The organism is Dorea sp. OM07-5 (assembly GCF_003481355.1).
In the GTDB taxonomy this organism is placed as follows: Bacteria; Bacillota; Clostridia; order Lachnospirales; family Lachnospiraceae; genus Dorea_D; species Dorea_D hominis.
In genome coordinates this window covers 115,343-173,013 of the sequence record NZ_QUKZ01000008.1, presented here as the reverse complement: position 1 = coordinate 173,013, position 57,671 = coordinate 115,343, and the positions used below count along the sequence as shown (strand labels likewise).

Below are 57,671 nucleotides of genomic sequence, written 5' to 3'. Positions count from 1 at the left end.
ATTATGTAAATAACCGGAATATAAGGAATACTTCGGAAGTTCTGCTGGATCAGGTGGCAGGGATCATTGAGAGAAATACAGATGACGAAAAAGAGATGATCCAGTCGTTGAAGGAAGATTATATGGTGCGGGCAAAGGCGGTAGCATATATTCTGGATGCAAATGAGAAGACAGAGCATGATGTGCCGGAACTACAGAAGATTGCGAAGCTGATGTCTGTCGATGAAGTGCATCTGTTTGATAAGAGCGGTAAGGTTTACAGCGGAACGGTGCCGAAATACTACGGATATAATTTCAGCTCCGGCAAGCAGATCGCATATTTTAAACCAATGTTGAAAAATAAAAAGCTTACGATGTGTCAGGATGTGACACCGAATACATCAGAAGGAAAGAAGATGATGTATGTGATCACATGGAATGATGCAGGAACCCGTATGATCCAGGTAGGTGTAGAGCCGGTGCGTCTTCTGGAAAAACTGAAACGAAATGAAATAAAATCCGTTGTCAGCAATATGCCGGTGTATGAAGGAATCGACATCTATGTAGCAGACAGAAAAAGCGGAAAGATTTATGGTGCAACGGATTCCAGAAAGATTGGCAATAAACTGAAACAGTTAAAAATCAGCAAGAGCAGAAGTGTTTCACGGAATATCGACGGCTATACAGTCGGAGTGGTATACGATATGACACATCTTAACGGAAGTAATGCAGTGGCAATGCTGAGTGTGATGTTGTATCTGCTTATTGCAACGATTATACTTCTGATTATGATCGCAAGAGTATTGAGAATAAACAGGGAAAAGGAAGAGCAGTATGCAGTGCTGGCAACGATGGCAGGGCGCAACCACAGTATGTATGTGATCAAACTTAGGGAAAATAAGATCATGCGTTATGGCGGAGCTGAAATCGGTGAAGAAAATATAGAAGGAAGTTATTATGAAGATGCAGATGTGCGTCTGCGTGCGCTTCTGGAAAATAGAACCGCAGAAGAGTACCGGGAGGCAGCAGGAGAATTTGTAGATCTGCATACACTTCCTGAACGAATGGAAGGAGAGAAATATATAGCCGGAGATTTTATAGGAACAACGCTTGGCTGGTTCCAAGCGTCGTTTATTGCGATTCAGCAGGATGAAGAACAACGTCCGGTGAGTGTAATATTTGCGGTGCGAAGTATTGAATATGAAAAACGGAAAGAAGAGCAGCTGCTCCGGTCATCCACTACAGACGAGCTGACAAGATGCTATAACCGGCGTGCCTATGAGCAGGATATAAAGAAACTGACAGCAGATAAGAAATTCCTGTATCTGTCCGCGGATGTAAATGGTCTGAAAGCGGTCAATGACCGGCTGGGACATGCCGCCGGAGATGAGTTGCTCTGCGGTGTTGCAGGCTGCATGAAACAGAGCTTTGAAGATTATGGAAAAGTCTACCGTATCGGCGGTGATGAATTTGTCACAATCCTGTTTACAGATGAGGAACAGTTTGGGATTATTAAGCAGAATTTTGATTTGCTTGTGGATAACTGGTCCGGTGACACAGTGCCACATATGAGTGTCTCCTGCGGAGCAGTCTGGAGTGATGAACGGCAGTGGAAGTCTGTCTGTGAGATTGCGAAGCTCGCAGACCAGCGGATGTATGAGAAGAAAGCGAAGCATTATGCGAGACGGAAGAGCGACTTCCAGAACTGGATGTATAAGCGATAAATAAAGATGGAGGAAAGATAGATGGCGGAGGTAGAAAACAGTAAAGATTTAATCAGTGTGTTATGGAGCGGAGCGGATATTCTCCGCTCAAAGATGGATGCAAACGAATATAAAAATTATCTGTTAGGAATTGTATTTTACAAATATTTGTCAGATGCATTTTTGATCAAAGTATATGATCTGCTTTATGATGAAAGACCAGAGACGATGAAAGCCGCATTAGATGCATATATAGAAGCATTAGAGGATGAGAGTGCGGAAGAGTTAAAAGAGGAACTGAAAGACGAATGTCATTACATTATTGAGCCGGACTTAACTTATACCAGCTTTGCAGATGCAGCGAAAAATAATGCATTCAACAGAGAACAGTTGCAGAAAGGATTCAACAATATCGAACAGAGTGATCTAATATTTGCGGACCTTTTTACAGATATTGATCTGTATTCCAATCGTTTAGGAAACGGAGATCAGAAGCAAAGTGACACTATCGCAAATCTGATTAAAGAAATTGACAAAGCAGACTTGTTAAATTCCGATGCAGAGATTCTTGGGAATGCATATGAATATCTGATTGGACAGTTTGCGTCAGAGACAGGAAAAAAAGCCGGAGAGTTCTATACACCGCAGGCAGTATCAAAGATCTTGACGAAAATTGCGATCGCCGGTCAGGAAGACAGAAAAGGACTTTCCGTATATGATCCGTGTATGGGATCAGGCTCATTATTGTTAAATGCAAAGAAATATGCGAAAGAGCCGGAATATATCAAATACTACGGACAGGAGTTGAATACTTCAACTTACAATCTCGCAAGAATGAATATGTTCTTACATGGTATCACACCGGAGAATCAGAACCTTCGGAATGGTGATACTCTGGATGGAGACTGGCCTACCGGAGAAGAGACAGATTTCCATATGGTACTTATGAATCCTCCGTATTCAGCAAAATGGAGTGCGGCAGCAGGTTTCTTACAGGATGAAAGATTCAGCGACTATGGCGTGTTAGCACCAAAGTCAAAAGCAGATTATGCATTCTTGCTTCATGGATTGTATCATTTGAAGAGTAATGGAACAATGGCGATTGTACTGCCTCATGGTGTGTTGTTCAGAGGGGCAGCAGAAGGGAAAATAAGAGAAAAATTACTTCGCTCAGGTAATATCTATGCAGTTATTGGGTTGCCTGCAAATCTCTTTTACAATACATCTATTCCGACTTGTATTATCGTATTGAAAAAGCACAGAGATGGCAGAGATGTCCTTTTTATAGATGCATCTAAGAAGTTTGAAAAAGGAAAGAAACAGAATGCCATGACAGATGATCATATCGATGAAGTGTTGGAGTTATATTCCAATAGAGAGACGGTAGAAAAAGAGGCATTTCTTGCAAGCTTTGAAGATATCGAAAAGAATGATTTTAACCTGAATATTCCGCGTTATGTAGATACTTTTGAAAAAGAAGAAGATGTAGATCTGAATGCACTTTTAACAGATATGAAGAAGACAGATGAAGAACTGGAACAGGTGCAGGGAGAGTTTTTATCACTTCTTAAGGATTTAACTTCGAATGATGAGACAATTATGTCATCACTGAACGACCTGATTGTAAAGATTGAGGGGTGATGGATATGGCAAAACCAAAGATTAGATTTAATGGGTATACAGAAGATTGGGAACAGCGTAAGGTTGGAGAATTGCTTGAAGAACGTAACGAACAAGCTCCTATGAGTGAGGACTATCCTTTGATGGCATTTATTGCTAATCAGGGAGTGGCACCAAAAGGAGAGCGATATGACCGTAGTGCTTTAGTAAATGATGAAACAGGAAAAAAATATAAAAGAACAGAATTTGGAGATTTTATATATAGCTCAAATAATTTAGAGACTGGTTCAATAGGACTGAATAAATACGGAAATGCTTGTATTTCACCAGTTTATAGCATATTTAAGCCAACAGGAAAAGCTGAATTGGATTTCCTTGGACGAAGATTTCTTAGAAAAGATTTTATAAATGAAATGGTTAGATGGCGCCAGGGGGTCGTCTATGGACAATGGAAAATTCATGAAACAGATTTCATGAAGATTGAAGTAAGAATACCAAGTGTAGATGAGCAAAAGAAAATAGGTCAATATTTTGATTCTCTCGATAACCTCATCACTCTTCACCAGTGCAAGTGTATGACGAGTAGATGAAGAACAAAAAACGTTTGGGAACAGCGTAAGTTGGGAGATATACTAATTGGCTTGCAGAATAATACACTTTCCAGAGCTGAGTTATCGACTGAGGCAGGAGTTGCAAAGAACGTTCACTATGGTGATGTACTGATCAAGTTTGGAGAAGTCTTGGATGTAAGCAAAGAGAAGCTTCCAATGATTTCAGATGAGAGCGTGTTATCAAAATATAAATCATCATTTTTGCAAAATGGAGATGTAATTATTGCCGATACTGCTGAGGACTCAACTGTTGGAAAATGCAGTGAAATAGCCGGATTGGATGATGAAGTCGTGTTGTCTGGATTACATACTATTCCATACAGACCGATAGAAAAATTTGCTTCTGGGTACTTGGGATATTATCTAAACTCCAGTGCTTATCATAATCAGTTGCTACCTTTGATGCAGGGAATTAAGGTTACATCAATTTCAAAAGCTGCTATGCAGGATACCGATATTGTTTATCCTAAATCAGTGAAAGAACAGGGAAAGATTGGTGATTATTTTAGAAACCTCGACTATCTCATCACTCTTCACCAGCGCAAGTGTGATGAACTAAAAGAAGTTAAGAAATTTATGTTACAAAACATGTTTGTTTAAGGAAAAGGGCGAGAAAATGGGAAAAATAACTTTATTTCATGGAACACCTGATAAAATTGTAGTTCCGACATATGGACTTGGTGAGAAAAGACATGATTATGGAATTGGATTTTACTTAACGGACAATATAGATCTTGCTAAGGAATGGGCTGTTTGCAGACCGAATGAGAAAAATGGCTGGGTTCATCAATATGAATTGGGCACAGAAGGTCTGAAAATATTAGATTTTCAAGAAAAAGATGTGTTGGCGTGGCTTGCAGAATTGATGAAACATAGAGATGCAGCAGATTCTAAGCGTTATCGTATGTTGGCAGCAAAGTTTATTGAAAAATATGGTGTGGATGCAAGTGATTATGATGTTATAAAAGGTTGGAGAGCAAACGCTTCTTACTTTTATATCGCAAAAGAGTTTGTAAGAGACAATATTGATCTTGAAATATTACCGGAGTTGCTTTCATTGGGCGGTCTTGGCATTCAATATTGTATTAAATCTGAGCGGGCATATTCTAAATTGCAGGAAGTAGAAGAAAAGTTACTGCCGGTTGATTACAAGGAATATAGCCAAAAGTATAATGAACGTGATATAACGGCAAGACGAAAGATGCGAGAATTAGTAGATTCTGATGCAAATAAAGTAACAAATGTATTTAGTACATTATTTTAGGAGAGATGACAATGAAGGCATATGCAGAAGAGTATTTGAATGATGTTGTAGAAAATCAGGGAAAGTTGTTTGATTATGTGGCGCAGAATTTTCCTGATAAAGATACAGAAGAATTTATCAACTTTTATATGAAAAGTAAGACAAGAAAAAGTATTGATGAATCGCAGGCATATGTAAATACGATGGATTATAAGGAATTATGGAATTATTTTCAAAAAACAGATCAGTATAAATTGGAAGCTGGAAAAGGTCTTGATGGTTTTATGCCGGATTGGATTGGCGAGTTTTATGCGTATTATCAATGGTATTACAATATGCCGAGTTCAGAAGTTATTCAGAAGATTCCAGTAGACTTTTTGGAAAAGGCGTATTCTGGGCTTCATGATCTGGAACTGGATCTGGCAGTAAAAAAAGTAGGTGAAGTGTAATGCAGATTATTTGCTTTCACAATCCAGATGAAGAGAACGGATACTTAAGTAATTGGTATCCGTCTAATTTTATAGTTGATGGTGTTCATTTTTCGTCCATGGAACAGTTTATGATGTATCGGAAAGCAATTTGTTTTCAAGATGAATGCATTGCAGAGCAGATACTCGACACGAAAGATGTAGCAGAGATCAAAGCGTTAGGACGTGCAGTAAAAGATTATGATGAAAACTATTGGAATGGAGTAAGACAGGTTATTGTATACGAAGGATTGCTTGCAAAGTTTTCACAGAATGACGAGCTGAAAGATAACCTTGTAAATACTGGGAATGTGATATTAGCAGAATGTGCAGTGAAAGATCGAATCTGGGGTATTGGATTGTCTATGAAAGATGAAAATAGATACGACAAGAGCAAGTGGAGAGGAGAAAATTTGCTTGGATATACACTGATGATGGTGCGAGAGCGATTGAATTTAGAATAATCGTATGTATTGTGATATAGGTGATAATAGTGTTACATACTGCGATAAAGCGTAAGTAGGCAAGTTTTTGCGAATTAAAATAGATGGGTGGGAACAGCGTAAGTTAAACGAGATTGCCGATAAGGTATCAGAGAAGAATAAAAATAATGAATTTTCAGAGCCGTTTACAAACTCAGCAGAACAGGGAATCATTAGCCAGAAGGATTATTTTGATAGAGAGATTGTAAACAATGAAAATCTGAATGGTTATTATATTGTCAGGAATGATGACTTTATTTATAATCCAAGAATTTCTGTAACGGCTCCTGTTGGACCGATAAATCGTAACAGACTTGGTAGAAATGGCGTAATGTCGCCACTTTATACGGTATTTAGAACTCATGATATAGATAATTTGTATTTGGAATTTTATTTCAAAACTACGAGGTGGCATCGCTTCATGAAACTAAACGGAGATTCAGGTGCTCGATTTGACAGATTTACGATTTCGTCAACACAGTTTATGGAAATGCCAATTCCATATCCGACTTTAGAGGAGCAGCAAAAAATTGGGGAGTATTTTGAGTCTCTCGACCACCTCATCACTCTTCACCAACGTAAGTGTGAGCAGACAAAAACATTAAAAAAATATATGCTTCAAAAAATGTTTCCACAAGATGGTGAAAAAGTTCCACAGATAAGATTTGAAGGATTTACGGAAGATTGGGAACAGCGTAAGTTGGGAGATTTAGTCGATCGTGTTACAAGAAAAAATCAAGATTTAGTCTCAGAGTTACCACTTACAATATCAGCTCAATATGGACTTATTGATCAAAATGAATTCTTTGATAAGAGAGTTGCTAGTAAAGATGTCAGTGGTTACTACCTGATTGAGAATGGAGAGTTCGCTTATAATAAAAGCACTTCAACAGATGCACCTTGGGGAGCTATTAAAAGGCTGGATCGTTATGAAAATGGCGTATTATCAACACTTTATATCATATTTGGAATAAAAGAAAATAATCCCGTAGATTCCGATTTCTTGGTATCGTATTACAGCACAAATCTGTGGCATAAAGGTATTCATGAGATTGCTGCAGAAGGAGCGAGAAATCATGGACTTTTGAATATTGCGCCGGCAGATTTTTTTGCAACAAGGCTGATGATACCACAAGATATAGAAGAACAAAAAAAGATTGGAAAGTATTTTATAGAGTTAGAAGCACTCATCACTCTTCACCAACGCAAGTGTATGACGAGTAGATGAAGAACAAAAAACGTTTGGGAACAGCGTAAGTTAGGGGATATTGCATCATCTTTTGAATACGGATTGAATGCAGCAGCGAAAGAATATGATGGAGAAAATAAATATATTAGAATTACAGATATTGACGATAACACACATGAGTTTTTAACAGACAATCTCACTTCCCCAGATATTGATTTAACTGGTGCAGATAATTATAAACTAACTGAAGGAGATATTTTATTTGCAAGAACAGGTGCAAGTGTCGGAAAATCTTATATTTACAGGAATTCAGATGGATTAGTTTACTATGCAGGATTCTTGATTCGAGCAAGAATTAAAGAAGAATATGATGCGGAATTTGTATTTCAGAATACTTTGACAGATAGATATAACAAGTATATTGCTGTGACTTCTCAACGTTCTGGACAGCCCGGAGTAAATGCACAGGAATATGCAGAATTTGAAATTGAAGTTCCCAAAAAGGAAGAACAGACCAAAATCGGAACATATTTCCGCAACATTGACCATCTCATCACTCTTCACCTTCGTAAGCAGGACAAACGTAAAAAAGGGTCAAAAAACACTTGAAATCAGTGTAAGTATAAAATAAATAATGTATATTAGATACATAGAATCACAAAGGAGACAAAAATTATGCCTGAATTAGAGTCAATGATAGAACAAAAGTTAATTGAACAACTGGTATATGGAGATTCGCAGTGGACATATCGACCGGATTTGAAGACGGAAGAGGATTTGTGGGCGAATTTCCGGTATATTCTGGAACAGAATAATAAGGAGCGATTGGATGGAGAGCCTTTAACAGATACCGAGTTTGAACAGGTGAAGAACCAGTTGCAGTTTTCATCCTTCTATAAAGCGGGAGAATGGCTTGTTGGAGAGAACGGTAAGGTTCAGGTACATGTGCAGAGAGATACGAAGAGATTACATCTCGTAGTGATGAATCACGAGCATATTGCAGGGGGAAGCAGTGTGTATGAGGTGATTAATCAATACAGTGCATTGAAGACAGAGGAAGACGGACGTAATCGCAGATTTGATGTAACGCTGATGATTAATGGACTTCCGATGATTCATATAGAATTAAAGAATAAGCAGCATTCTTATATGGATGGATTCTGGCAGATTAAGAAATATATCGGAGAAGGGAAGTTTACTGGAATTTTCTCTGCGGTACAGATGTTTGTAATCAGCAATGGCGTAAATACAAAGTATTTTTCTGCAGCAAGCGACACGGAATTAAATGAAAAATTTATCAGTGGATGGCTGGATCAGGATAATAATCCGGTATCTGATTATATTGAGTTCGCAAAGAGTGTACTGCGCATCCCGGAAGCGCATGAGATGATTGCGAGATATACGGTATTAGATGAAGATGCGAAACGATTAATATTATTGCGGCCGTATCAGATTCATGCGATTGAAGCAATACGAGAGGCTTCCAAGACAGGGAAGTCTGGTTATGTCTGGCATACAACGGGTTCAGGTAAGACGTTGACTTCGTATAAGGCAACCCGTAACCTGCTGATGGACATTCCGTCTTTGGATAAAACGATTTTCTTAATTGACCGAAAGGATCTGGATACACAGACAACAATGGCATTTCAGGCATATGCCAACAATGATCTGATCGACGTAAATGAGACAGACAATGTAAATGATTTGAAGAAAAAATTAAAATCAGAAGACCGGCAGGTAATCGTTACAACCATCCAAAAGCTGCAACGATTAATTACAAAGAGATTGCAGGAAGGAACGCCGGAATATAACAAGATTAAAAATCTGAGGATTGCATTTGTAGTAGATGAGTGTCACAGAGCAGTTACACCGGGAACGAAGAGAGAACTGGAGAGATTTTTTGGAAAATCATTATGGTATGGCTTCACTGGAACACCAAGATTTTCAGAAAATCCTTATCCGAAGATGGGTGATCTGCCGCGCACAACAGACGAATTATACGGAGAACGTTTACACAGATATACGATACAAAATGCAATCCATGATAATGCGGTTCTTGGCTTTCAGGTAGAGCATAATGGACCGAAGACGATGTCTGATGAAACAGATAGTAAATTGTATGATAATGAAGCACATATGTTAAAAGTTCTGGATGTGATTTTGAACAAGTCCTATCATAAATTGGGATTCCAGAATGGAAAAGGTAAGACGTATGAGGCATTGCTGACAACAAGTTCGATTCCTCTGGCGCAGAAGTATTATGAATTATTAACGAAAGTAAAAGAAGGAAATACTCCATTGCGGATTGATGAAAAGATCCGGCAGGTACTTCCTGATTTTCCGAAATTTGCAATTACATATTCTGTGACGGAAAATGAAGAAGGTTCACAGGTAAATCAGCAGAAGATGCAGAAATCGTTGGATGATTATAACAATATGTTTGGGACAAAATTTGATCTGGCACAGATCCAGTCTTACAATGGCAATCTGAATAAAAGGCTTGCGAGAAAAGATCCTAAATTTAAGAGACGACATGAACAATTGGATCTGGTAATTGTAGTTGATCGATTGCTGACAGGATTTGATGCCCCTTGTATGTCTACGATGTTTATTGACAGACAACCTATGGGACCGCATGATCTGATACAGGCATTTTCGCGAACAAATCGTATTTTCGATAAGAATAAAACATATGGACAGATTGTTACATTTCAGGCTCCGAAGCTTTTCAAAGAGAGTGTAGATAACGCAGTAAAATTGTATTCCGCAGGTGGTACAAATGATTCTATTCTGGCAGAATGGGACGAGGTGGAAAAGGCATTCCGTACAGCGCTGAAAGCGCTTCGTATTGCAGCAGGAGCGCCGACAGCTATACCGGGAATGTCATTGGCTGAAAAGAAAGTATTTGCAAAAATATTTCAGACATTTGACCGGTTATTTGCACAGCTTAAATCGTTTTCAAATTACAGTGACAAGCTGTTGGAAGAATATGATATTACAGAAGAAGAGTACGAAGATTATGTAGCGCATTATAAAAATGTAATAGAAGAGATAAAAAGAGAAAAAGAAGAAGGAAATGATGGCGGAGAAGATGAAGAGGAAACGTCAGACTTAGATTCAGAGTATGAGCTGATGGCATACAGTAATACGAAAATTGATTATGAGTACATTATCAATTTGATTCAGAATATTGTATCACCGGGAGAAGATGAAGAGGATATTTCACCAGAGGAAAGACAGAAGCAGATAGATGAAGTTAAGCAATATATAGCAGAATTACGAAATGGTAATCCGAAGATGGCAGATATTATGTCAAATCTGGTTTCAGAGATTGAAGTGGACGCAGACAGGTATAAAGGACATTCGATTTTGAACATAGTAGAAACAACAAAGCAGAAATACATTGAAAACAGGATTTCTGACTTTTGTGAGAAGTGGTATGCGGAACCTGATGATGTTATGTATGCTGCCATGCATTACAGAAACGATGAGATACCGAATGAAGGTGTTATAAAAGCTACAATTGATTATACATGTTATAAGGCAAATGCAGAAAAAGCGGTTCCGAAGTTCAAATACTATAAGATGTGTATGGATGAATTAAAAGAGGTCTTAGATACCGAAATTAAGCCTTTAATTAATCCATTGTAAAGCAAGGTGAAGGTGTAGTTTTATGTTTATATCAGCGTGAGTTATTTCGGGAAAGGAAAAGGCTTATGATAAATGATATGAACAGGACATTGCTTTTCAGTGAATATTTTCAGCAATGGATTGATATTTACAAGAAAGGCGCAATCCGGGAAGCGACTATGGCAAAATACCGTATGACACAGAGATGGGTAGAGAAGCTTATGCCGGAGTTAAAAGTTGCGGAGCTGAACAGAACAGCATATCAGCAATTATTGAATGCATACGCAAAAGAACACGAGCGCCAGACAACATTGGATTTTCACCATCAGTTAAAGGGAGCGATTTTAGATGCGGTTGACGATGGTCTGATTGAAAGAGATCCAACCAGAAAAGCAATCATTAAAGGGAAAACGCCGAGAGTCAAAAAGATTAAATATTTAAGTCAATTCGAGTTACATACTTTGATTTCTGATCTGGATCTCAAAGAAGAACCGAATTGGGACTGGTTTATTTTACTGGTCGCGAAAACAGGAATGCGTTTTTCAGAAGCACTTGCGATTACGCCGGGAGATTTTGATTTTGCAAGACAGACATTATCTATCAGTAAAACATGGGACTACAAGGGCGAAGGTGGTTTCCTGCCAACAAAGAATAAATCTTCGGTTAGAAAAATCCAGATTGACTGGCAGATTGTTGTAAAATTTTCAGAGTTGATTAAAGGACTGCCGGAAGATCAGCCGATCTTTGTAGGTGAATCGAAAATATATAATTCTACAGTGAATGATGCATTAACCAGACATTGCAGAGAATGCGGGATATCGGAGATTTCGATTCATGGCTTAAGACACACCCATGCCTCGCTATTGCTATTTGCAGGTGTTTCAATAGCGAGTGTTGCTCGAAGACTTGGACATGCCAGCATGACAACAACACAGAAAACGTATTTACACATTATTCAGGAACTTGAAAACAAAGATGTAGATCTGGTAATGCGAACATTATCTGGATTGTAAAAATTAAAGTAGAAATACTTACGCTGATTTTATGGAACGTTCTTGAAAGAGGAAGAACCGGAGTATAACCAGAAGGAGCCGAAAGAGCATTATAGGGAAATGATACGAAAAGATATGATTGAGATAACAGGTCCATTTTATGCGGATGAAAGTGAAGAAGATAAGAAATTGTTTTATATATGTGCACTAATCGATTATATTGCGAGAAAAACAAAGAATAAAAGAAGTGTGATCGTGGATGTTTTAGGGCAGGAACGAATTGGAAGAGCCGGAGAGTTAGCTGATTTTTATGGCAACAGTAATTTGGAAGAAGTATGCAGAGTGTTAATGAAAGAATCCCAGATTGAGCCGGGCGATTTTGATAATGTCGGAGCGTGTCAATATGATATTCCGTCACACTGGGATATTGGAAGAGTGTATAAGAGATTGATTAAACAGGTAGTGAAAGTAAAAAATGTAGATGAAGTGGATGCAATTTTTGAGGTGTATCATTCATTTATCAGTGATAAAATAGATGATTATAACAGTATCGTTTATTGTGAAAATCCGGATTATATTTTTGAGGCTTTTATGACTGATAAGTTGCCGGATTAAATCATTTTCACAAAAGAATCAAGGGAGAGAGCGCAATGCCAAAAGGAACGAATCAGAAATTCAAACTCTATCGTCTGGCGCAGATCATGCTGGAGCGGACAGATGAAGAGCATTATATTACAATGCCGGAGATCATGGAGGCACTGAAAGAATACGATATCACTGCGGAGCGTAAGAGCATTTACGCGGATCTCAGGGATCTGGAGACATTTGGGATCGATGTGGAGGGAGAACAGGTCGGAAACCGTTATCACTATCATGTGGTGAACCGCCCATTTGAGATGCCGGAGCTGAAGCTTCTGGTGGATGCGATTCAGTCTTCCAAATTCATTACCGCAAGAAAGACGAATGATCTGATTCGCAAACTGGAGACGTTTGTCAGCAGATACGATGCCATGAAATTGCAGAGGCAGGTATATGTCTCCGGACGGATCAAGACGATGAATGAGAGTATCTATTATACTGTAGACGAGATCCATAATGCGATTTCCGAAAATAAAAAGATCTGTTTTCAATATTTCCAGTGGAATGTGAAGAAGGAAATGGAACTGCGCCATGGTGGAGCATATTATCGTATCAGTCCGTGGGGTCTGTCCTGGGATGATGAGAACTATTATCTGGTTGGTTATGATTCAGATGCGCAGATGATCAAGCATTACCGGGTGGATAAGATGCTGAATCTTCGGATGATAGATGAGCGTCGGGAGGGCAGAGATCACTTTAAGAAGCTGGACATGGCAGATTATGCGAAGAAGAGTTTCGGGATGTACGGTGGAAAAGAGCAGGATGTGAAAATGCTGGTGGAAAATCATCTGGCGGGCGTTATGATTGACCGCTTTGGCAAGGATATTATGATGGTGCCGGTGGATAAGGAGCATTTCTCTGTGAAAGTACAGGTGCATGTCAGCAGGCAGTTCCTTGGCTGGGTGATCTCGCTTGGCGAGGGTATTAAGATCATCGGACCGGATGAAGTGGCAGGACAGATGAAGCAGGAGATTAAGAGGCTTGTGGAGCAGTATGGAGAATAAGATGGCAGGAACGATCATTTGTTACGGAGATTCGAACACGTTCGGGTATGATTCCCGCATGGGTACAGAAGGAAGATTTCCGAAAGAGATAAGATGGACGGGAATTCTGGATGACAGAACAGAATACAAAGTGAAAAATCATGGAATCTGCGGAAGATGTATTCCGGAGATGACAGGACAGATGGATTTTATTTGCAAACAGATCAAATCCTGGGCAAAAAAAGCTGCACCGATATGGTTGTTTCTTATGCTCGGGACGAATGATATCCTGAATGCGGCAGAACCATCGGCAGAAAAGACTGCAGAGAAAATGAAGCATTTTCTGGAAAGATTACAGGAAACGCCGGAAGTAAGTGAGGGCAAAATAGAATTATGTCTGCTTGTCCCGCCGATGATGAAGCGTGGCTCGTGGGTTTCGGATGACCGGATTGTGACAGAATCACAGAAGATTGGCGAATTGTACGGGGCATTAGCAGAGCAGCTTGGCATTAAATGCATAAATTGCGGTAAATGGGAGCTGCCGCTTCTATATGACGGTGTGCATTTGTCTGAGGAAGGACATGCGGAATTCGCGGAAAAGCTGATATCGGAGCCGGAGGCTTTTGAATTGGGAATTATATAATAGATGTATGCAGTAAAGAAAATAATGAAATTAGTAGAAGGGACAGTTCATAATAAAAGGTTATCTATAAATACATTGCAGTAGGATGGAGGAGAGCAAATGAAAAAGAAACGATTAGAAGGTGTGCTCCTGGCGTTTGCGGTGGCGGTGTCCACGGTATTTGCGCCGGTGAATGTGGCAGCTGCTGACAGCGTGGAGAGTAAGAGTGTGACGTTGCAGGATTCTGCAAAGGATCAGAACGGAAAACAGACAGAAAAATCGGGAAAATATGTGTTGAAAGATAAGAAAAAGAAGGCTGCCGGTGTTCGTACACGGGCAGCAAGTGTAGATTCCATGACATATGACTGGGATGACACCACGCAGACGCTGACAGTCAGCGGAACAGGAAAAGTTGTCGGGAATTATGACACCAGTTATCCGCTGAGCGCTTATAAAAATAAGGCTCGTAAAATTATTTTACAGGATGGAATTACAGAGATTGGTACAAAGGCGTTTGCTAATTTCTCAAATTTGACAGAAGTTGATTTTCCGTCAACATTGAAGAAAATCGGGGAAGCGGCATTTTACAGATGTAGCGAACTGACAAGTGCAGAATTACCGGGGGCATTGACGACACTGTCGACAGCAGCATTTGCTGATTGCAGTGCATTTGCTGATTTAGTACTTCCGAAAAAACTGCAACAGATCGGAGATTATGCATTCCAGAATTGTGCATTGACGCAGATGACATTTCCGGCATCTGTAAACTATATATCATCACTTGCATTTTATGGATGCAGTGGATTACAGGAATTTCAGGTGGCAGCCGGAAATGCGAAATACAGTGCTTCAGAAGGTGTATTATTTGAGGCGAAGAAGACAAAGTTAGTTTTATATCCGATGGGAAGACAGGCTAAATCCTATCAAATCCCGGGTTCCGTAAAAACGATCGGAGAAAATGCATTTAACAATGCGAATGTCTCGGAAATTCTAATTCCAAAGACGGTCAGTGCGATTAATGAAGGTGCTTTTGCCAGAGCAAAAATAAAAACGTTGAATCTGCCTGGTTCCATAACAAGTCTTGGATTATATCTGTGTGAAGACTGCACGGAACTTCAGTCGGTGACGATTGGAAAAGGAATTAAGAGTCTTTCCTATAGAATGTTTTATAAGTGCAGTTCTTTAACAGAAGTATCGCTTGGCAGTACATTAAATACACTGGATAGTCTGGCATTTGCATACTGTACATCTTTACGGCAGATTACAATTCCGGACAATGTGACTCAGATTTTAAATGGATGTTTCGGAGAATGTTCTGCATTGGAAAAGATAATATTTCCAAAGAAATTAAAAGAGATCGCATTTCAGGCATTTTTAAATTGTGGAAAACTGACATCAGTGACATTCCCATCAGCGCTGGAAAAGATTAACCGGGTAGCATTTTACGGAACCGGAATTAAAAAGGTAAAGATTCCGTCCTCTGTCACTTATATCGGACCGGAAGCATTTCCGGCAGGCACAGTGATGACCGGAATAAGTGGCCTGGCAAAGATGGATGATGGTTCTTATATGAAGATGGAAAAACTGCCGGTCAAGGTGAAATATGATTACAGCGCAGCATTTGATGTTGTAAAAAGAGTAAACAGTGAGAGAAGCAAGAGAGGACTTAAGACGCTTACGATGGATAAGCGGATGATTAAGGGCTCTATGCTTCGTGCAGCGGAACTTGCGATTGCATTTTCCCATACACGTCCGTCAGGAAGAGATTTCAATACGGTTTGTTATGACAGCAAACAGGGTTATATTATGATGGGCGAGAATATTGCTGCCGGACAGACAAGCAGCAAGAGCGCCATGACTTCATGGATGAATTCGCAGGGACATAAGAAAAATATTCTTACGTCTGCTTATACGGGAATCGGCGTGGGTGCAGTTGTTGTAAACGGCGTGCATTACTGGGTACAGAATTTTTCAACGACCACAGTGCAGAAAGCATCGGCTTCTTCTTATAAGAATAAGAGTGCAAATGTAAACGTAGAGGTAACGAAAGAGCAGGACGGAAATCTGTTTTATATCAATCCGCTATATTCTTTCAGCATGAAGAAAGGAACGTCCAGAAGCATTTCTTACAGTATATTTAACAGCTTTGTAAATGTGCCGCTTGTTGCAGGCGGAATGAAATATACGGTATATACACCGTCCGTATGTAAAGTGTCAGCGTCCGGAAAAGTAACCGGATTGAAAGCAGGTAAGACAAAGATTAAAGTAGCGCCGCAAGCCGCGCCGTCTCTTGCAAAGACATTTACAGTAACGGTCAAAGGATCTTCTCTTGCAAAAGTAAGCTGGGGAAAATGCAGACGTTCTTCCAAAACAGTTCTGCTGCAGTGGAAGAAAGTGAAAGGCGCAACTGCTTATGAAATTTATCGTTACAAGAATAAAAAATGGGTGAAAGTAACAACGACAGGTAAGACATCTTACAAGTATAAAAATGCGCCGAAGAATGGTTCTTACAAAGTGCGTGCATTAAAGAAATCAGGAAATAAGAAAATATACGGTTCGTTTTCAGCAGTGAAAAAGATCAGATAAGAATCAGATAAGAGAGACAAAAAAATAAAAGCGAGGTATAAAGTCTAAGCTATTCAAATAGATTTTATACCCCGCTTTTTCTATGTTCAGCTAAAAGTATCATTCAGAGGATAAAAAAACACATTTGGGAGACATTATAAATTAGAAAAACGATTGAAAACGAGCATATTTTACCAAAATAAGGAACAAAGGAGAGAATGAAAAATGGTGGATGTAACAAATTTTGCACAGATGTTATTACCTTTTGTATTACTGGGGCAGGGAATATGGTTTCTGATAAACGGAATAGCGGAAGAGAAAAAGTGTACCAAGAATAAAGAAAAGGAAGTGGAAAAGAAGAAAGAAAAAGTTAGCGTATAATAAAAGTGTTTCCGCGAGAATAAAGAGTCCCGGATTTAATTCTGGGCTCTTTAATATTAGGTGATAAAAATGCAATAAGGCAGAAAATGTCAATTTTTAGTGAAAGAAAGTGAAAGGAATAGAACAGAAAAGTCTTTTAATTAGTAATAATGCTTTCTGAGCTATTAATCATTATATTAAGGAAAAAAAGAAAAAATGAAAAAAATAATAAAAAAATGACCCTTTTTGACGGGAACCAATGTCTTAATAAGTATACAGAGACATTTTATGTAGACTTATAGATAAAGAAGTAAGGAGGAACACGTATGAAGAAGACAAGACGCTGGTTGGCGATGCTTCTCGCTGTAGTTTTAGTCAGTTCGAATGTAATCTATCAGCTTGGCACCAATATGAGTGCAAGTGAATCGGACAGTACAACGGAAGCACAGCAACAGGACGATTCTGCTGAGGAGAAAGCACAGCAGGAGGCGGCTTCGAATGCACACAAAAAAGACTCAGGAGAAGCCAAAGTTCAGGAGGTGAATACGGAGGAAGATAAGAATACTTCGGACACTTCCAAGAAGACTCAGGTTACAGAAAAAACTGAGAAAAAGCAGGAGCAGACAGCAAAGAAAGCTGATACTGCAAAGAAAGCAGACACTGCAAAGAAAGCAGATGCAAGCTCCGGCGATACAAAGAAAGATTCCGAGGAGAAAGCCTATAAAGCTACAATCCAGAAATCAAAACTGGATGGCGGCGATATTAAAGCATGGGGCTCTGACGGAAAGAAAGAGACTGTTGCTTACGCAGACAGCAAATATATGAAAGAAGTAAAAGAAGGCGACTCTTTTAATTTTGAGATCACTGTAAAGAATTCTTTCAAGCTGGACAAAGTAACAGATCAAAATAATAATACGATCCAACCGAAGAAGGTGGATGGAAATGTTTATACATACAAAATTGCTGATGTAAAATCAGATAAGACATTTCATGTATTATATAAGGAAGAAACTAATTCAGACAAATCCAAAACAGATGTGAACAAGTCTGGTGACAACAAGAAGGATGATGCTGATGCATCTGACGATGGGGAGTCAGACTCGAAAGCGAACGAGGATAAGAACGTATCTGCAGCATCTGAAAAAGGTAAGATCGCGACAGTAGCGGATACAGATACTACTCAAACAATCCGAGTTGGGCAGACAGTGACATTGGATTCAAGCGATCAGGACAGGTATAATTTTTATACTCATAACTGGACTGTTGCAGATAAAAATAAAGTTAGATTAGAAGCGAATAGTGGCGTAAGTATTGAAGGACAGGATTGCAGGAAGGGACAACAACTGTTACAGATACATATTCATGGGGGAATAGGCAACAATACACAAAAAAATATACGATCACTGTTCGTTCAGCCGTATTACCAACAGCAATCGCAATAACCGGAGCAGATAAAGTTACACAGTTCAAGACGATCAATCTTGGTTATACACTGACACCTTCCAATGCATCAGGCAAGGTTCAGTGGAGTTCATCCAACGAACAGATTCTGACAGTTGACTCCAACGGAACAGTCAGTGGTTTACGTCAGGGAACGGCTAATGTTACAGCAAGTGTTCAGGGCAGCAACGATACTGCAATCACTGCAACAAAGACGATCAAGGTTGTAGCAAACACACAATCAACAGATAGCGCAATCGTTTACTATCTGTTAGATCCTACAAAAGATGCAAACTCCAATGATTCAGGTAACTGGGGACCTGCATATGGAACCGCTACAGTGAATGTAACGAATGCTACATGGACAAATGACAAAAACTGTTTTGATAACGTCGATCAGCGTGTTGTATCATGGCCGAACGGAACAAATGTAGTTACGAGAGGTTCAGATGCATGGACTCAGATATTTAACAATTATAAATCTTCTATTCAGAATCAGCTTGGTGTAACTATCACCGAAGATGATGTAGAAGAGATCACATTGGTTCCGGCAAAGATTTCAAGAAATAATGGAACAAACCCGGACAAACATCTGGACTGTAATGTAAATATCAGATGTAAGAATGTTGCGACAGTAAAATATTATCTGTATGATGCCGGCGGTACAAACTTTAATATGTTAGGTTCCAAGAACTATGTGATTAACGGAACATCCACAACAAAACCGGGTGATGTTACTTCACAGCGGTTTCCGACAACAAAGACAGTTAATGGTGTAACATATACATTCTCCGGATGGTATACCAATCGGGAACTTACAGAGGCAGCACCTGCTTTCCCGGCAAAGGTTACAACATCAATTACTTACTATGCAAAATATGTTGCCGGATATCAGGTTATGTACGATCTGGCAGGTGGAAGTTTTTCTGACGGCTCAACAAGTGCAACAGAAAAACACGATGAAGGTACAAACGTAGTTGTAAGAACAGAACCTAAACGTAAAGGTTATACATTTACAGGCTGGACAGTTGAAGGACTGGATGTGTCTACTATTAATAGTGGAGATAATTTCAAGATGCCGGGCAACACTGTAAAACTTACGGCAAACTGGAAAGCTAAAAATATTAAAGATTACGTTTCCTTAACAACGAAAAATGTAACAAAAAAATATGACGGACAGCCGCTTCAGGCAGGACAAGCTACTGCGGCAGCAAAAGCAGGAAAAGATAATAAGGATATTGGAAATCTCAAGATTGAATATCAGATTCCTGGCACAGATACATGGACAACCGATCTCAGCAAGATTACAGCAACAAATGTATCTGAAAGTACTACCGTGAAGGTCCGCGTGACAAGCGATGATCTGCTCGGTGAATTAACCGGTACAGAGAAACTGACGATCACAAAGAGAGATGTAACACTGACATCTGCAAGTGATGAGAAAGTTTACGACGGACAGTCGCTTACAAACCATAACGTAGCAGTAAGCGGAGACGGATTTGTTAATGGCGAAGGTGCGACATACGCCGTAACCGGAACGATTACAAACGTAGGTGAGAAAGATAATGCATTCACCTATGAGCTGAATGATAATACAAAAGCCGGAAACTACAACATTACTTCTGAAACCGGTACGCTCAAAGTTACTCCGGTAACGACGGAAGTAAAAGTTAAAATTACAGGACATCAGAATGCAGTAACTTATGATGGAACAGAGCATACAGTTACAGGATATGATGTAACAGAAATCAGTAATGAACTTTACACAGCAAATGATTTCACCTTCAGCGGAAAAGCAGAAGCAGCCGGAACGGATGCGGCTACTTATCCGATGGGACTTAAGACATCCCAGTTCAAGAATAAGAATGCGAACTTTACAAAAGTAACATTTGAAGTAGTAGACGGAAGTCTTACAATCAATCCTCGTAACGTGACACTGACATCTGCAACAGACAGTAAAGTTTACGACAAGAATCCGCTGACAAATGATACGATTACAGTCGGTGGTGACAAATTTGTTGAAGGCGAAGGTGCAACTTATGATGTAACCGGAAGCCAGACAGATGTCGGAACAAGTGATAATACATTTAGTTACAAATTAAAAGACGGCACAAAAGCCGGAAACTACAACATCAGTAAGGCAGAAGGTAAATTAACTGTAACAGCAGACGAGAATGAAATCGTTGTTAATATCGTAGGTAATACAAAGACTGAGAAATACAATGGTAAAGAACAGTCTGTAACAGATTACACAGTTGAAAGCATCCAGAGCAATGGAAAAGCTTACAGCAAATATACAAAAGACGATTTCTCGTTCAGTGGAAAAGCAGAAGCAAAAGGAACAGATGCACGTTCTTATAAAATGGGTCTTACAAAAGATCAGTTTAAGAATACAAATAAGAACTTTACAAAAGTAACATTTGTAGTTACAGATGGTAAGCTTACTATTGAGAAACGCAATGTTACATTAACATCTGCGGATGCTACCAAAGAGTATGACGGTACTCCACTTACAAGTAATGAGATTACAGTTGGCGGCGAAGACGGATTTGTCGGTGACGAAGGTGTTACTTATACAATAACCGGAGCACAGACAGCAGTCGGAAGTAGCGCGAACAGCTTTACTTACATTGCCAAAGACGGAACAAACCTTGAAAACTACAACATTACAAAGACAGAAGGTACATTAACTGTTAAAAAGAATGACACTCTGGAAGTAACTGTTTACATTACCGGACATACAGATTCTAAGATGTATAACGGTAAAGAACAGTTCGTAACAGATTATGATGTAACGACAAGTAATGATCTGTATACAACAAATGATTTCGAGTTCAAGGGAACAGCAAAAGCGGCTGGAACAGATGCCGGTGACTATGCAATGGGATTGAAAGAATCCGATTTCACAAACACCAGCAAGAACTTCAGCAAAGTGAAATTCGTAGTTAAAGATGGAAATCTCACAATTACGAAGAGAAACGTTACGTTAAAAACTGCGGATGCTGAGAAGGTATATGACGGAACAGCATTAACCAAAGATGGCGTGACAGTTGGCGGTGATGGATTTGTCAAGGGTGAAGGTGCGACATATAATGTAACCGGAACCATTACAAATGTAGGTGAAAAACCAAACGCATTTACTTACAAGCTGAAGGATAATACAAAAGCTAAGAACTACAATATCACGGAAACACCTGGCACTTTGAAAGTAACACCGGTAACAGATAAAGTTACAGTAACAATCAAAGAAAATGACAAGAGTGCGAAGTATGACGGTAACGAACATACAGATTCCGGATATACAGTGAAGAGCATCAGCAATGAGCTGTACAGCATAGATGACTTTACATTCAGCGGAACAGCAGAAGTCAAAGGAACAGATGCCGGAACATACGATATGAATGTAGAGGCAACAGACTTTACAAATACGAGCAACAACTTTACAAATGTAGAATTTGTTGTGGAAGATGGTCAGCTGATTATCAGCAAGAGAAACGTTACTTTAACATCCGGATCAGATGAGAAAGTATACGACGGAACGCCATTAACAAAAAATAAAGTAACAGTAAGCGGAGACGGATTTGTCGAGGGCGAAGGTGCAGAATACAACGTAACCGGAAGCCAGACAAAAGCCGGAAACAGTGACAATGAATTTGCTTACACACTGAAAGACAATACGAAGAAAGACAACTACAACATTACAGTTGTAAAAGGAACACTTACAGTTACCCAGGATAAGAACGAAGTTGTTGTAACAATCACAGGTCATACGAACAGTGCAAAATATGATGGCAAAGATCACACAGCAGAAGGATATGACGTAAGCATTAATAATAAGAAGTATCACGCATCTGATTTCACATTCAAGGGAACAGATAACGTTACGAAGAAAGATGCCGGAACATATCCGATGGGACTGAAAGAGTCTGACTTTGTAAATAACAGTACAGATTTTGAAAAAGTAACATTCGTAGTTACAGACGGAAGTCTTACGATTGAAAAGAGAACCGTTACTTTAGGATCTGCAACAGCAAGCAAAGTATATGATGGAACAGCTCTGACAAGCAAAAACATTACTGTTGGCGGCGACGGATTTGCAGCAGGTGAAGGTGCAACTTATGACGTAACCGGAAGCCAGACAGCAGTCGGAAGCAGCGATAATACATTTACTTATGAGCTTAACAAGAATACAAAAGCAGGTAACTACACGATTACAACGTCTGTTGGAACACTGACAGTTACACCGCAGAGTATTACACCAGATCCGGATCCGGAAAATCCAGATTCTTACAAAGGCATTACGATCAATGATCCATCCGATCACATTTACGATGGTGAAGCACACAAATGGGCGCCGGAAGTAAAAGACAAAGATGGAAATGTTTTGAAAGAAGGAACTGATTACGAAGTAAGTTATGACAAAGATAACTTTACGGATGTATCAACAATTAAAGTAACAATCAAAGGAAAAGGTAACTACACAGGAACGGTTACAAAAGAGTATAAGATCACACCTAGACCGGTAACACTGACATCAGCAGATGCGAAGAAAGTCTATGACGGTAAAGCATTAACGAAGGAAGAAGTTGTTGCAAGCAGAGGTGAGAACGAAGGATTCGTTGGAAACGACGGAGCAGACTACAATGTAACCGGAACACAGACCGTTGTGGGAACAAGCAAGAACACATTTGGTTATACACTTAAGAGTGGAACACTTGCAAAGAATTATGCGATCACAAAGGTAGAAGGAACTCTGGAAGTAACACCGGTAACAGACAAAGTTACAGTAACTATCCAGGAGAACAGCGGTAAGTTCACTTATGACGGAACAGAGAAGACCGTAAAAGGATATGAAGTAGAAAGCATCAGCAATAAATTGTACTCTGAAAATGATTTCTCATTCAGTGGTAAGGATACAGTGAAGGGAACAGATGCCGGAACTTATGATATGGAACTTACAGCAAAAGATTTTGCTAACAACAATGCAAACTTCAGCAATGTCGAATTTATCATCAAAGACGGCACACTGAAGATCGACAAGAAAGATGTCACCCTGACTTCTGCATCCGCAACAAAGATGTATGACGGTAAGGCACTGACAAAAGATAAGGTAACAGCAGAAGGCTTTGTTGGAAACGACGGAGCAACATACAACGTAACCGGAAGTCAGTCAGAAGTAGGTAAGAGTGATAACACATTTACATACGAACTGAAGAAAGGAACAAATCCGGATAACTACAATATTAAGACTGTAAATGGTGAACTCGAAGTAACACCATCTGACCAGAAAGTTGTAGTTACGATCAAAGAAAACAGTGGAAAAGAGACATACGACGGAACAGAAAAGACCGTAACCGGTTACACTGTTGAAAATATCAGCAGCAAACTTCCGTATGCAGAGAAAGACTTCGAGTTTAACGGCGATGCAACTGTGAAGGGAACAAACGCCGGAACTTATAACATGGAGTTGAAACCGGGAGATTTCAAGAACATTAACAAGAACTTCAGTAATGTATCCTTCGAGATCATCGACGGAACACTGACGATCGACAAACGTGACGTTACACTGACAAGTGCAAGTGACAGCAAAGCATATGACGGTAAGGCACTGACAAAAGATGAAGTAACAGCAGAAGGCTTTGTTGGAAATGACGGAGCAACATACAACGTAACCGGAAGCCAGACAGAAGTAGGTTCAAGTGATAACACATTTACATACGAACTGAACAAAGGTACAAACAAAGACAACTACAACATCAAGACTGTAAACGGTAAACTGACCGTAACAGAAAATGCAGATGAAGTAGTCGTAACAATTACAGAGAAGAGTGGCACTGCTAAATACGATGGTAAAGAACATACTGTAAAAGGCTATGATGTAACAAATATCAGCAACAAGCTTTACACAGAGAAAGACTTTACATTCAGCGGAGACGCAACAGTCAAAGGAACAAATGCCGGAACTTACAATATGGAAGTGAAAGCAGGCGACTTCAAGAATACGAATAAGAACTTCAGCAAAGTGAAATTCGTCATTGTAGATGGAACATTAACCATCGAAAAACGTACAGTGATCATGACGAGTGCATCCCAGAATAAAGTATATGATGGTAAAGCACTGACAAACAAAGACGTAACCGAAACAGGTGATGGATTTGTTAAGGGCGAGGGAGCATCCTACGATGTAACCGGAAGCCAGACAAATGTAGGTAAGAGTGACAATGAATTTACTTACAAACTGAACAAAGATACAAGCAAAGATAACTACACGATCGAAACGAACAAAGGTACATTGGAAGTTACACCTGTAACAACAGCCGTAAAAGTTACGATCAAAGAAAATGGTGGCACATTCAAGTACGATGGAGAGAAGAAGACAGTAACTGGTTATACCGTGAAAGCAATCACTAATCCATTGTATACAGAAGATGACTTTACATTCGGTGGAACAGCAAGTGTAGAAGGAACAAATGCCGGAACATACGATATGGAAGTGAAGGCAGCAGACTTCAAGAACATCAGCAAGAACTTTACAAATGTTACATTTGAAGTAGAAGATGACCAGCTGGTAATTGAAAAACGTAAAGTAACATTAACAAGTGCAACCGACAAGAAGGTTTACGATGGAACAGCGCTGAAGAACAATGAAGTTACTGTAACAGGTGACGGATTTGCAGCAAATGAAGGTGCAGCATACGACGTAACCGGAAGCCAGACAAATGTAGGTGAAAGCGACAACGCATTTACTTACGTACTTAACAAAGGCACAGATGCCAAGAACTACGAGATCACCAAGACAGAAGGTAAGCTGACTGTTACACCGGTAAAAGACAAAGTAACTGTAGTTGTTAAGGAAAACAGCGATACAGTAAAATATGATGGAACAACCAAATCCGTAATTGGATACACGGTAAAGAGTATCAGCAATCCACTGTATCAGACAAAAGACTTCACATTTAACGGAGATGCAAGTGTAAACGGAACAGATGCCGGAACATACGATATGGAAGTGAAAGCATCCGATTTCGCAAACATCAGCAAGAACTTCACAAATGTTGAGTTCAAAGTAGAAGATGGCACACTGACCATTGAAAAACGTAAAGTAACATTGACAAGTGCAAGCGACGAGAAAGTTTACGATGGCAAAGCACTGACAAATGCTCAGGTAGATGTAGGTGGAGATGGATTTGCAACAGGCGAAGGAGCATCCTATGATGTAACCGGAAGTCAGACAAATGTAGGTTCAAGCGACAACACATTTACATATGAATTGAATTCTGGAACAAACAGTAAGAACTACACAATTACAACAAAAGAAGGAACGTTAAAGGTAACACCTGTAACAGATTCCGTTGTTGTAAAAGTAAAAGAAAACAGTGGCACAGAGAAATACGATGGAACGAAGAAGACCGTCGAAGGTTATACAGTGACAAGCATCAGCAACCCGCTGTATACAGAGAAAGATTTCGAATTTAACGGAACAGCAAAAGTAAGTGGAACAAATGCCGGTGAATACGACATGGAAGTGAAAGCATCTGATTTCGCAAACATCAGCAAGAACTTCACAAATGTTACATTCGAAGTGGAAGACGGAAAACTGATCATCGAAAAGAGAAATGTCACATTAACAAGTGCAAACGACAGCAAGGCATACGACGGAAAAGCACTGAAGAACGACACAGTAACAGTAAGTGAAGATGGATTCGTAAAAGGCGAGGGAGCATCTTATGATGTAACCGGAAGCCAGACAGAAGTCGGCGAGAGCGATAACACATTTACTTACAAGCTTAATAAGGGAACAGACGAGAACAACTACAATATTAAGAAAGTAGAAGGAAAACTCGTTGTAACCGCAAGCAAAGATGAAGTAGTTGTAACAATTACAGAAAACAGTGGAACATTCAAATACGATGGAACAGAGAAATCTGTAAGCGGATATCAGGTAACAGACATCAGCAACAAGCTGTATACCGCAAATGACTTCAAGTTCAGCGGAAACGCAAGTGTGAAAGGAACAAAAGCCGGAACTTACGATATGGAAGTGAAAGCATCTGATTTCAAGAACACAAATAAGAACTTCGGCAAAGTCACATTTGTCATCGTAGATGGAACATTAACCATTGAAAAACGTAATGTAACTCTGACAAGTGCTTCTGTAAGCAAGGAGTACGATGGAACTGCACTGACAAGCAAAGATGTAACTGTAACAGGTGACGGATTTGCAGCAGGCGAAGGAGCAGCATACGATGTAACCGGAAGCCAGACAAATGTAGGTAAGAGCGATAATGAGTTTACTTACAAGCTGGACAAGGGAACAGACGCTGACAACTACGTGATCAAGACAGAAAAAGGTACTTTGGAAGTAACACCGGTTACAAGCGAAGTAGTTGTTAAGATCAAAGAAAACAGTGGCACAGAGAAATATGACGGAACAGAGAAATCTGTAAACGGATACAAAGTAACAAGCATCAGCAACAAGCTGTACACAGAAAAAGATTTCGAGTTCAGCGGAGATGCAAGCGTGAAGGGAACAGATGCCGGAACATACGATATGAATGTGAAGGCAGCAGACTTCAGAAATATCAGTAAGAACTTCAGTAAAGTGAAATTCGAAGTAGAAGACGGACAGCTCGTAATCGAGAAACGTAAAGTCACACTGACAAGTGCATCAGACGAGAAGGTTTATGACGGAACAGCACTGAAGAACAATGAAGTAACTGTTGGCGGAGACGGATTCGCGACAGGCGAAGGTGCAGCATATGACGTAACCGGAAGCCGCACAAATGTAGGTGAAAGCGACAATACATTTACTTACAAGCTGAACAAAGGCACAAAAGCCGACAACTACGATATCACAACAAAAGAAGGAACACTGAAAGTAACACCTGTAACAGATAAAGTTACAGTTAAGATCAAAGGTAACAACGATAAGTTCAAATATGACGGAAGCAAGAAGACTGTTGAAGGCTACAAAGTAGTTGATATCAGCAACAAGCTGTACACGGAGAAAGATTTCGAGTTCAGCGGAACAGATAAAGTGAGCGGAACAGATGCAGGCTCTTACGACATGGGTATGACAGCAGGAGATTTCGCAAACATTAGCAAGAATTTTGCAAATGTTGTATTTGAAGTAGAAGATGGACAGCTGGTAATTGAAAAACGTAAAGTAACGATGACCAGTGACTCCGGAAGCAAAGCTTACGATGGTGAAGCACTTACCAAGAAGCATGTAACAGAGAGCGAAGATGGATTCGTGAAGGGCGAAGGAGCAGCATACGATGTAACCGGAAGCCAGTTATATGTAGGTGAGAGTGATAACGAATTTACTTATAAACTGAACAAAGGAACGAAGGCCGATAACTACGACATCACAGTTGTAAAAGGAAAGCTGACCGTAACTGCAAGCAAGGAAGAAGTAGTCGTAACGATCACAGAAAACAGTGGAACATACAAATACGATGGAACAGAAAAATCCGTAACAGGATACAAAGTAACAAGCATCAACAATAAGCTGTACAGCAAAGATGATTTCGAGTTTAGTGGAAATGATAAAGTAAGCGGAACAGATGCAGGATCTTATGATATGAATCTGAAAGCTTCAGATTTCAAGAACACAAATAAGAACTTCGACAATGTGAAATTCGTCATCGTAGATGGAACACTGACCATCGAGAAACGTAAAGTAACAATGACCAGTGAAGATGCTGGCAAGACATATGACGGAACCGCGCTGACAAATAAAACTGTAAATGAAAGCGGAGACGGATTCGCAGAAGGCGAAGGTGCAACATATGATGTAACCGGAACTCAGACAAATGCAGGTTCAAGTGATAACACATTTACCTACAAACTGAACAAGGGAACAAAGGTTGACAACTATATCATCGAGACAAAAGAAGGTAAGCTGACAGTCACACCGGTAACTGCAGAAGTTACAGTAAATATTAAAGAGCACAGCGGTAAGAAACTGTATAACGGCAGCGAACAGAGCGTAAGCGGCTATGATGTAACAAATATCAGCAATGCACTGTACAAAGTAAAAGACTTTGAATTCGGCGGAAATGATACGGTAAGTGGAACAAATGCCGGAAGCTATGAGATGAACATTACACCGGCAGACTTCAAGAACATCAGCAAGAACTTTACAAATGTCAAATTCGTGATCGAAGATGGCAAGCTGGTAATCGAGAAGAGAAATGTCACACTGACATCCGCATCCGAGGAAAAAGTTTATGACGGAAAAGCATTGACAAATGATACAGTGAAAGTAAGCGGAGATGGATTTGTACTTGGTGAGGGCGCAACATACAGCGTAACCGGAAGCCAGTTGGATGCAGGCGAAAGCGATAATGCATTTACATACAAACTGTTTGACAATACAAGCGCTGATAACTACATCATTAAGACAGAAAAAGGTAAATTAAAAGTTACACCGGTAACAGACGAAGTAGTCGTAACAGTCAAAGGAAACAGCAAAGATGCAACTTACGACGGCGACGAAAAGACAGCAGAAGGTTATAAAGTAACAGACATCAGCAACAGCCTGTACACAGACAATGATTTCACATTTACAGGTGATGCAAGCGTGAAAGCAACAGATGCCGGACAGTACTGGATGGATGTGAAGTCTTCCGACTTTACAAATATCAGTAAGAACTTCACAAATGTCAGATTCGTATTTGAAAATGGTGTGCTGACGATCGGAAAGAGAAATGTGATCCTCACATCTGCATCCGACAGCAAAGCATACGATGGCAAACCTTTAACAAATGATGAGGTAACCGTAGGCGGAGAAGGATTTGCGAAGGGCGAAGGCGCAGCATACGATGTAACCGGAAGCCAGTTAAATGTCGGAACCAGCGACAACACATTTACTTATGAACTGAATGCCAATACAAAGGCTGACAACTACAACATTGAATTAGTAGAAGGAAAGCTTACTGTAACCGCAGATGAAAATGAAGTTGTTGTAACAATCACTGAGAACAGAGGAAACAAGAAGTACGACGGACGTGCACACAGTGTAAGCGGATACAAAGTAACTGATATCAGCAACAAGCTGTACACAGCAGATGACTTCAAGTTTAACGGTGATGCAACAGTGAAGGGAACAGATGCCGGAACATACGACATGGATGTGAAAGCAGATGATTTCGAAAATGTAAATAACAACTTTGCGAAAGTAACATTCGTGATCATCGATGGTAAACTTACAATCGAGAAACGTGATGTAACACTGACAAGTGTGGATGCAAGCAAGGTTTACGATGGAACTGCACTGACGAGCAAGAAAGTAACTGTAAGCGGAGAAGGATTTGCGAAGGGTGAAGGAGCTACATACGATGTAACCGGAACACGGACCAATACCGGAACCAGCAAGAATACATTTACTTACACATTGAAGAATGGAACAAAAGCAGCAAACTACAACATTAAGAAGGTAGAAGGTAAGCTGACAATTACAGCGGCACCGGTAACACCATCGAATACGCAGAATACGCCGGCAAACCCGACACCACAGAACAGAAATGTTGTTCAGAGAGTTGTAACTTCTGTAAGAAACGTACCTTCAAGAATCGCAAGAGCAGTACAGGAAACAGGCGCGAAGGTTCGTGAGTTAGTAAATGCAGGCGATAACAATGTACCACTTGGAAACCAGAAATTGGATGACCATAAGTGTTGTGTACTCCATTTCCTGATTATGTTGTTAACAGCAATCCTGTATGGATTCTTTACACATAACCTGAAGAAACGTCAGAAGAAGTTATTCGAAGTGAGAGAGGAACTTGATACCGAACTTGCAAAGAGAGGACTTCCAACGACGAAAGAGCAGAAGCAACAGTAGAAAATGTAGCAGGAAAAGGAGGTAAAACATATGCGTTATTATGAATTTGTGCATAACTTAGGAATACATTCCTGGGATATACCGGCACTGATCGTTGCAGTTATACTGGTTGTCATGATCCTGGTACATCACCGGAATCAGAAGAAACGATTAAATGACTTTGAGGATGACCTGGATCAGAAGATCCAGGAAATCCGCGAAGAGATGGCAGAAAACCAGCCGGAAATGGCAGCAGGTGAAACTGTACAGGCAGGAGAAGCAGTTCAGGCAAATGGAACTGCCAAAGTATAAAAAGGAGGTAAGCAGATGAGATATATTATCGAACATACAAAGCTCGGCTTTGACTGGCTCGACCTCCTGGCACTGATCATTCTGCTTGTAGTAGTGATCGTGTGGGCGGTAAGACGCCATAATTTAAAAAGCGAACAGAAAGATCTGGAAGATCAGTTGTCTGACTTGTATGCAGATGATTCTCTGGACGCAGAAGAAGCGGATGGAGAGGAAGCTGACAGTTCTGACGCAGATTAGGCAGAGAGACTGGATCAAAGCAAAACTGCTCAGATGAGAAGTGATTAAATTATAAGTAGACATGTCTGAGTGAGTAAAGTGAAAAAAGAGGCGTTGTTTTTGTGGCGGGAGATCCGCTGCAGAGCAGCGCTTTTTTTGATTATAGCATCCGAAGGAAGATGTCAGTAATAATTCGACAAATTATGGTGATGGAGGCGGCTTGATATCCCTGATAGAGAGTGTTGGAGAAGAGGGGATATAGTGAAATATCCCTAAGCGAGCCGGTAAGCCAGAAGGAGATACATGAGAGTATCCCCGATAAGTTAAAAGAGATGTAAGGGATACAAAACATTTGCTTGTTGAATCTCTTTATAGGTAATAGAAGACAGAAGGGATACGCAAAAGCAAGTGTAAGTATCCCAAGAGAAGTAGAAAAGCTATAAAGGGATACATGGAGATATCCCAAAGTGAGTCAATGAGTCAGAAGGAGATACAGACGGGTATCCCCAAGCAAGCTAATGAGCAAAAGGAGATACGGGAGAGTATCCCCAATAAGCTAATGAGCCAAAAGGAGATACAGGAGAGTATCCCCAAGCAAGCTAATGAGCCAAAAGGAGATACGGGAGAATATCCCAAATAAGCTAATGAGCCAAAAGGAGATACAGGAGGGTATCCCCAAGCAGGCTAATGAGCCAAAAGGAGATACAGGAGAGTATCCCCAAGCAAGCTAATGAGCCAGAAGGAGATACAGACGGGTATCCCCAAGCAAGTTAATGAGCCAGAAGGAGATACGGGAGAGTATCCCCAATAAGCTAAAAGAGATATGAGGGATATCGCCCATCCATCTGCCGTATCCCTGGATGATTAATAGAGGGCAGAAAGGATATGTAAAAGCAAGTAAGAGTATCCCCAAATGTGTATTGGAAAGCAGAAGAAGATAAAAGAAAAATTCTTTGCCTATCTTAGCCTTAGTGAGTTAAAATAACAGTATACAATACTTGCAGAGAGAAACTGCAGATATAGAAGGTAAGCTGAAAAACAAGCAAGAAAGCTTACACAAGAAAGAACAGGAAAGAGCTTGCTAAAGAACAGGAGGAGAAAAATGGCTAATAATTTCAATTATTATTCACCGACGGAAGTTGTATTCGGAAAGGGGACACATGCACAGACAGGCGCATACGTGAAGAAATATGGCGGAACAAAGCTTCTGATCGTGTATGGAAGTGACCGGGTGTTGAAAAATGGGGTGATGGATGCGGTTACGGAATCTGTAAAGACAGAAGGAATTACATATGAGCTGCTTGGTGGTGTTGTGCCGAATCCACATTTGTCAAAAGTATATGAAGGAATCGAGCTCGGCAAGAAAATGGAAGCGGATTTTGTACTGGCAGTCGGTGGAGGATCTGTCATAGATACCGTGAAAGCGATTTCCTATGGACTGGCGGAGCCGGAAGAAGATGTGTGGACCTTATTTGCACATACAAGAACAGCAAAGAAATTCTTGCCTGTAGCGTCCGTTTTAACGATTGCGGCAGCAGGAAGCGAGACAAGTAACAGCTGCGTTATTACAAAGGCAGATACGAAGGATAAGAGGGCTTATGACGATGATATCAGTCGCCCGAAGTTTGCAATTATGAATCCAGAGCTTACCATGTCCCTGCCGGACTATCAAACAGAGTGTGGCTGCGCAGATATCATGATGCATACCATGGAGCGTTATTTTACAAATGGCGGAAATATGGAGCTGACAGACGCTATCGCGGAGGGCTTACTGCGCACCGTCATGACATATGCAAAGATCTTGCATACGGATCCGGAAAATTACGAAGCGAGAGCAGAAGTAATGTGGGCCGGTTCACTGGCACATAACAATCTGACCGGTTGTGGCAATGATGGTGGAGATTTTGCAACCCATATGCTGGAACATGAGATGGGCGGAATGTTTGATGTGACACACGGCGCCGGTCTTGCAGCAATCTGGCCAAGCTGGGCAAGATATGTATGCAAAGACGCGCTTCCAAGATTCGAACGCTATGCAAGAAACGTAATGGGCGTGACCGGAGAAGGTACAGACGAAGAGATCGCTGAAAAAGGAATCCAGGCAATGGAATCATTTTACCGTGAGATCAATATGCCGACAAATATGCAAGAACTTGGAATCAAGCCTACAGATGCCCAGATGCGAGAAATGGCAAAAAGATGTGCCGCAGCATGTGGTGGAAGCCAGGGATCTGCAAAAGTATTACACGAGGAAGATATGTACGAAATTTACAAGTTATCCCAATAATGTGGATAACTTCGTGGAAAAACGGGGGATAATCTGTGGAAACCATGTGGAAAATAAAGAGGGGACGGGGCATTTTTAGAAAGTGCCAGGTGCAAATTAAAAAGGGGACGGGGATTTTCTAGAAAATCCCCGTCCCCTTTTTAATTTAAATCGCAAGCTTCAGAATCTCAACAAACTCTTTCACATGTAGCGGTACGTAATGTCCTACCGGAGCGGTGTCATTGTGTGTAGCTCTGTTAGCCATTTCTTCGAAGTGTGCATCGTCGATTTCCATCTCTGTGAGGGAAGTACGAAGATTCAGTGACTGGAAGAATTCTTTTAACTTATCAGCTAAGATGTAAGCAAGTTCTTTTTCGGTGTAGTTGTATGGATCAGCATCGAATACACGAACAGCAAGCTGGGCAAGTTTGTAAGGCTTAACTTCAGCCATGTATTTGCACCATGCTATGAGAATTACTGCCATTCCTTCGCCGTGTGTAATACCATACTGGGCGCTGAGCTCGTGCTCGATTCTGTGTGAACCCCAGTCAGCGGCACGTCCTGTATCCAGAATTCCGTTGTGAGCAACAGATGCAAGCCACTGGATCTCGGCACGGGCATCATAGTTTGCAGGATCTTTCATCAGACGTTTGGCATTGATCATTGCTGCCTGAACAGCACCTTCGATCATGTAGTCAGTTGTATCGGTGTGAGCAACATCAGAGAAATATCTCTCTAACAGGTGGGAGAGGATATCAGCACATCCGCAGGATGTCTGGTATGCTGGAAGTCCCATGGTATATTTTGGGTTCATGATCGCAAATTTCGGAATGATCATGTCATCTTCGAATCCTAATTTCATCAGTCCGTTAGAAACGATAGCTGCATTGGATGTCTCAGATCCACTTGCCGGAAGAGTTGTGATAGCGCCAACCGGAACTGCTGTTTCCGGTGTTGCTGATCCATCAAAGAAATCCCATACATCTCCATCGTAAGGAATACCAAGTGCGATGGATTTTGCTGTATCTACAGAACTTCCGCCGCCTGCAGCGAGTACGAAGTCTGTCTTGTGCTCTTTACAAACTTTAACAAGGTCACGGATCAGTTCGATCTTCGGGTTCGGAACAACTTCCCCACATTCCTGGAAATCGATTCCAAGTTTATCGCAGGCATCTTTGATAACATCCCAGATACCAAGTGTTTTGATGAAATCTCCGCTGTAAACAAACATCAGAGAAGTAACTTTATATTCTTTTAAAAGATCGTACATATTATTTTCAGCTCCGTCACCGAAGAAGATGCGGGCCGGGTTTCTATAGTGAAAGTTTAACATTTGTATTGCCTCCTGAGGGTTCTATACCTGATTTGTAGTATTTAGCAATAACAAATGGGAATGTTGCATTGTTGCAATTTATCTTCCCATACATCGGGCAGACGTTTATCTGTGATGATCATATCGATATCTTTCAAATCTGTGATCTTATATTCCGCAGTATCTGAAAATTTGGTATGGTCAGCGACCAGATAATGTTTACGTGATTGAGAGATGAAAGCTTTTCTTACCTGGCTTTCGTTCATGTTGTTGTCGAGCAGACCGTGGGTTAAGTCGATGGCTGAGTTGCTGATAAAGCACTTATCTGCAATGTAATAGGATATCGCATCCGTAGTCTGATATCCTGTAAATGAATTGGAACGCTGACGGAATGTTCCGCCAAGTGCAATAAGCTTCAGGGCAGAAGATTGATTGCCAAATAAATTTATAATACGAAGAGAGTTAGTAATAATGGTCATTTTCTGATTCCGTTGTACAAGTTCCTTAGCAAGTGCCAGGCAGGTTGTACTGCAATCTAAAAAAATAGTATCTCCTTCTTTAATAAAGCGATCAATTGCACATGCTGCAAGTCGTTTTTTTTCCTGTGAGAAAAATGTTTCACGTAATTGTACGGGTGCACCTTTGTCATCTGCATCCGGCAGGAATGCTCCACCATGGATACGCTTCAGCTTGTTCTGCGCTTCCATTTCCTTTAAATCCCTTCGAATCGTTTCTTCACTACAATTCAGCTTCTGACTCATTGTGGAGATCAAGATGCTTCCATATGTATGAAGTTCCTCGTCCAGGTGTTTTTGTCTGTCAATCTTTAACATAACTCGTAAATCCTTTCAGTATTATTATAGGAAAAATATATAATATTATTGAATGCATGAATATAATACCAAAAAAACTCGCATTTTTCAACATTAAAATTGAATAAAATTGGAGCGAGTTGTGAAAATGACTATAAAAGTCAAGAAAATGCCAAAAAAAATAAAAAAAAGCAACAAAAATAGTGTTGACAAATGTGTAGCAATGTTGTAATTTGTTGTTATAGCAAAACAGACGAAGGAGGGTAGACGTAATAAAATGTGATTTTGAGAGGTATTTAGGAAAAATGACATTTTATGTTGAATGCAAGCGCACGACAACATGACACAGTATCAAAATTCAATTCAAGCGAACGTTATTATTAATGAAGAAACGGATACAAAACAAAAGACCACAAGATAATCCAGGAACTTCATTAAAAAAAGAAAATACATATAACGTTAAGAAAGGAAGAGTAAAATGGAAAACGCTAACAACAAGAAAGGAAGCTTTATGGGGTTATTACCTCTGGTAATATTCCTGGTAGTTTATTTCGCAATGGGCATCGGAACCGGAGATTTCGGTAACTTCCCATTAATGATCGGTATCTTTTTAGCATCCGGAATTTCATTATTTATGAAAAGCCCGGTAGCTGAGAAAAAATCATTTACAGAGAAAATGGTTATGTTCTGCAAAGGTGGCGGAGATGACACATTGATCCTGATGGTAATCATCTACATGCTGGCCGGAGCATTCTACGGAGTAGCAAGCGGAATGCACGCAACAGATACAGTAACAAACATCGGTATTTCAATTTTGCCGGCCAACATGATCCTTCCGGGATTATTCTTAATCGGTTGTATACTGAGTTTCTCAATGGGAACTTCAATGGGTACTGTAGCAGCCTTGATGCCAATCGGAATTGATATCGCATCTAAAACAGGCGTAAGCGTAGCACTTGTCAGCGGTATAGTAGTAGGTGGAGCAATGTTCGGTGATAACCTTTCCTTCATTTCTGATACAACAATCGCAGCGACAACAACACAGGGAATTGGAAACAAAGAAAAATTTAAAGCAAACATTTTCATGGTTGGACCTGCTGTTATCATTACAGTAGTAGCACTTGCATTGTATCCGATTGATGCAACTAAGATTTCCGCAGGCGGAGCAATCAACTTTGTGAACTTAGTTCCTTATATTTTAATCATTGCATTATCTCTGGCAGGAATGCATGCAGTAATGGCTATGACAATTTCCGTTATTTCCGGAATGGTTATCGGAGTTTTCCACGGAGATTTCTCATTTGTAAAATCATTCACGGTTGTACACGAAGGTATGAAGGGTATGCAGGACATGGCAGTCATCGCTATCTTCGTAGGTGGTCTTGTTGCAATCATGCAGTATCTGGGTGGTATCGACTGGTTACTGAATAAACTGGCTAAGGGAATGAAATCCAAAGTAGGTGCAGAACTTAGTATCGCAGCACTTGTAAGTTTAGTAGACGTAGCAACAACAAACAACACAATTTCAATCATCGCTGTTGGACCGATCGCAAAAGATATCTCAGAAGAGTTTGATATCGCTCCGGCAAGAACAGCCAGCATTCTTGACCTGTTCTCATCTGCATTCAATGGTTTAACACCATATGCAGGACAGTTACTGACAGCCGGTGCTATGGCTAAGATCGCTCCTGTAACTATTATGCCATATGTATGGTATGACATCCTCATGATCATTTTCGGTGTAATCTTTATTGTCATTGGATGGCCGAAATTCAAAGGAAAAGCTGCAAAAGCAAACTAAGAACAGAAATTAAAGACAAAACTTAAAAGTCAGAAAGCAGGAATTTAAAAATGGATAAATATTCAAAGCATTTTTTGCTGAATGTTGATACAGCAAAAGAATATGCAGTAGAAAAAGTTGGATATTTTAAAGAAGACGAAAAATTAGAAGCAATCGAGATCGGTGATGGAAACATCAACTATGTATTTAAAGTCTGGAATCCGGAAACAGGAAAATCTCTGATCATCAAACAGGCAGATACCGTTCTTCGTTCATCAGGAAGACCGCTTGATATGCATCGTAATAAAATTGAAGCGGAGATTCTTGGCATTGAAGGAAAATTATCAGAAGGATTTGTTCCGGAAATTTACCTCTATGATGAGAACATGTATGCATTATCTATGGAAGATATTTCCGCTTATAAGAACCTTCGTACGGAGATGGCAGCAGGTAAGACTTTCCCGAAACTTGCAGATGATATTGCAACTTTTATGGCAGATACGCTGCTTCCAACAACAGATCTGATCATGAACAGAGCAGAGAAGAAAGAAAAAGTAAAATTATTTACAAACCCGGAACTTTGCGATATTTCAGAAGATCTGGTATTTACAGAGCCATACTATGATTACAAGGGACGTAACATCATCCTGGATCAGAACATGGATTTCGTAAAAGAAAAACTCTATGGAGATGAAGACCTGCATGCAGAGGTAGGACAGCTTCGTGATGACTTTATGAATCATGCACAGGCACTGATCCACGGAGATTTACATTCAGGCTCTATTTTCGTAAATCAAGAAGGAACAAAGGTAATCGATCCTGAATTTGCATTCTATGGACCAATGGGATATGATATCGGTAATGTAATCGGAAACCTGTTCTTTGCCTGGGCAAACAAATACTACACAGATTCTGAAAATACAGAATTCCTGACATGGATTGAGAAGACAATCGGAGAAGTTACAGATAAGTTCAAAGAGAAATTCTCAGCAAAATGGGATGCGCTTGTTGAATTCCCGCTGTACAAGACAGAAGGATTCAAGAAATATTACACAGACAAAGTAATGGCAGATTCCTTTGGATATGCCGGAACAGAAATCATCCGTCGTGTCGTTGGAGACTCAAAAGTAAAAGAAGTTACTTCTGTTACAAATGTTGACCAGAGAGTACCGATGGAGAGAGCTTTGATCCAGATTGGTATTAAGCTGATCAAGGAAAGAAGAACTCTGAAAGACGGAGCAGCAATCAAAGCTGTGGGTAAAGAATATTTAAAATAAGTAAAGAAATCACTTTCCGGGCTGGTAAAACGGTCCGGAAGGTATCTATAAGAAAAGGAAGATGTATGATGGAAAGATGTGATCAGGATTTGGCATTCATGCTCCAGTATGAAAATGTAGCATGGTATGAGAATGGAAAAGTAAGAATATTAGACCGTAGAATTTATCCTACAGAGGTAAAATTTGTTGAGTGTACAACTTATAAAGAAGTTGCACAGGCAATCACAGATATGGTTACGCAGAGTGCAGGACCATATACAGCAGCTGGTATGGGAATGGCACTGGCAGCACACGAAGTAGAAGGAAAGACAGAAGAAGAGCAGATCAAGTTCTTAACACAGGCTTCTTATGATATTTCACATGCAAGGCCGACAACAGCAAACCGTATGGGAATTATCACAGAAGGCTGCTTAAAAGTTGCAAAAGAAGCACTTGCAGAAGGAAAAAGTGCAGTAGAAGCATGTTTCAACAGAACTGTTGATTCTCTGAACAGAAGATATACAACAATGGGTAAAGTCGGAGAGAACCTGGCAGCTCTGTTCCCGAAGAACGGAACAATCCTTACACAGTGCTTCGGTGAGACAATCATTGGAATGATGCTTCGTGCAGCAAGAAAGAACAACAACGATATTAAAATCTTCTGTGCAGAGACAAGACCGTATCTGCAGGGAGCTAGATTGACATCTACATGCTGTGCACAGATGGGATTCGATACAACAGTTATTACAGATAATATGGTAGCTTATTCTATGCAGCACAAAGGTATCGATCTCTTTACTTCAGCAGCAGATACGATCGCAAGAGATGGTCATATTGCTAATAAGATCGGTACTTTCCAGATTTCCATTCTGGCAAAATATTTCGGAATTCCATACTATGTAACAGGAATCCCGGATGAAGACAAAATGTACGGAAAAGATATCGTTATCGAGGAAAGAGATCCTGCACAGGTACTTTCTTACCGAGGTATCCCGAATACAATTCCGGAAGTAAAAGGAATCTATCCATCATTCGATATAGTACCGCCACATCTCATCAGTGGTGTTGTAACAGATAAAGGTGTCTATGTACCGTATCTGTTAAATGATTACTTCAAAGGTGAAGTGAAAGACTTCTACTAAAATTAAAACATTATAGCCGGGACTTTTGCCCCGACTTTAGATAAAGAAAAGAGGTAAGAGCAATGGTTACATGTATGAATAAAGAGAGAAAATATGGCTCTGTTATTTCTAACGGAAAAGTTTCCGTAGACTGTGACAATCCAACAGAATATGGCGGAGACGGATATGTATTCGGACCACATGATTTCATCGAAGCCGGATATGCAGCATGTTTGGACGTATGCGCACGTAAGATTTGTGAAGCAGATGGAATTGAATTCAAAAAAGTTATTGTAACAGTAGCACTTGATTATCACGATGATAAAAAAACATATATCAGACATAAGATCGAAGTTACAGGAGTTCCGAAAGAAGTATCCGAAGATGTAGCGAAGAGAGCTTATGATGATTGCCTTGTGAAAAGTAATCTTTCCAAAGAACTTGTATTTGAACCACTTGGAGAATAGATTTAGTAGAAAATAGAAACGACAGCGAACAGGATAAGAGTAAAAAGGAGAGAATGATAAAATGAAATTATTAATCAGAGCACCTTTTATTGAAAGCGAAAGAAAAAGACTCGAAGCTTATTTTGATGAGATCGTATATGATCCGTGGACAACTACCGGAGAGCGTTATTATGAAGATGAGATGCTGGAAGTTCTGAAGAAAGAACAGCCGGACGCACTGATCACAGAGCTTGACCGTGTAACAGAAAAGGTATTAAACGGATATGACAAACTGATTTTCATCGGAGACTGTCGTGCAAATCCGGCAAATATTGATGTAGAAGCATGCAAGAAAGCAAATATACCGGTTCTCTGCACACCGGCAAGAAATGCACAGGCTGTAGCAGAGATGCTGTCAGGACTTCTTGTAAGCTATATGCGTAACCTGGTTCCGGCAGTACAGTGGATCAAAGACGGTAAATGGGTAGAAGGAACAACTCCTTACTACACATGGATGGGAAACGAGCTTTGCGGAAAGAAAGTCGGATTCGTCGGTTTTGGAGCAGTTGGAAAACATGCAGCTAAGATCCTTGAAGCATATGGCTGTGAGATTTCTTTCTATGATCCATTTGTAGATTTTGTAAAAGACAGCTACAAGAAATGTGAACTGGAAGAGATTTTCAAAAATTCAGATATCGTTTCTATTCATCTTCCGGTACTTGACAGCACTAAGGGAATGATCAATGCAGATTTATTTGCAAAGATGAAAGAAACAGCTATTTTCGTAAATACAGCAAGAAGTGCAGTTGTAGATGAGCCGGCTCTGATGGAAGTACTAAGAAATAAGAAGATACGCGGAGCAATCCTGGATGTTTTGGAAGTTGAACCTCCGACAGAGGAAGCACTGGAGATCGCAAGACTGGACAATGTACTTCTGACACCACATATCTGCGGTGCAACTTATGAAGTAACAGATCATCAGTCAAGAATTCTGGCTGACCGCATCGATGCATGGATGAAGGAAAATAAATAATTTAATTCAGTTAAATAAGGAGAAAAGCAGATGGAAACAAATTATCTGGTTGTAGATATGGGAACCGGAAATTCCAGAATAGGACTTGTCAGTGCCGATGGAACCATCTGGGGAATTCGAAATTACGAAAATCAATATTACAAAGATAAACAATATGAAGATGCACAGTATTTTCTCCCGGAAGAATGGGAACAGAATCTTTTAGGCGGCTGTAAAGAGTTGCTGGAGGAGTTTCCGGATCATCCGGTACGTGCGATCACTTCATCCGGAGCCCGGGAAAGTATTGTCCTTTATAATAAAGAAGGAAAGGCTTATCTGGGACTTCCGAATATTGATAACAGAGGCCGTGCATGGATGGCAGAGATTGAAGACTGCACATTCATTTATGAAAAGACCGGTCGCTGGGTAACAGAAGACTTCCCGGCAGCAAAGCTGATGGGATACCGCAAAAAATACCCGGAAGAGTTCGAGAGTATTGCAAAAATCACAAGTTTAAGCGAGTGGATCGGGGAAATGTTCACAGGCAAACTGGTTATCGAACCATCACAGGCATGCGAGACACAGCTCTTTGACATTGAAGAAAAAGACTGGTCCGAAAGACTCTGTAAAGACTATGGAATTTCCATGGACATTCTGCCGGAGATTGCCAAAGCCGGAGACAGCCTTGGCACGATTAAGAAAGAAATGGCAGATGAGCTGGGAATCAGCAACGATGCAGAATTCATCGTCGGCGGAGCTGATACACAGATTGCGCTGAAGAGTGTTGGAATGGGTGTCGGAGATGTTGCGGTAGTATCCGGAACGACTTCGCCGGTTGCAACAATCACAGATTATAAATATTATGACAAACAGGAGCGCTGCTGGACAGATTCCAACCTTGGCGGGGATACTTACCAGGTTGAGACAAACCCGGGCGTTACCGGATTGAACTATCAGAAGATGAAAGCTTTTCTCTTTCCGGATACTTCTTATGAGGAGTTGGAAGAAGAGATGGCAAAACAGACCGAGTATTTATGTACCGCGTCTTTCTCATCCTTATATTTCTCAGAGAAACGTTCTCTGAAAAAGGGTGGATTTGTCATGAAAGCACCATTTGACGCAACGATGAAACCAATCCATCTGATCTGGGCAGTCGTAGCTGATATTGCATGTTCTATCTATGTACAGTACAGAAGTCTGTGCGAGATGACAGGACATGAGAAAGAATACATTTTAGGATGTGCAGGTGGTTTCCAGTCGAAGATGTTATGCCAGCATTTGGCAGATCTGACAGGAAAGAAACTGATCATCCGGGACGGATTCAGCCAAGCATCCATCAATGGCTGCTTAAGAATCTGTAATGCATATTACGGAATTGAATCCGAAAAAGAGGCAGAGCAGGCAGAAACGATTTACACACCGAAAGAGGACAGCCTGATTCTGGAATATTACAAAGAATGGTTGAAAAACCGTCAGATGTTAAATCCTTAAGGGAGTTAGCATAGATTATGAAAAAGAAACAGAAATTAATGAAGAAAGAGGGAAAAACAATGTTAATGCAGGAAGAAAGAGAACAGATTGTAGAATATGGCAAAAAGATGAGCGCTGACAGACTGACATCCGGAACAAGCGGAAACATCAGTATTTATAACGCAGAAAAAGGTTACATGGCTATCAGCCCTTCAGGAATCGGATACTTCGATGTAAAACCGGAAGATGTAGTTATCATGGACCTGGATGCTAATATCGTAGATGGAGACAAGAAACCATCAAGCGAGTGGGCACTTCATACAGCAATGTACAAAACAAAACCAGAATGTAGAGCCGTTGTTCATACACACTCTATGTACTGTACAGTATTTGCAACACTTCGTCAGCCACTGAGAGCAGCTCACTATGTAATCGCAGATGCCGGTGTAGATGAAGTACCATGTGCTCCGTATTGCACATACGGAACACCGGAGCTTGCGAAAGCAGCTTCTGAAACAATCGGTGACAGCAACGCAGTTCTGCTTGCTAACCACGGTATGCTCGCTTGCGGCGGAAGCTTAAAGAGCGCTTATTCTCTGGCATGTGGAATGGAATTCTGTGCTGAGTTAGAGTACCGTACAAAGACAATCGGTGGTCCGGTATATCTGTCTAAAGAAGAAATGGCAGAAGTACTGGAAAGCTTTAAGAGCTACGGACAGCCGAAAAAGAAAAACTAATTTATCCGACAATTCACATTTTGAAATAATATAAATAACCCTCCATTCCCTTAATATACATTATATAATAGAGAAGGGAAACCCTTAAATAAAAGAGCCACCGCGAAAGCGATGGCTCTTGCCCTTTTTGCGAGTGCTTTTCGGTGAAATGGGGACAGGGCCTTTTGAAATGGGGACAGGGCTTTTTGAAATGGGGACGGGGCTTTTTGAAATGGGGACGGGGCTTTTTGAAATGGGGACGGGGCTTTTCTCAAAAAGCCCCGTCCCCAGAAGCTGCCAGCGGCAAGGTTTGAGAAGTGAGAAAAGTGTGGTATAATGAACAAAACTGTCGAAAGTCTGATTTGGATGCATACGGGGAACGGCAGAGAACAGTAAACGAAAGTAAGGGTAATATATGTTTAAAAAAATAGGAAGAAGATGTCTGGCAGCGCTTCTTGCACTGTCTTTATGCCTGGGACCGGTGGTGCAGGCAAATGCAGCGAGAACAAACAGTTCGGCAACCGCAAAAACTACAGCCGCGAAAAAGACCGGAAAAAAACGCAAAACAAAAAAGAAGCTGACACCGGAACAGCAGCGGGAAAAAGAATTAAAGAAAGTCTATAAGATGAAGATCCAGTCGAACCAGATCAAGGGCTGGCCGAAAGGACCGGGAACTTACGGAGAGTCCGGAATTGTGATGGATGCCGGTACAGGTGCGATTCTGTATGCAAAAAACATTGACACACACGAATATCCGGCGAGTATCACAAAGGTGCTGACAGCATTGGTTGCACTGGAGAATGGCAAGATGGATGATCCGGTTATATTTACAAAAGACTGCGTGTCATTTATTCAACCGGGCGATTCCTCCATCGGGCTGAAAAAAGGGAATAAGATCACGCTGGAACAGGCGTTGTATGCGACACTTCTTGCATCGGCAAATGAAGCTGCGTACGCAGTCGGGGCAAATGTCGGTAAAAATGCCGGACATGATTACAACTGGTTTGTGCAGCAGATGAATGTAAGATGCAAAGAACTGGGTGGAAATAATTCTCATTTTGCAAATACGAATGGTCTGCATGATCCGAATCATTATACGTGCGCCAGAGATATGGCACTGATTGGAAGAGAGCTGTTCAAACATCCGGAATTTTTCAAGATTGTACAGACACTGAATTACACAATTCCAAAATCAAAGACGGTAGAGAAACACGAATTTTACCAGAAGCATAAGATGTTATGGCCGGGTGGCTCTTATTATTATAAATATGTAGTCGGCGGAAAGACCGGGTTTACTTCGGATGCACTGGCAACATTGATCACGATGGCAAAAAAAGGCGATACGAAACTCGTCTGTGTTGTGATGCGTACACACGGAAGAAATATTTTCCCGGATACGAGACATTTATTCGATTATGCATTTAAGAATTTCAAAAAGACTCCGGTTTCCGGCAATGAGACATCAAAAGATGTCGGGGAGATCCTTGCTGATGAGAACAGCGGTTATGTCATGCTGCCAAAGGGGGTAAAATTTTCAGATCTGAAGATGAAGATGGAAGTAGACAAGAGCATGCCGTCCGAAGCAACATTGACTTATACTTACAGAGGCAATCTTGTCGGAAGTGCAAGAGCGAAGCTGAGCCAGTCTTATCTGGATGCACACAAGGCAAAAGTTGAGCCAAAATCATCTGTGAAAAATCAGAGTAAAGTTACAAAACCTGGCAAAACTGAGAAAATGATTAAAAATAAAGTCAAAAAAATCCTTCCGGAAAAAATCTGGAAGCAGCTTGCAGCCAAATATCAGCAATACGGAAGAACGAAGAGTTATGAACTCGCCGGGCTGGTGGCTGTTCTGATCGTACTGATTCTGCTGTTTATTGCGCGTTTGATTAAGATGCGACGGTTTAAGAAAAAGCGGAAGAGGAAACGGTAAAGGAGAATAGCATATAAGAAATACTAATACCTAAAATTAAAAAATGTAATATTTGTATTGACTTTTGAATCCGCGAACGTTAAAATAAAATCAATCAGTGATTAGAAAATTCGGATAAATCGGATAAATCAGAAAAAACTGTAATTATCTACAAAAAATACTGATTAGAAAGAAAAATTAGAATACACACGGAAGTTTTACGGTTGCGAAAGAAACAGGTGGTAGGAAAGAAATTAGAGCTTCTGACGAGTGTAGTATTCGGACGGAGGTTTAATTATGGAACAGAAACAAGAAAAGTTTAGTACCATAGGTTACATTGCAGCCGCTTTAGGTATGTGTATTGGTACAGGAAATGTCTGGCGATTCCCACGAGTATGTGCGGCGAATGGTGGAGGAGCATTTATTTTAGCCTGGACGATCGCAATGCTGATTTTTGCAGTACCGCTTCTCTCAACGGAGATGGCAATTGGTAAGAAGACCCGGCTTGGATGTATCGGTTCTTTCCGTAATGTTGGTGGAAAGAAATATACATGGATGGGATTTTTCGTGGCAGCAGTTTGTTTTTTCCTGATGAGTTATTATTGTGTACTTCAGGGATATTGTATGAAATATGCGGTAAATTCAGTTACCATATTTAAAGCGAATCTGACAACCGAGACTACATCAGCAATGTGGACAGCATTTACAGATTCTAAATGGCAGGTTATTTTATTCCACGCAATCGGATTTGCAGTTGCATGTTTTATCGTTTATCAGGGAATTGCCGGTGGTATCGAGCGATTCTGTAAAGTAGCGATCCCGTCATTATTTGTCATTCTTGTCGGACTTGCAATTTACGCAGTTACATTAAATGGAGCAAGTCAGGGACTGCAGTATCTTTTTACAATTAAGAAAGAATATCTTCTCAGCCCGAATACATGGATCCAGGCATTTATCCAGGCAGCATGGAGTACCGGCGCCGGATGGGGATTCATTATTACATATGCAAACTATGTTGGAAAAGATGAAGACGTTCCGACAAGCTGTCTGATCATGGGACTTGGTGATAACCTTGGAGCCATCCTTTCAGCACTTGTAGTAATTCCTGCAATCTGTGCACTTTCTGCAACACCGGAAGCAGCAAATGAGGCACTTAGCCAGGGTAACTTCGGACTTACATTTATTTATATTTATCAGTTATTTACAACAATTCCGGGTGGAAGATTTATTTCATTTATTTTCTTCGGACTGCTTGCAATTGCAGCTATTACATCACTGTTCTCAATGATCGAGGTCGGTGTCAAATGTGTAGTTGACCTTGGCGTATCCCGTAAGAAAGCAGTTGTTGGTGTTTGCTTTGCAGGATTCCTTGTAGGATGTTTCTCATGCTGGTCATTAATCAACATCGATAATCAGGACTGGGTATGGGGAATTGGACTTTTAGTAAGTGGTGCATTTATTGCAGTGCTTGCATGGAAATATGGAGTAGAAAAATTGCGTACAGAAGAAGTCAATGCAAAAGGCGCAGACGTACATTTACCAAAAGCATACTATACTGCATGTATGTATATTATTCCTGTTTTAGTAGTAGGAATGGTTGGTTACTGGCTTCTTCAGACAAAAGAATGGTTCCCGAATACATGGCTGAATCCATTTATTATACAGGATAATACGGGAACAGTATTACTTCAGTTTGCAGTTGTTATTGTTGTAGGTATTGCACTTTCCAAATTCTTCAATAGTAAAACTGCAAAAGGCGAGATGAAAGAAGACGAGATCGCAAAATAATAGAAAGAAGGTATGTGTTATGACGATGGATGCAATTATTATGATGGTAATTACAATTGTAGGATATGTTGGTGGATTTGTTTACTTTCTTTCAAGAGTGTTTAAAAAAGAAAGAATGAAAGCGAAAGAGCAGAGTAAATAAGTGTTTATAAAATAAGAGCGGTGCACATATGAGTGTATCGCTTCTTTTTTTGAATAAAACCTATTGACATAGTAGGTTTATAGTGATAGTATACTTTACATGAAGAAGAGATGAGGAGATGAACAAGATGATCAGAAACTGTAGTGCAGTGAGAAAACACTGGCGAATGTTAGTTTATCAATTGTGCTGTGTGGCAAGGTGTTGCAGCCGATGTTGCTGCCCACAGTTTTAAGATGAAGTATCATCGCATATTTTATACAGGAAGATGCCATAAAACCATTCGTGTGCAAGCATATCATAGTTTTAGGCTTTTGCCCCTGGCATCATAGAAGAAAAACGTAGAACGGTTACAGATAAATAGAAAGAGGGATTTGAAATGGCAAATATTTATAAAGGAACATTAGGATTAATTGGAAACACACCACTTGTAGAAGTAGCAAATATTGAGAAAGAATTAGGTCTGGAAGCAAAAGTACTTGTAAAATTAGAGTATTTCAACCCGGCAGGAAGTGTAAAAGACAGAATCGCAAAGGCAATGATCGAAGATGCAGAGAGCAAAGGACAGTTAAAGGAAGGTTCTGTGATTATTGAGCCAACATCCGGTAATACAGGAATCGGACTTGCATCCATCGCAGCAGCCAAAGGATATCGTATCATTCTTACAATGCCTGAGACAATGAGCGTTGAGAGAAGAAATATTCTGAAAGCATACGGTGCAGAGTTAGTGCTGACAGAGGGCGCGAAAGGAATGAAAGGAGCAATTGCCAAGGCCGAAGAGCTTGCAAAAGAGATTCCGAACAGCTTCATTCCGGGACAGTTTGTAAATCCTGCAAACCCTGCTGTGCACAAAGCAACAACAGGACCGGAGATCTGGAAAGATACAGATGGTGAAGTTGACATCTTTATCGCAGGTGTCGGAACAGGAGGAACACTGACAGGAACCGGTGAATATCTGAAAGAGCAGAAACCGGAAGTGAAGATCGTAGCATTAGAGCCAGCTTCTTCACCGGTATTATCTGAAGGAAAGAGCGGAGCACATAAGATTCAGGGAATCGGTGCCGGATTTGTACCGGACGTACTCAATACATCTGTATACGATGAGATTTATAAAGCAGAAAATGAAGATGCATTTGCAGCAGCAAAACTGCTTGCCAAGAAAGAAGGCGTACTGGTAGGTATTTCTTCAGGAGCAGCACTTCATGCAGCAATCGAATATGCGAAGAAACCAGAGAATAAAGGCAAGACAATCGTAGCGTTACTGCCAGATACAGGTGACAGATATTATTCAACACCATTATTTACAGAGTAAATAACCTGCGAAGTGAGTAAAACATTTGCTGAGTGGAAATGCCTGTAAAAGTGAGTAAAACATTCGCCGGACAGGCATAATTATAAAGTAGATACCATGAGTAGAAATACAGAGTAAGCCTAAAATGTTTACTCTGTATTTTGCCAGTTAAAAATAAAAGATAAAGGATTGGGGTAATATGAAATTTTCGAAAAGAAGCCGCTATGGCATACAGGCGTTAATAGATCTGGGGATATATGCAAAAACGGAATGTGTACAGTTAAAGGATGTGTCGGAGAGGAATGATATTTCCGTCAAATATTTGGAGCAGATATTTACTGCGCTCAGAAAAGCAGGATTTGTAAAAAGTATCAAAGGTCCACAGGGCGGATATCTGCTTGGAAAATTACCGGAGGAAATTCGCATATCTGATGTAGTTGAAGCGATGGACGGAAGCTATGAACTGGATGAAGAAGTGTCCGAACTGCCGACTGCACAGGTGATTCAGAGATGTATTATCAATCCGGTCAATGAGCAGACCAATCAACTGTTGCAGGGACTGACCTTAAAAGAATTAGTGGAAAAGACAGAAGAGATTACTGCGTATTCAGCGGAGATGTACTATATATAAACACCAGAGTCACAAGCCTGAAACCACGATGTGCTTGCACGAGAGTGGTTTTATGGCTTAGTGACTTGCCACAATATGAGGATAAAAGCAGGGTGTAGCCCTGCGATATCCGAATATTGTGCAGGATTGAGGAAGTGCATAGCACGGAGCAATCCGTAAGGTGTTTATATATAGGAAACAGAAAAATAGAGTCACCGTCCCGATATGAGCAAAATGAGCTGCGAAGCAGCGAAAGAGCACGTAGTGACGTGCGGATTTGCGAATATAGCGGTGGAGTCCAGAATAAAAATGGCTTAGTGACTTGCCACAATATGAGGATAAAAGATTATGACATTAACACAACTTCATTATATTATTACAATTGCACAGACCAAATCCCTGAATAAAGCAGCGGAGCAGCTGTTTGTCTCTCAGCCGTCGCTGACCAGTGCGGTAAAAGAACTGGAGAAAGAGCTTGGAATTACATTATTTTACCGAAGCGGACGTGGAGTTACGCTGACGAATGACGGAACTGAATTTTTATTATATGCGAAGCAGATTTATGGACAATATGAAACAGTGATGGAAAAATACAGCGGTGGCGGCAGCTATAAGAAGAAATTTGGTGTCTCCACACAGCATTATTCTTTCGCCGTAAAAGCGTTTGTAGATATGGCAAAAGCTTATGATATGTCACAGTATGAATTTGCAATCCGGGAGACACAGACCAAAGAAGTCATTCAGGATGTCAGTACGATGAAGAGCGAAGTCGGCGTTCTCTATCTGTCAGATTTCAACCGTAAATCTATGACAAAATTATTTCACTCCGCGGGACTGGAATTTCATCATCTGACTATTTGCCAGGCATATGTATATTTGTGGAAAGGACATCCGCTGGCAAACGAAGAATCTATTTCTTTTGAGCAGCTTGGCAAGTATCCGTGCCTTGCATTTGAACAGGGAGATGACAGTGCATTTTATCTTGCAGAAGAAATCCTGTCTACGAATGAATATCCGCAGATCATCAAGGCAAATGATCGTGCAACGATGCTGAATCTGATGATCGGATTGAATGGCTATACGCTGTGCTCCGGCATCATCTGTGAGGAACTGAACGGTGATGAGTACCGCGCAGTTCCATTTAAAGACGATGAAATGAACCCGAACAGTGAGATGGAGATCGGGTATGTCACAAGGAAAAACTCTATTTTAAGCCGCATGGGCGAGCATTATATAGAAGAGATTAAAAAGTATCTGCGGATTGAGTAGCCAGTCGGAATTGCTGTACTCCGGCGGAAGTCAGTGATGTTCCGCCGCGTCCTCTGGAACTTTTAATCCAGTTTTTTTCATGTAAATATTCAAAAGCTTTTTTTATCTCATGCTCAGTATAGTCATAATTTAGTTCTTTTAATATTTTCATCCGCCCCATTGGCTGTTGGTAGAGAAGAGACAGAATGCGCTGGCATAAAGTTTCTTCTCTGGAAAACAAATCGGAAAATTCCACAGAAGAATTGGAAATAGGTGAATTCTTTTGTGAATGTATGAGATCTGTCTGGGAGGTTGTAATTATTTTTTTGTTGTATCCAGGTGGAAGATCATCCGGTGTTAAAGCTCTGGAACCCATGTATGCCATATATTCAATACAGTTTTGTAATTCGCGGATATTTCCCTTCCATGAATAAGACAGCAAAAGCTCCTGTAGCGCAGGCGTGATAGAATGATGGATTTTAAAACTTTTCAAAAAATGTTCGGACAATGGCAGGATATCATCGATACGTTCTCTGAGTGGCGGAATCACGAGTGTAAACATACTGATACGGTAATACAGATCCAGACGGAAGAGTCCCTGTTCGATCATGTCCGGAAGGTTTCGGTTTGTTGCTGTGATGATCCGCACATTGATCGGAATCGTCGTGCTGCTTCCGAGCTTTCGGATTTCCTGTTCCTGCAGAACACGAAGGAGCTTCGCTTGCAGAATGACAGGCATTTCGCCAATTTCGTCGAGAAATATGGTTCCGTTTTGCGCAAGTTCAAATAAGCCTTTTTTACCACCGCGTTTTGCACCGGTAAAGGCACCTTCTTCATAACCAAAAAGTTCACTTTCCAGTAATTCATTTGAAAGGGAGGCACAGTTGAGTGCGATAAACGGATGAGCACTGCGTGCAGAATACTGGTGCACAGACTGGGCGAACAGTTCTTTCCCGGTTCCGCTTTCTCCGTTGATAAGAATCGGAAAATCTGTAAGAGCCATTCGTTTGGCTCGTTGGATACAGTCTTTCATAACACTGCTTTTACAGATAATATCAGAAAACTGATATTTGGCAGCAGCATTTTTATGGATTGATTTTTTACGGATCTCATGTTCCAGAGATTCGATTTTTTTTGCATCTTTTAAGATAATTAAGAATCCTTTTGTATCTTTGTAAAGTGAAAATATATGCTTGGAAAATGTATATATTTTTTCTTGTTTTTCTAATTTAAAAATATAATTATCCCGTTCTGACGGATCCATAATCAGTTCCTGGACTTCCATTGGAAGATAACGGATCAGTTCCCGGGTGTCAATAGTCTGTTCGTTCAAATTCATCATAGACAAAAAAGCCTGATTGACAAAAGCCGGATGGTCACTTGTGTTTAAAAAGAGCAGACCATCATCGATCAGGTTGATCGTCAGAGTTAACAGGTCTTTTGTGTTTGAATAGAGATCCAACGGTGCGTGTGAAAAGTCGCTGTTCAAAATTTCTTTCGATGTCTGATACAATTTCTCAAGCAGAGAGTTCGTTTTGATTTCCAGAGCAACCATCACAGACATTAATGTGTCTGCTGAAATCAGACGCCATCCAATGTCGATAACTTTTGTGATATATGATGGGATAAAACGCATCTGTCCAGGAGTGACCGCAATATCAACACTGTAAGTTTCCGGATTGTCCGGATAAGATGGAACGAAATCAATATGATTGATTCCCAGTTGATAAAGATAAGCAGCCATATCAAACGCAGAAGTACGGTTTGTAGTCATTAACAGGACTTTTGTTCCGGGTACGATATTCATGAGCTTTTTATAACCAGTATTTGAAATTGCTTTTACGCCATGAATAATAATTGGTTCATCGTCAAAATGTTTAAGTATTTCTTCATTATTAATCGGAGAAAGAGCAAGAACAGCATCGGCTTTCAGGTGTTCGCCGATTCCATCTGTAATTGTATGTGTTTCCAGTTCGAATAATCCACCAAAAAAATCTAAAAGTTCCTGGCGGTAATGCATGGCATTTAATAAATCGTAGGTAATTAAAATCAGCTTTTTCTTCATTGAATTCCCATCCTTCTTTGAATATAATGGATAATATCCTGTTTTATCCAATTATATCCTAAAAAATACTTGGAGAAAAGAAAAAATAGAGAAAAAACGCGAAATAAAGCAGGAAGAAAGTTGGCACGGTTTTTGCTCTATATAAATATATCAGTCATAAAGGAGGAGAAAAGGAATGGCAACAGAAACAAAGGAAAAGAGAAAGGGAGCAGAAGAACAGGTACAGGTAAAATGGTATGGTTATATTGCATTATTGGTAGGTATTCTGTTTTTCTCAGGATTATTTCAGAAAGCACCAGGAGCGCTTAAAGCATTAGATTTCAATAATGTAATGGGAAGTTTTGGAACGCTTGGAGAATTAACAAAAGGATCGGGTACGCTGGCGGAAAACTTCCGTGGAGTCGGAGGATCCGGACCGAAGGACGGATGGTTATATGCACTTACATTATTGCCGTCAGTTATGTTTGCACTTGGTATGGTAAAGATCATTGAACATCTGGATGGAATGAAAGCAGCACAGAAATTACTCAGCCCGTTGTTAAAACCACTGATGGGACTTCCGGGAAGTGCCGGACTTACATTGATTACAAGTATTCAGTCAACAGATGCTGCAGCAGCTATGACAAAAGAATTAAGTGATAATGGTTATATCACAGAGAAAGAAAAAGCGATTTTCTGTGCGTTCCAGTTTTCAGGAGCGTCTGTAATTACAAACTTTTTTGCATCAGGAGCCGCATTATTCCCATTTATTGGAGACCTGGCAATCTGGAAACCGCTGGTATTGATTATTGTGTTGAAATTTGTGGGTGCAAATGCAATGCGTTTCTGGGTAAACAAAATGGATAAGAAAGAGGAGGCATAAACATATGGAAGCAAAGACAGAGAAGAAGGGAAATATTATTGACGCATTTGTAGGCGGAGCGAGAAATGGATTTAAGATCGGTACAAATTCTATGGTTCCAAATATTATTTTTGGATTTGCTGTGATTTCAATCTTAAATCTGACCGGATTAATGGAAATTATTGGAAAAGTATTTACACCGATCATGGGAATCTTTGGACTCCCGGGTGTTGCTGCAACAGCATGGATGGCAATTTTTGTATCTATGGGAGGAGCCGCAGGTGTTATCGCCGGACTTTTTACGGCTGGACAGATGACAAGTGCACAGGTTGCAATTATGCTTCCGGCATTATTGCTTTCCGGAGCACAGGTGCAGTTCATGGGACGTATGCTTGGAACAGCTGAACTGGATACGAAATACTATCCTCATATGTTCACGATTGCAACTGTAAATGGAATTATTGCAATGCTGATCATGAATTACTTTATTGTTTAAAATAATGTAGCAGAAGGGAGAAAGAACAATGGCAGAACAGAAAGATTATATCACTTATGTACATGAGGTTTATGATTATTTACATACAATTCCAGAACTGGGATTTGAAGAGTATAAGACATCTGCATTTATTCTGAGTGAATTAAAGAAATGTGGATTCAGGGATGAAGATATTGTTTCGGGAATTGCAGGAACAGGTATTCTTGTGACGATTGATTCTGGTAAACCGGGACCTGTACTGGCGTTAAGAGCAGATATAGATGCGCTGGAATTTATTATCAATGGAGAACGCAAAATTATTCATGCATGTGGACATGATGGACACATTTCCATGCTGTTGGTTGCTGCGAGAGAAATTAAGAACAGAGGACTGGTGAAGGCAGGAAGACTGAAAATTTTATTCCAGCCGGCAGAAGAAAAATTGTTTGGTGCTTTAAAAGTGATTGAATCAGGAGTACTGAATGATGTTGAGGAAATGGTTGGCATGCATTTACGCCCGAAACAGGATTGCAGATTGGGAAAGGCAATACCGGCAATGTATCATAATGCAAGCTGTATTATGCATTTTTCTATCAAAGGAAAAACTGCGCATGGTTCAAAACCACATCTTGGTGTCAACGTAGCAGATGCACTGTCGCTGTCTACACAGGCTGTTAATATGATCCGTGTAAATCCGGCAATCCCGGGTTCTGTAAAAGTGACAAATGTTAAGATTCCGGGAGAAACATATAATAATATCCCTGAAGAAGCATTTATGGCATTGGATCTTCGTTCAGAGAGCAATGAAGAGATTGAACATATGAAAGAACTGGTTGTCAGAGCTGTGACAAAAGCATGCGAAGCAGTCGGAGCAGAAGCGACATTAACATTCAACAGTGGAGTTCCGGCAGCAGAATTTGATGATGATATGATTAAACTTGCAGAAGAAACGATTCTGGATGTATTTGGCGAACATGGTTCAATTGGAATCTTCAAAAATTCAGGCGGAGAAGATTTCCATTACTATACACAAAAGCTGCATTGCAAAACGACTTATATGGGACTGGGAGCGGATGCAGTTCCGGGATTCCATAATCCAAATGTTGTGATTGATACAAAGGCACTGGAATATGGTGTACAGATTTGGTGCAGACTGGTAGAAAAACGGATGCATGATTAAGAAATAAGGAAAAATAAAATAAACACCCTCTAAGAAAAGCAGACTGTCATTTTAAGAAAATAAAGTGATAGTCTGTTTTGTTTTTTATCCCCTGAGTTATAGCTTCATCCTATAACTGGATATTTTTCTTATGTATTAGACAAGAATTACCTACCATGTTAGTATGTTTACAGAAACAAAGAAACACAACAAAAAAGGGCAAATTAAGGAAACGCAGTAAGCGTAATATGGAGGGACAAAATTATGGCAGATATTAAGGATTCAAAAAACTGGGGATTTGAAACAAGACAGTTACACATTGGACAGGAGCAGGCTGATCCGGCAACGGACGCAAGAGCAGTTCCGATTTATGCATCATCATCTTATGTATTCCATAACTCACAGCATGCAGCTGACAGATTTGGACTTCGCGATGCAGGAAATATTTACGGAAGACTTACAAATCCGACAGAAGATGTATTTGAACAGCGTATTGCTTCATTGGAAGGTGGTTCTGCAGCACTTGCAGTTGCATCCGGAGCAGCAGCAATCGATTATACATTCCAGGCACTTGCAAAAACAGGTGAGCATATCGTAGCATCTAAGACTATTTACGGAGGAACATATAACCTTCTGGCACATACACTTCCACTTACAAACGGTGTAACAACAACATTCGTTGATCCGGAAGTTGAAGGTTCATTTGAAGCAGCAATCCAGGAAAATACAAAAGCAATCTTTGTTGAGACATTAGGAAATCCGAACTCTAACTTAGTTGATCTGGAAGAGATTGCAAAAATTGCACACAAACACAATATTCCATTGGTTGTAGATTCAACATTTGCAACACCATATCTGATTCGTCCATTTGAATATGGCGCAGACATCGTTGTACATTCAGCAACAAAATTCATCGGTGGACACGGAACAGCAATCGGTGGTGTCATCATTGAAGGAGGAAACTTCGACTGGAAAGCAAGCGGAAAATTCCCATGGATCTCTGATCCGAACCCAAGCTACCACGGAATTTCATTTGCAGATGCAACTGCACCGGCAGCTTTCGTTACATACATTCGTGCAATTATCTTACGTGATACAGGAGCAACACTTTCTCCATTCCATGCATTCTTATTCCTTCAGGGATTAGAGACATTATCACTTCGTGTAGAACGTCACGTAAGCAACGCGCTGAAAATCGTAGATTACCTGGCAAATCACCCACAGGTAGAGGCAGTACATCATCCGTCTCTTGAGAGTGAGCCGAGCCACGAATTATATAAGAAATATTTACCGAACGGTGGTGGATCTATCTTTACATTTGAGATTAAAGGAGATGCCAAGACGGCGCAGGATTTCATTGATCACCTGTCCATTTTCTCACTGCTTGCAAACGTTGCAGATGTAAAATCTCTTGTAATCCATCCGGCAACAACAACACACAGCCAGTGCACAGAGGAAGAACTGTTAGATCAGGGAATTAAACCAAACACAATCCGTCTTTCTATCGGAATTGAAAAAGTAGAAGATTTGATTGCAGCATTAGATGCAGCATTTGAGGCAGTAAAATAAGCCCCTCTTGACGCTAAAAGCGTTCTTTTAGATAATTAATAAAAGCCGAAGTGGAAATACTTCGGCTTTTATTAATATTCAATAATCTGAAGTTCAAATATGGAGCACAAATTTCGGGGATGCTATCAATAGCTTTGTGCTTCAATGACAATATAACACGAATTATCCAGATTTAACATAGGTTTTGTAAACAGAAAAACAGATATAAATTGTGCTCTGATCACAAAAATGATACAATAGTTTCAAAAAAGGAGATGTTTTATGGCTGTAGAGCTGGAAAAATTATACGTACAGCTGATTCCAGAGTACAATATCAGGCTTTGTACGCAGAGCTGCTTTGAAAAAAGAATCAGTTGGATACATATGGTAGAGGATATTGAATTTATACAGTTTCTGCATGGAAATGAACTACTGTTTAATTCGGGACTTAATTATGAATCCAATGAATGGCTGAAGAAATTTATCGATTGTCTCTGTGAAAAAAATGCGGGGGGACTGATTGTGGGAATGCATGATGGAATGGGATTTCCGCAGGAGATTGTAGATTACTGTAATGAGAAGAAACTTCCGCTATTTTCAGCGTCATGGGACACGCCTTATATCGATATTATGCGGCTTTTCTCGGAAATTTTGCTGAAGAATGAGCAGATTGAGACGAATCTGGTAAATGCACTGAAAAATGCAATTTATTATCCGGACAGTCAGGATATGTATCAGAATCATCTGGAACGTAATGGCTTTTTTGAAGATTATTCTTATAATGTTATCCGTATCAGTTGTCACACTTATGATACGGATAAAGGCAATAGTATTCTGGAAGATCTGGAACGCGATATCCGTTATTCTATGAAGAAGAGTATTATTTACAAAGAACAGGGTATTCTTACAGTTCTGGTAGCCGGTCATTTTGAGGCGTGGGTGAAGGAATGTGTGAAGGATATGTGTGAAAATGATGAGAATATTTATGCAGGAATTGGAATTACGGTGAACAAATTAAATGAGATCCACCGCTCCTTTGAATCTGCACAGATTGCATATCAGCTTACGAAGACAGCAATTCCGAAGAATTATCTTGTATATAATGAGCTTGGCATTTACAAAATACTGACTGACTTTAAAGAACCGACATTATATACGAAATTTGTGGACGAGACACTGGGCAGTCTGCTCCAGTATGACAGAGAACATCAGACAGATTATGTGGCAATCCTGCAGGCATATTTTGAGAATGAGTGCAGCACAGTCTGCACAGCACAGGCATTATACTGCCATAAGAATACACTGACTTACAAATTGAATGCTATCAAAGAAATACTGGGGTATGATATTTTAAATAATGAGAACCGCACAAAGATTATGCTTTCATTTTATATTTTGCGTATCGGCGAGATGTGGTATAATAACCGTAAAGCTTAAAAGGGGACGGGGATTTTCTAGAAAAGCCCCGTCCCCTTTTAAAAGTACTCCACATTTCCCACAGGGAATGTGGAGGGAATGATGTGAAAT

Annotated in this window: 40 protein-coding genes and 2 pseudogenes (1 of these 42 cut by a window edge); 39 read left to right on the top strand and 3 right to left on the bottom strand. The window is 40.3% G+C overall.

The features are described 5' to 3' along the window. The 21 genes and pseudogenes from DXC04_RS09775 to DXC04_RS09680 form a co-directional block, all read left to right on the top strand. Window positions 1-1,703, top strand: partial view of a GGDEF domain-containing protein gene (locus DXC04_RS09775; RefSeq protein ID WP_118660929.1) — the 3' portion only. It extends 106 nt beyond the left edge of the window; only the last 1,703 of its 1,809 coding nucleotides appear in the window; its start codon lies beyond the left edge, outside the window; the stop codon is at window positions 1,701-1,703. Window positions 1,704-1,724: 21 nt separating this feature from the next. Continuing rightward, complete coding sequence (locus tag DXC04_RS09770; RefSeq protein WP_118288258.1) at window positions 1,725-3,323, top strand: type I restriction-modification system subunit M; 1,599 nt, start codon at window positions 1,725-1,727, stop codon at window positions 3,321-3,323. 5 nt (window positions 3,324-3,328) lie between these two features. Then, window positions 3,329-3,892: a restriction endonuclease subunit S gene (locus DXC04_RS09765; RefSeq protein WP_199692541.1), complete on the top strand. Its 564-nt coding sequence runs from the start codon at window positions 3,329-3,331 to the stop codon at window positions 3,890-3,892. 27 nt (window positions 3,893-3,919) lie between these two features. Beyond that, window positions 3,920-4,513, top strand: a pseudogene (locus DXC04_RS09760) (restriction endonuclease subunit S); the annotation flags it as partial. Window positions 4,514-4,529: 16 nt separating this feature from the next. After that, complete coding sequence (locus DXC04_RS09755) at window positions 4,530-5,177, top strand: DUF3990 domain-containing protein (RefSeq protein WP_118288260.1); 648 nt, start codon at window positions 4,530-4,532, stop codon at window positions 5,175-5,177. An 11-nt stretch (window positions 5,178-5,188) separates the two neighbouring features. Further along, complete coding sequence (locus DXC04_RS09750; RefSeq protein WP_186855653.1) at window positions 5,189-5,605, top strand: hypothetical protein; 417 nt, start codon at window positions 5,189-5,191, stop codon at window positions 5,603-5,605. Continuing rightward, entirely contained in the window at window positions 5,605-6,087 is a 483-nt protein-coding gene (locus DXC04_RS09745) for an NADAR family protein (protein ID WP_118288262.1), read from the top strand. Before DXC04_RS09750 ends, DXC04_RS09745 begins: the two co-directional genes overlap by 1 nt. Window positions 6,088-6,154: 67 nt before the next feature. After that, on the top strand, window positions 6,155-7,333 hold the full coding sequence (locus tag DXC04_RS09740) for a restriction endonuclease subunit S (RefSeq protein ID WP_118660926.1): 1,179 nt from the start codon (window positions 6,155-6,157) through the stop codon (window positions 7,331-7,333). A 27-nt stretch (window positions 7,334-7,360) separates the two neighbouring features. Continuing rightward, a pseudogene (locus DXC04_RS09735) lies at window positions 7,361-7,903 on the top strand (restriction endonuclease subunit S); the annotation flags it as partial. Window positions 7,904-7,969: 66 nt separating this feature from the next. Next, a complete protein-coding gene (locus DXC04_RS09730; RefSeq protein WP_118288266.1) occupies window positions 7,970-10,945 on the top strand; it encodes a type I restriction endonuclease subunit R in 2,976 nt (991 codons plus the stop codon). 65 nt (window positions 10,946-11,010) lie between these two features. Further along, complete coding sequence (locus DXC04_RS09725; protein ID WP_118288267.1) at window positions 11,011-11,937, top strand: site-specific integrase; 927 nt, start codon at window positions 11,011-11,013, stop codon at window positions 11,935-11,937. Window positions 11,938-12,036: 99 nt separating this feature from the next. Further along, window positions 12,037-12,531 carry a hypothetical protein gene (locus DXC04_RS09720; RefSeq protein WP_243059847.1) on the top strand — a complete coding sequence of 165 codons (495 nt, stop codon included), beginning with the start codon at window positions 12,037-12,039 and terminating at the stop codon, window positions 12,529-12,531. Window positions 12,532-12,566: 35 nt separating this feature from the next. Continuing rightward, entirely contained in the window at window positions 12,567-13,559 is a 993-nt protein-coding gene (locus DXC04_RS09715; RefSeq protein ID WP_118520615.1) for a helix-turn-helix transcriptional regulator, read from the top strand. Then, window positions 13,549-14,181, top strand: coding sequence for a GDSL-type esterase/lipase family protein (locus tag DXC04_RS09710; protein WP_118288268.1), 633 nt, complete (start codon window positions 13,549-13,551; stop codon window positions 14,179-14,181). The genes DXC04_RS09715 and DXC04_RS09710 overlap by 11 nt, the downstream gene beginning before the upstream one ends. A 99-nt stretch (window positions 14,182-14,280) precedes the next feature. After that, window positions 14,281-16,746, top strand: a complete 2,466-nt coding sequence (locus tag DXC04_RS09705) for a leucine-rich repeat protein (protein WP_118660925.1) — start codon at window positions 14,281-14,283, stop codon at window positions 16,744-16,746. A gap of 204 nt (window positions 16,747-16,950) precedes the next feature. Then, window positions 16,951-17,106 carry a hypothetical protein gene (locus tag DXC04_RS15545; protein ID WP_021859627.1) on the top strand — a complete coding sequence of 52 codons (156 nt, stop codon included), beginning with the start codon at window positions 16,951-16,953 and terminating at the stop codon, window positions 17,104-17,106. A gap of 305 nt (window positions 17,107-17,411) precedes the next feature. Next, entirely contained in the window at window positions 17,412-18,527 is a 1,116-nt protein-coding gene (locus tag DXC04_RS09700; RefSeq protein WP_118660924.1) for a hypothetical protein, read from the top strand. Further along, window positions 18,410-30,370, top strand: coding sequence for an MBG domain-containing protein (locus DXC04_RS09695; protein ID WP_118660923.1), 11,961 nt, complete (start codon window positions 18,410-18,412; stop codon window positions 30,368-30,370). The genes DXC04_RS09700 and DXC04_RS09695 overlap by 118 nt, the downstream gene beginning before the upstream one ends. A 30-nt stretch (window positions 30,371-30,400) precedes the next feature. After that, entirely contained in the window at window positions 30,401-30,661 is a 261-nt protein-coding gene (locus DXC04_RS09690; RefSeq protein ID WP_021860260.1) for a hypothetical protein, read from the top strand. 15 nt (window positions 30,662-30,676) lie between these two features. After that, complete coding sequence (locus DXC04_RS09685) at window positions 30,677-30,898, top strand: hypothetical protein (protein WP_021860261.1); 222 nt, start codon at window positions 30,677-30,679, stop codon at window positions 30,896-30,898. A 1,081-nt stretch (window positions 30,899-31,979) separates the two neighbouring features. Continuing rightward, window positions 31,980-33,164 (top strand): iron-containing alcohol dehydrogenase, encoded by a 1,185-nt coding sequence (locus DXC04_RS09680; protein ID WP_117537966.1) that lies wholly within the window; start codon window positions 31,980-31,982, stop codon window positions 33,162-33,164. 145 nt (window positions 33,165-33,309) lie between these two features. On the opposite strand, the gene DXC04_RS09675 is transcribed toward DXC04_RS09680, so the two are convergent. Both DXC04_RS09675 and DXC04_RS09670 read right to left on the bottom strand, forming a co-directional pair. After that, on the bottom strand, window positions 33,310-34,476 hold the full coding sequence (locus tag DXC04_RS09675; protein ID WP_118660922.1) for an iron-containing alcohol dehydrogenase: 1,167 nt from the start codon (window positions 34,474-34,476) through the stop codon (window positions 33,310-33,312). A gap of 41 nt (window positions 34,477-34,517) precedes the next feature. After that, complete coding sequence (locus DXC04_RS09670; RefSeq protein WP_118660921.1) at window positions 34,518-35,288, bottom strand: DeoR/GlpR family DNA-binding transcription regulator; 771 nt, start codon at window positions 35,286-35,288, stop codon at window positions 34,518-34,520. A 490-nt stretch (window positions 35,289-35,778) separates the two neighbouring features. Here DXC04_RS09670 and DXC04_RS09665 point away from each other — a divergent pair, with 490 nt between their 5' ends. The 13 genes from DXC04_RS09665 to DXC04_RS09605 all read left to right on the top strand — a co-directional run bounded on the left by DXC04_RS09665 (window position 35,779) and on the right by DXC04_RS09605 (window position 50,077). After that, the gene (locus DXC04_RS09665; RefSeq protein WP_243112136.1) at window positions 35,779-37,068 is read left to right on the top strand and encodes a Na+/H+ antiporter NhaC family protein; all 1,290 of its coding nucleotides are present in this window, start codon (window positions 35,779-35,781) and stop codon (window positions 37,066-37,068) included. Between the two features lie 50 nt (window positions 37,069-37,118). Continuing rightward, window positions 37,119-38,324 (top strand): S-methyl-5-thioribose kinase, encoded by a 1,206-nt coding sequence (gene mtnK, locus DXC04_RS09660; protein WP_021860539.1) that lies wholly within the window; start codon window positions 37,119-37,121, stop codon window positions 38,322-38,324. A gap of 65 nt (window positions 38,325-38,389) precedes the next feature. Continuing rightward, window positions 38,390-39,445 carry an S-methyl-5-thioribose-1-phosphate isomerase gene (locus tag DXC04_RS09655; protein ID WP_117537962.1) on the top strand — a complete coding sequence of 352 codons (1,056 nt, stop codon included), beginning with the start codon at window positions 38,390-38,392 and terminating at the stop codon, window positions 39,443-39,445. Between the two features lie 62 nt (window positions 39,446-39,507). Then, the gene (locus DXC04_RS09650; protein ID WP_021860541.1) at window positions 39,508-39,891 is read left to right on the top strand and encodes an OsmC family protein; all 384 of its coding nucleotides are present in this window, start codon (window positions 39,508-39,510) and stop codon (window positions 39,889-39,891) included. Window positions 39,892-39,952: 61 nt separating this feature from the next. Then, window positions 39,953-40,903, top strand: coding sequence for a 2-hydroxyacid dehydrogenase (locus tag DXC04_RS09645; RefSeq protein WP_118288275.1), 951 nt, complete (start codon window positions 39,953-39,955; stop codon window positions 40,901-40,903). 30 nt (window positions 40,904-40,933) lie between these two features. Next, window positions 40,934-42,373, top strand: coding sequence for an FGGY-family carbohydrate kinase (locus DXC04_RS09640; protein WP_118660920.1), 1,440 nt, complete (start codon window positions 40,934-40,936; stop codon window positions 42,371-42,373). Between the two features lie 59 nt (window positions 42,374-42,432). Beyond that, window positions 42,433-43,089 carry an L-fuculose-phosphate aldolase gene (locus DXC04_RS09635; protein ID WP_118660936.1) on the top strand — a complete coding sequence of 219 codons (657 nt, stop codon included), beginning with the start codon at window positions 42,433-42,435 and terminating at the stop codon, window positions 43,087-43,089. Between the two features lie 394 nt (window positions 43,090-43,483). Then, on the top strand, window positions 43,484-45,001 hold the full coding sequence (locus tag DXC04_RS09630) for a D-alanyl-D-alanine carboxypeptidase family protein (RefSeq protein ID WP_118660919.1): 1,518 nt from the start codon (window positions 43,484-43,486) through the stop codon (window positions 44,999-45,001). A 276-nt stretch (window positions 45,002-45,277) separates the two neighbouring features. Then, a complete protein-coding gene (locus DXC04_RS09625; RefSeq protein ID WP_118660918.1) occupies window positions 45,278-46,768 on the top strand; it encodes a sodium-dependent transporter in 1,491 nt (496 codons plus the stop codon). 19 nt (window positions 46,769-46,787) lie between these two features. Beyond that, the gene (locus tag DXC04_RS09620; RefSeq protein ID WP_021860547.1) at window positions 46,788-46,910 is read left to right on the top strand and encodes a MetS family NSS transporter small subunit; all 123 of its coding nucleotides are present in this window, start codon (window positions 46,788-46,790) and stop codon (window positions 46,908-46,910) included. A 376-nt stretch (window positions 46,911-47,286) separates the two neighbouring features. Continuing rightward, window positions 47,287-48,219, top strand: a complete 933-nt coding sequence (cysK, locus tag DXC04_RS09615; RefSeq protein WP_021860548.1) for a cysteine synthase A — start codon at window positions 47,287-47,289, stop codon at window positions 48,217-48,219. A 178-nt stretch (window positions 48,220-48,397) separates the two neighbouring features. Beyond that, window positions 48,398-48,829, top strand: a complete 432-nt coding sequence (locus DXC04_RS09610; protein ID WP_021860549.1) for an RrF2 family transcriptional regulator — start codon at window positions 48,398-48,400, stop codon at window positions 48,827-48,829. Window positions 48,830-49,156: 327 nt separating this feature from the next. Then, on the top strand, window positions 49,157-50,077 hold the full coding sequence (locus DXC04_RS09605; protein WP_117537956.1) for a LysR family transcriptional regulator: 921 nt from the start codon (window positions 49,157-49,159) through the stop codon (window positions 50,075-50,077). Here DXC04_RS09605 and DXC04_RS09600 read toward each other — a convergent pair. Next, a complete protein-coding gene (locus tag DXC04_RS09600; protein ID WP_243112135.1) occupies window positions 50,052-52,121 on the bottom strand; it encodes a sigma-54 interaction domain-containing protein in 2,070 nt (689 codons plus the stop codon). The genes DXC04_RS09605 and DXC04_RS09600 overlap by 26 nt on opposite strands. A gap of 175 nt (window positions 52,122-52,296) precedes the next feature. Here DXC04_RS09600 and DXC04_RS09595 point away from each other — a divergent pair, with 175 nt between their 5' ends. The 5 genes from DXC04_RS09595 to DXC04_RS09575 all read left to right on the top strand — a co-directional run bounded on the left by DXC04_RS09595 (window position 52,297) and on the right by DXC04_RS09575 (window position 57,581). Further along, window positions 52,297-52,983 (top strand): nucleoside recognition domain-containing protein, encoded by a 687-nt coding sequence (locus DXC04_RS09595; RefSeq protein ID WP_021860552.1) that lies wholly within the window; start codon window positions 52,297-52,299, stop codon window positions 52,981-52,983. A gap of 4 nt (window positions 52,984-52,987) precedes the next feature. After that, entirely contained in the window at window positions 52,988-53,458 is a 471-nt protein-coding gene (locus DXC04_RS09590) for a YjiG family protein (RefSeq protein WP_021860553.1), read from the top strand. Between the two features lie 28 nt (window positions 53,459-53,486). Further along, window positions 53,487-54,617: an amidohydrolase gene (locus DXC04_RS09585; RefSeq protein WP_118660917.1), complete on the top strand. Its 1,131-nt coding sequence runs from the start codon at window positions 53,487-53,489 to the stop codon at window positions 54,615-54,617. Window positions 54,618-54,860: 243 nt separating this feature from the next. Then, window positions 54,861-56,165: an O-acetylhomoserine aminocarboxypropyltransferase/cysteine synthase family protein gene (locus DXC04_RS09580; RefSeq protein WP_021860555.1), complete on the top strand. Its 1,305-nt coding sequence runs from the start codon at window positions 54,861-54,863 to the stop codon at window positions 56,163-56,165. Between the two features lie 261 nt (window positions 56,166-56,426). Next, window positions 56,427-57,581 (top strand): PucR family transcriptional regulator, encoded by a 1,155-nt coding sequence (locus DXC04_RS09575; RefSeq protein WP_118660916.1) that lies wholly within the window; start codon window positions 56,427-56,429, stop codon window positions 57,579-57,581. The last annotated feature ends 90 nt before the right edge of the window (window positions 57,582-57,671 follow it).

Excerpts from the sequence above, each read along its gene's own strand:
- DXC04_RS09770 (WP_118288258.1), top strand. The coding sequence starts at position 1,725 with ATGGCGGAGGTAGAAAACAGTAAAGATTTAATCAGTGTGTTATGGAGC.
- DXC04_RS09765 (WP_199692541.1), top strand. The coding sequence starts at position 3,329 with ATGGCAAAACCAAAGATTAGATTTAATGGGTATACAGAAGATTGGGAA.
- DXC04_RS09755 (WP_118288260.1), top strand. The coding sequence starts at position 4,530 with ATGGGAAAAATAACTTTATTTCATGGAACACCTGATAAAATTGTAGTT.
- DXC04_RS09750 (WP_186855653.1), top strand. The coding sequence starts at position 5,189 with ATGAAGGCATATGCAGAAGAGTATTTGAATGATGTTGTAGAAAATCAG.
- DXC04_RS09745 (WP_118288262.1), top strand. The coding sequence starts at position 5,605 with ATGCAGATTATTTGCTTTCACAATCCAGATGAAGAGAACGGATACTTA.
- DXC04_RS09730 (WP_118288266.1), top strand. The coding sequence starts at position 7,970 with ATGCCTGAATTAGAGTCAATGATAGAACAAAAGTTAATTGAACAACTG.
- DXC04_RS09725 (WP_118288267.1), top strand. The coding sequence starts at position 11,011 with ATGATAAATGATATGAACAGGACATTGCTTTTCAGTGAATATTTTCAG.
- DXC04_RS09720 (WP_243059847.1), top strand. The coding sequence starts at position 12,037 with ATGATACGAAAAGATATGATTGAGATAACAGGTCCATTTTATGCGGAT.
- DXC04_RS09715 (WP_118520615.1), top strand. The coding sequence starts at position 12,567 with ATGCCAAAAGGAACGAATCAGAAATTCAAACTCTATCGTCTGGCGCAG.
- DXC04_RS09710 (WP_118288268.1), top strand. The coding sequence starts at position 13,549 with ATGGAGAATAAGATGGCAGGAACGATCATTTGTTACGGAGATTCGAAC.
- DXC04_RS09705 (WP_118660925.1), top strand. The coding sequence starts at position 14,281 with ATGAAAAAGAAACGATTAGAAGGTGTGCTCCTGGCGTTTGCGGTGGCG.
- DXC04_RS15545 (WP_021859627.1), top strand. The coding sequence starts at position 16,951 with ATGGTGGATGTAACAAATTTTGCACAGATGTTATTACCTTTTGTATTA.
- DXC04_RS09700 (WP_118660924.1), top strand. The coding sequence starts at position 17,412 with ATGAAGAAGACAAGACGCTGGTTGGCGATGCTTCTCGCTGTAGTTTTA.
- DXC04_RS09690 (WP_021860260.1), top strand. The coding sequence starts at position 30,401 with ATGCGTTATTATGAATTTGTGCATAACTTAGGAATACATTCCTGGGAT.
- DXC04_RS09685 (WP_021860261.1), top strand. The coding sequence starts at position 30,677 with ATGAGATATATTATCGAACATACAAAGCTCGGCTTTGACTGGCTCGAC.
- DXC04_RS09680 (WP_117537966.1), top strand. The coding sequence starts at position 31,980 with ATGGCTAATAATTTCAATTATTATTCACCGACGGAAGTTGTATTCGGA.
- DXC04_RS09675 (WP_118660922.1), bottom strand. The coding sequence starts at position 34,476 with ATGTTAAACTTTCACTATAGAAACCCGGCCCGCATCTTCTTCGGTGAC.
- DXC04_RS09670 (WP_118660921.1), bottom strand. The coding sequence starts at position 35,288 with ATGTTAAAGATTGACAGACAAAAACACCTGGACGAGGAACTTCATACA.
- DXC04_RS09665 (WP_243112136.1), top strand. The coding sequence starts at position 35,779 with ATGGGGTTATTACCTCTGGTAATATTCCTGGTAGTTTATTTCGCAATG.
- mtnK (WP_021860539.1), top strand. The coding sequence starts at position 37,119 with ATGGATAAATATTCAAAGCATTTTTTGCTGAATGTTGATACAGCAAAA.
- DXC04_RS09655 (WP_117537962.1), top strand. The coding sequence starts at position 38,390 with ATGATGGAAAGATGTGATCAGGATTTGGCATTCATGCTCCAGTATGAA.
- DXC04_RS09650 (WP_021860541.1), top strand. The coding sequence starts at position 39,508 with ATGGTTACATGTATGAATAAAGAGAGAAAATATGGCTCTGTTATTTCT.
- DXC04_RS09645 (WP_118288275.1), top strand. The coding sequence starts at position 39,953 with ATGAAATTATTAATCAGAGCACCTTTTATTGAAAGCGAAAGAAAAAGA.
- DXC04_RS09640 (WP_118660920.1), top strand. The coding sequence starts at position 40,934 with ATGGAAACAAATTATCTGGTTGTAGATATGGGAACCGGAAATTCCAGA.
- DXC04_RS09635 (WP_118660936.1), top strand. The coding sequence starts at position 42,433 with ATGTTAATGCAGGAAGAAAGAGAACAGATTGTAGAATATGGCAAAAAG.
- DXC04_RS09630 (WP_118660919.1), top strand. The coding sequence starts at position 43,484 with ATGTTTAAAAAAATAGGAAGAAGATGTCTGGCAGCGCTTCTTGCACTG.
- DXC04_RS09625 (WP_118660918.1), top strand. The coding sequence starts at position 45,278 with ATGGAACAGAAACAAGAAAAGTTTAGTACCATAGGTTACATTGCAGCC.
- DXC04_RS09620 (WP_021860547.1), top strand. The coding sequence starts at position 46,788 with ATGACGATGGATGCAATTATTATGATGGTAATTACAATTGTAGGATAT.
- cysK (WP_021860548.1), top strand. The coding sequence starts at position 47,287 with ATGGCAAATATTTATAAAGGAACATTAGGATTAATTGGAAACACACCA.
- DXC04_RS09610 (WP_021860549.1), top strand. The coding sequence starts at position 48,398 with ATGAAATTTTCGAAAAGAAGCCGCTATGGCATACAGGCGTTAATAGAT.
- DXC04_RS09605 (WP_117537956.1), top strand. The coding sequence starts at position 49,157 with ATGACATTAACACAACTTCATTATATTATTACAATTGCACAGACCAAA.
- DXC04_RS09600 (WP_243112135.1), bottom strand. The coding sequence starts at position 52,121 with ATGAAGAAAAAGCTGATTTTAATTACCTACGATTTATTAAATGCCATG.
- DXC04_RS09595 (WP_021860552.1), top strand. The coding sequence starts at position 52,297 with ATGGCAACAGAAACAAAGGAAAAGAGAAAGGGAGCAGAAGAACAGGTA.
- DXC04_RS09590 (WP_021860553.1), top strand. The coding sequence starts at position 52,988 with ATGGAAGCAAAGACAGAGAAGAAGGGAAATATTATTGACGCATTTGTA.
- DXC04_RS09585 (WP_118660917.1), top strand. The coding sequence starts at position 53,487 with ATGGCAGAACAGAAAGATTATATCACTTATGTACATGAGGTTTATGAT.
- DXC04_RS09580 (WP_021860555.1), top strand. The coding sequence starts at position 54,861 with ATGGCAGATATTAAGGATTCAAAAAACTGGGGATTTGAAACAAGACAG.
- DXC04_RS09575 (WP_118660916.1), top strand. The coding sequence starts at position 56,427 with ATGGCTGTAGAGCTGGAAAAATTATACGTACAGCTGATTCCAGAGTAC.